The organism is Sphingomonas sp. LR59 (assembly GCF_036855945.1).
GTDB lineage: Bacteria > Pseudomonadota > Alphaproteobacteria > Sphingomonadales > Sphingomonadaceae > Sphingomonas.
This window is the reverse complement of record NZ_JASPFL010000001.1, coordinates 918,358-976,028: the sequence shown is the minus strand read 5'-3', so window position 1 is coordinate 976,028 and position 57,671 is coordinate 918,358. Positions and strand designations below refer to the sequence as shown.

The 57,671-nt window shown below is 66.7% G+C and carries 45 protein-coding genes and 4 pseudogenes (2 of these 49 only partly in view); 33 read left to right on the top strand and 16 right to left on the bottom strand.

The features are described 5' to 3' along the window. Both QP164_RS04535 and QP164_RS04530 read right to left on the bottom strand, forming a co-directional pair. A protein-coding gene (locus tag QP164_RS04535; RefSeq protein ID WP_333922304.1) for a hypothetical protein crosses the window boundary here: on the bottom strand, window positions 1-340 show its 5' portion. 290 nt of this gene lie to the left of the window's left edge; only the first 340 of its 630 coding nucleotides appear in the window; its start codon is at window positions 338-340; the stop codon falls past the left edge of the window. 23 nt (window positions 341-363) lie between these two features. Further along, window positions 364-636, bottom strand: a complete 273-nt coding sequence (locus QP164_RS04530) for a PadR family transcriptional regulator (RefSeq protein WP_333922303.1) — start codon at window positions 634-636, stop codon at window positions 364-366. A 240-nt stretch (window positions 637-876) separates the two neighbouring features. On the opposite strand from QP164_RS04530, the gene QP164_RS04525 reads away from it, so the two are divergent. The 9 genes and pseudogenes from QP164_RS04525 (at window position 877) to QP164_RS04485 (ending at window position 10,667) form a co-directional block, all read left to right on the top strand. Further along, a complete protein-coding gene (locus tag QP164_RS04525; RefSeq protein WP_333922302.1) occupies window positions 877-2,226 on the top strand; it encodes an alpha/beta fold hydrolase in 1,350 nt (449 codons plus the stop codon). After that, window positions 2,226-3,761 carry a GMC family oxidoreductase gene (locus QP164_RS04520; protein ID WP_333922301.1) on the top strand — a complete coding sequence of 512 codons (1,536 nt, stop codon included), beginning with the start codon at window positions 2,226-2,228 and terminating at the stop codon, window positions 3,759-3,761. Before QP164_RS04525 ends, QP164_RS04520 begins: the two co-directional genes overlap by 1 nt. A 227-nt stretch (window positions 3,762-3,988) precedes the next feature. Then, window positions 3,989-4,948 carry an alpha/beta hydrolase gene (locus QP164_RS04515; protein ID WP_243693266.1) on the top strand — a complete coding sequence of 320 codons (960 nt, stop codon included), beginning with the start codon at window positions 3,989-3,991 and terminating at the stop codon, window positions 4,946-4,948. 23 nt (window positions 4,949-4,971) lie between these two features. After that, window positions 4,972-6,042 carry an alpha/beta hydrolase gene (locus QP164_RS04510; protein WP_333922300.1) on the top strand — a complete coding sequence of 357 codons (1,071 nt, stop codon included), beginning with the start codon at window positions 4,972-4,974 and terminating at the stop codon, window positions 6,040-6,042. Between the two features lie 159 nt (window positions 6,043-6,201). Then, complete coding sequence (locus QP164_RS04505; RefSeq protein WP_333922299.1) at window positions 6,202-6,480, top strand: hypothetical protein; 279 nt, start codon at window positions 6,202-6,204, stop codon at window positions 6,478-6,480. 17 nt (window positions 6,481-6,497) lie between these two features. Continuing rightward, complete coding sequence (locus tag QP164_RS04500) at window positions 6,498-6,929, top strand: periplasmic heavy metal sensor (protein ID WP_443027420.1); 432 nt, start codon at window positions 6,498-6,500, stop codon at window positions 6,927-6,929. Next, on the top strand, window positions 6,926-7,489 hold the full coding sequence (locus tag QP164_RS04495; RefSeq protein ID WP_333922297.1) for an RNA polymerase sigma factor: 564 nt from the start codon (window positions 6,926-6,928) through the stop codon (window positions 7,487-7,489). The genes QP164_RS04500 and QP164_RS04495 overlap by 4 nt, the downstream gene beginning before the upstream one ends. A gap of 81 nt (window positions 7,490-7,570) precedes the next feature. Then, window positions 7,571-9,486, top strand: a pseudogene (locus tag QP164_RS04490) (copper resistance system multicopper oxidase). Further along, window positions 9,483-10,667 carry a copper resistance protein B gene (locus QP164_RS04485; protein ID WP_333922296.1) on the top strand — a complete coding sequence of 395 codons (1,185 nt, stop codon included), beginning with the start codon at window positions 9,483-9,485 and terminating at the stop codon, window positions 10,665-10,667. Before QP164_RS04490 ends, QP164_RS04485 begins: the two are co-directional and overlap by 4 nt. A 52-nt stretch (window positions 10,668-10,719) precedes the next feature. Here the strand turns inward: QP164_RS04485 and QP164_RS04480 are convergent, their stop codons facing one another. The 3 genes from QP164_RS04480 to QP164_RS04470 form a co-directional block, all read right to left on the bottom strand. Then, window positions 10,720-12,492, bottom strand: a complete 1,773-nt coding sequence (locus QP164_RS04480) for a chloride channel protein (RefSeq protein WP_333922295.1) — start codon at window positions 12,490-12,492, stop codon at window positions 10,720-10,722. A 318-nt stretch (window positions 12,493-12,810) separates the two neighbouring features. Further along, the gene (locus QP164_RS04475; protein ID WP_333922294.1) at window positions 12,811-13,659 is read right to left on the bottom strand and encodes a PhzF family phenazine biosynthesis protein; all 849 of its coding nucleotides are present in this window, start codon (window positions 13,657-13,659) and stop codon (window positions 12,811-12,813) included. Further along, window positions 13,656-13,994, bottom strand: a complete 339-nt coding sequence (locus tag QP164_RS04470) for a UrcA family protein (protein WP_333922293.1) — start codon at window positions 13,992-13,994, stop codon at window positions 13,656-13,658. Before QP164_RS04470 ends, QP164_RS04475 begins: the two co-directional genes overlap by 4 nt. A gap of 103 nt (window positions 13,995-14,097) precedes the next feature. Here QP164_RS04470 and QP164_RS04465 point away from each other — a divergent pair, with 103 nt between their 5' ends. The 6 genes from QP164_RS04465 to QP164_RS04440 all read left to right on the top strand — a co-directional run bounded on the left by QP164_RS04465 (window position 14,098) and on the right by QP164_RS04440 (window position 23,048). Further along, window positions 14,098-15,495, top strand: coding sequence for an aminotransferase-like domain-containing protein (locus QP164_RS04465; protein ID WP_333922292.1), 1,398 nt, complete (start codon window positions 14,098-14,100; stop codon window positions 15,493-15,495). Window positions 15,496-15,514: 19 nt separating this feature from the next. Further along, window positions 15,515-15,952, top strand: a complete 438-nt coding sequence (locus QP164_RS04460) for a hypothetical protein (RefSeq protein ID WP_333922291.1) — start codon at window positions 15,515-15,517, stop codon at window positions 15,950-15,952. Window positions 15,953-16,426: 474 nt separating this feature from the next. Next, window positions 16,427-19,639 carry a TonB-dependent receptor gene (locus tag QP164_RS04455; protein WP_333922290.1) on the top strand — a complete coding sequence of 1,071 codons (3,213 nt, stop codon included), beginning with the start codon at window positions 16,427-16,429 and terminating at the stop codon, window positions 19,637-19,639. Window positions 19,640-19,767: 128 nt separating this feature from the next. Further along, a complete protein-coding gene (locus tag QP164_RS04450) occupies window positions 19,768-20,487 on the top strand; it encodes a SapC family protein (protein ID WP_333922289.1) in 720 nt (239 codons plus the stop codon). A gap of 5 nt (window positions 20,488-20,492) precedes the next feature. Further along, window positions 20,493-21,524: a cupin-like domain-containing protein gene (locus QP164_RS04445; protein WP_435368337.1), complete on the top strand. Its 1,032-nt coding sequence runs from the start codon at window positions 20,493-20,495 to the stop codon at window positions 21,522-21,524. Between the two features lie 9 nt (window positions 21,525-21,533). Further along, window positions 21,534-23,048 carry a tryptophan halogenase family protein gene (locus QP164_RS04440; protein ID WP_333922288.1) on the top strand — a complete coding sequence of 505 codons (1,515 nt, stop codon included), beginning with the start codon at window positions 21,534-21,536 and terminating at the stop codon, window positions 23,046-23,048. Window positions 23,049-23,396: 348 nt separating this feature from the next. Here QP164_RS04440 and epsC read toward each other — a convergent pair. From epsC to QP164_RS04420, 4 genes and pseudogenes are all read right to left on the bottom strand, one after another. Further along, window positions 23,397-24,349, bottom strand: a pseudogene (gene epsC / locus QP164_RS04435) (serine O-acetyltransferase EpsC). A 19-nt stretch (window positions 24,350-24,368) separates the two neighbouring features. Then, window positions 24,369-24,740, bottom strand: coding sequence for a PhnD/SsuA/transferrin family substrate-binding protein (locus QP164_RS04430; protein WP_333922287.1), 372 nt, complete (start codon window positions 24,738-24,740; stop codon window positions 24,369-24,371). Next, entirely contained in the window at window positions 24,737-25,192 is a 456-nt protein-coding gene (locus QP164_RS04425) for a hypothetical protein (RefSeq protein WP_333922286.1), read from the bottom strand. The genes QP164_RS04430 and QP164_RS04425 overlap by 4 nt, the downstream gene beginning before the upstream one ends. Beyond that, complete coding sequence (locus tag QP164_RS04420; RefSeq protein WP_333922285.1) at window positions 25,189-26,082, bottom strand: fatty acid desaturase; 894 nt, start codon at window positions 26,080-26,082, stop codon at window positions 25,189-25,191. Before QP164_RS04420 ends, QP164_RS04425 begins: the two co-directional genes overlap by 4 nt. Before the next feature lie 347 nt (window positions 26,083-26,429). On the opposite strand from QP164_RS04420, the gene QP164_RS04415 reads away from it, so the two are divergent. The 7 genes from QP164_RS04415 to cobA all read left to right on the top strand — a co-directional run bounded on the left by QP164_RS04415 (window position 26,430) and on the right by cobA (window position 36,362). Next, window positions 26,430-27,008, top strand: coding sequence for an ANTAR domain-containing response regulator (locus tag QP164_RS04415; RefSeq protein WP_333922284.1), 579 nt, complete (start codon window positions 26,430-26,432; stop codon window positions 27,006-27,008). After that, complete coding sequence (locus tag QP164_RS04410; RefSeq protein WP_333922283.1) at window positions 27,008-28,222, top strand: CmpA/NrtA family ABC transporter substrate-binding protein; 1,215 nt, start codon at window positions 27,008-27,010, stop codon at window positions 28,220-28,222. The genes QP164_RS04415 and QP164_RS04410 overlap by 1 nt, the downstream gene beginning before the upstream one ends. Window positions 28,223-28,571: 349 nt before the next feature. Continuing rightward, window positions 28,572-29,954, top strand: a complete 1,383-nt coding sequence (locus QP164_RS04405; RefSeq protein ID WP_333922282.1) for an MFS transporter — start codon at window positions 28,572-28,574, stop codon at window positions 29,952-29,954. Window positions 29,955-29,994: 40 nt separating this feature from the next. Next, window positions 29,995-32,508 (top strand): nitrite reductase large subunit NirB, encoded by a 2,514-nt coding sequence (gene nirB / locus QP164_RS04400; RefSeq protein ID WP_333922281.1) that lies wholly within the window; start codon window positions 29,995-29,997, stop codon window positions 32,506-32,508. Continuing rightward, the gene (nirD, locus tag QP164_RS04395; protein WP_333922280.1) at window positions 32,505-32,843 is read left to right on the top strand and encodes a nitrite reductase small subunit NirD; all 339 of its coding nucleotides are present in this window, start codon (window positions 32,505-32,507) and stop codon (window positions 32,841-32,843) included. Before nirB ends, nirD begins: the two co-directional genes overlap by 4 nt. Continuing rightward, on the top strand, window positions 32,762-35,581 hold the full coding sequence (locus tag QP164_RS04390; protein WP_333922279.1) for a molybdopterin-dependent oxidoreductase: 2,820 nt from the start codon (window positions 32,762-32,764) through the stop codon (window positions 35,579-35,581). The genes nirD and QP164_RS04390 overlap by 82 nt, the downstream gene beginning before the upstream one ends. Beyond that, window positions 35,571-36,362, top strand: a complete 792-nt coding sequence (gene cobA / locus QP164_RS04385; RefSeq protein ID WP_333922278.1) for a uroporphyrinogen-III C-methyltransferase — start codon at window positions 35,571-35,573, stop codon at window positions 36,360-36,362. Before QP164_RS04390 ends, cobA begins: the two co-directional genes overlap by 11 nt. A 190-nt stretch (window positions 36,363-36,552) precedes the next feature. Here cobA and QP164_RS04380 read toward each other — a convergent pair. Next, window positions 36,553-37,882: pseudogene (locus tag QP164_RS04380) on the bottom strand (amidohydrolase family protein). A 34-nt stretch (window positions 37,883-37,916) separates the two neighbouring features. On the opposite strand from QP164_RS04380, the pseudogene QP164_RS04375 reads away from it, so the two are divergent. After that, window positions 37,917-40,098, top strand: a pseudogene (locus QP164_RS04375) (penicillin acylase family protein). 39 nt (window positions 40,099-40,137) lie between these two features. Here the strand turns inward: QP164_RS04375 and yghU are convergent. Next, window positions 40,138-41,016 (bottom strand): glutathione-dependent disulfide-bond oxidoreductase, encoded by an 879-nt coding sequence (gene yghU / locus QP164_RS04370; RefSeq protein ID WP_333922277.1) that lies wholly within the window; start codon window positions 41,014-41,016, stop codon window positions 40,138-40,140. A 197-nt stretch (window positions 41,017-41,213) separates the two neighbouring features. After that, window positions 41,214-41,684: a nucleoside deaminase gene (locus tag QP164_RS04365; RefSeq protein WP_333922276.1), complete on the bottom strand. Its 471-nt coding sequence runs from the start codon at window positions 41,682-41,684 to the stop codon at window positions 41,214-41,216. Window positions 41,685-41,907: 223 nt separating this feature from the next. Between QP164_RS04365 and QP164_RS04360 the strand changes: the two genes are divergently transcribed. From QP164_RS04360 to pelF, 10 genes are read left to right on the top strand one after another with little or no spacing between them, the layout of a single operon-like run. Continuing rightward, window positions 41,908-45,303 (top strand): M10 family metallopeptidase C-terminal domain-containing protein, encoded by a 3,396-nt coding sequence (locus tag QP164_RS04360; RefSeq protein WP_333922275.1) that lies wholly within the window; start codon window positions 41,908-41,910, stop codon window positions 45,301-45,303. A gap of 24 nt (window positions 45,304-45,327) precedes the next feature. Further along, entirely contained in the window at window positions 45,328-46,725 is a 1,398-nt protein-coding gene (pelG, locus tag QP164_RS04355) for an exopolysaccharide Pel transporter PelG (protein WP_333922274.1), read from the top strand. A 14-nt stretch (window positions 46,726-46,739) separates the two neighbouring features. Next, complete coding sequence (locus QP164_RS04350; RefSeq protein WP_333922273.1) at window positions 46,740-47,483, top strand: endo alpha-1,4 polygalactosaminidase; 744 nt, start codon at window positions 46,740-46,742, stop codon at window positions 47,481-47,483. Continuing rightward, window positions 47,483-47,617, top strand: coding sequence for a hypothetical protein (locus QP164_RS04345; protein ID WP_333922272.1), 135 nt, complete (start codon window positions 47,483-47,485; stop codon window positions 47,615-47,617). Before QP164_RS04350 ends, QP164_RS04345 begins: the two co-directional genes overlap by 1 nt. Then, entirely contained in the window at window positions 47,614-49,341 is a 1,728-nt protein-coding gene (locus QP164_RS04340; protein WP_333922271.1) for a hypothetical protein, read from the top strand. Before QP164_RS04345 ends, QP164_RS04340 begins: the two co-directional genes overlap by 4 nt. After that, window positions 49,338-50,813 (top strand): hypothetical protein, encoded by a 1,476-nt coding sequence (locus QP164_RS04335; protein WP_333922270.1) that lies wholly within the window; start codon window positions 49,338-49,340, stop codon window positions 50,811-50,813. The genes QP164_RS04340 and QP164_RS04335 overlap by 4 nt, the downstream gene beginning before the upstream one ends. 47 nt (window positions 50,814-50,860) lie before the next feature. Further along, window positions 50,861-51,778, top strand: a complete 918-nt coding sequence (locus tag QP164_RS04330; protein WP_333922269.1) for a hypothetical protein — start codon at window positions 50,861-50,863, stop codon at window positions 51,776-51,778. Continuing rightward, entirely contained in the window at window positions 51,775-52,515 is a 741-nt protein-coding gene (locus QP164_RS04325) for a hypothetical protein (RefSeq protein WP_333922268.1), read from the top strand. The genes QP164_RS04330 and QP164_RS04325 overlap by 4 nt, the downstream gene beginning before the upstream one ends. A gap of 28 nt (window positions 52,516-52,543) precedes the next feature. Further along, a complete protein-coding gene (locus tag QP164_RS04320; RefSeq protein ID WP_333922267.1) occupies window positions 52,544-52,702 on the top strand; it encodes a hypothetical protein in 159 nt (52 codons plus the stop codon). Continuing rightward, window positions 52,675-54,213, top strand: a complete 1,539-nt coding sequence (pelF, locus tag QP164_RS04315; RefSeq protein ID WP_333922266.1) for a GT4 family glycosyltransferase PelF — start codon at window positions 52,675-52,677, stop codon at window positions 54,211-54,213. Before QP164_RS04320 ends, pelF begins: the two co-directional genes overlap by 28 nt. A 290-nt stretch (window positions 54,214-54,503) precedes the next feature. Here the strand turns inward: pelF and QP164_RS04310 are convergent, their stop codons facing one another. The 4 genes in view from QP164_RS04310 to QP164_RS04295 are tightly spaced (each overlapping or abutting the next) and all read right to left on the bottom strand, a layout consistent with a single transcriptional unit that may run on beyond the window. Continuing rightward, window positions 54,504-54,878 (bottom strand): hypothetical protein, encoded by a 375-nt coding sequence (locus tag QP164_RS04310; protein WP_333922265.1) that lies wholly within the window; start codon window positions 54,876-54,878, stop codon window positions 54,504-54,506. After that, window positions 54,772-56,100 (bottom strand): TolC family protein, encoded by a 1,329-nt coding sequence (locus tag QP164_RS04305; protein ID WP_333922264.1) that lies wholly within the window; start codon window positions 56,098-56,100, stop codon window positions 54,772-54,774. The genes QP164_RS04310 and QP164_RS04305 overlap by 107 nt, the downstream gene beginning before the upstream one ends. After that, window positions 56,090-57,463 (bottom strand): HlyD family type I secretion periplasmic adaptor subunit, encoded by a 1,374-nt coding sequence (locus tag QP164_RS04300; protein ID WP_333922263.1) that lies wholly within the window; start codon window positions 57,461-57,463, stop codon window positions 56,090-56,092. Before QP164_RS04300 ends, QP164_RS04305 begins: the two co-directional genes overlap by 11 nt. Continuing rightward, a protein-coding gene (locus QP164_RS04295; RefSeq protein WP_333922262.1) for a type I secretion system permease/ATPase crosses the window boundary here: on the bottom strand, window positions 57,460-57,671 show its 3' portion. 1,597 nt of this gene lie beyond the right edge of the window; the window shows 212 of its 1,809 coding nt (coding positions 1,598-1,809); its start codon lies off the right edge, out of view; the stop codon is at window positions 57,460-57,462. The genes QP164_RS04300 and QP164_RS04295 overlap by 4 nt, the downstream gene beginning before the upstream one ends.

The following is a 57,671-nucleotide window of genomic DNA, read 5'->3' as shown; positions in this document are numbered from 1 at the left end:
CCGCCGCCCGGTTGCCGTCGTCGAGAAGAGTCGAGCGCGCACCACCGAATGACAGGATACCAACGACGTCGTCATGCCCAAAATCGAGATACGGGAAGCCGATAATCGCGCCAATCGTCAACACGGCGGCGAGGGGAAGGATCAGGCCGACCGCGAGCGCGTAACTCGTCAACGCAAAGCGCCCGTCCGGGTCGGTGAGCATCATCCGCCACGCGCCGTGCAGGCAGCCAAGCGCAAAGGACAACGGCTTGCCATCGGCGATCGACGCCTCGAACTCGCCCAGCATCGCAAGCCCCCAATCGCGACGACGAGCACCGACGCAGCGGATCGCGATTTTCATCAGGCACCGGGACAGCGCGACAGTCATATCCGGAGCATTTCCCCGACGGGTTGCGCACGGTCATTCCCGATCGAGCGCGCAAGCGATACTCCCGCGGCGGTCAGGCGATAGACGTGACGCGGGGGCCGCCCGGCCTGTATCGGTTCGCGCCACTCGGCCTCCGACAATCCCTGCTCCGTCATCCGTACGAGCAACGGGTAGAGCGTGCCCGACGAGATGCCGGTATCCTTCATCAGGTCATACCCATGCCGCCAGTCCTGAGGCTGATCCGCCATCGCCACGAGTAGCGTGAGCATCTGTTTCGAGGGTCGTCGATCGCGCGTCATTCGCTTTTTCAACATATGTAGATTTAAGAGTCAACGGTGATACGGTTCAGCTGGCTGCTGATGATTGGATTCAGTTTGCGCGGTCCCCGATGCTCATGACCGCGACGCGCAAAGTGCGAGCGAATTGATCGAGATTGCCTTTCTTGCGGCAACCCGAGGGAACGGACACGGTCCTGCAACGTCCGGCAAGGACGTATCTCGCGAGGCTTCATGACCGGACTGACATTGGTGTTTCTTCACGCGCTAGGCGCCAGCGCGCGTGAATGGGAGCAGGTCATCGATCATCTCCCGGGGTACGAATGCGTGGCGCTCGACCTGCCTGGGTTCGGCGGCGCTGCAAAGGCTGGCCATGCCGATGTCGTCACGATGACAGACTGGCTGGCAGACGAAATACGATCTCGCCAGCCCAACCCGTGCGTCCTTGTCGGACACAGCATGGGCGGCAAGATCGCGACGTTGGTGGCAGCGCGTGCAGCGTCCGGAGAGATCGGGCTGTCGAGTGTTCTGGGCGTCGTTCTGGTTGCCGCGTCGCCCCCCAGTCCAGAGCCGATGGCAGAGGATCGCCGGGCCGAGATGATCGGCTGGTTTGCCGATGGTCAGGCGTCACGCGAGGACGCCGCGACCTTTGTCGATGCCAATACCGCTACGCCGCTGCCGGACGTGTTGCGCGACAGGGCGATCGACGACGTTTTGCGCTCGAACAGAGCGGCGTGGCTGGGATGGCTGGAGCGTGGCAGCCGCGAGGATTGGAGCGGCGACACCGGACGGATCACTCTTCCGGCGCTGATCGTCGCCGGTGGCGAAGACGGTGATCTCGACGCTGATGCACAGCGCAGGCTGAACCAGCCGCATTATGTCACCGCCGAATTGCGGGTGGTGGCAGATGCGGCACACCTGATCCCCTACGAACAACCCGAAGCGCTTGCCGCCCTGATCCGCGAACACGCGGCATCGGTTGCGGGCGCAATCCTGCCAGCGCATTTTGGCCAGATCCTCGGCTCGGATCGGGTAAGCCAGAGAGCACGAAGCGCGATGCTGGAAAGGCTGCGTCCTGTCCGCAATGCAGCGAACTGGACCGACGATCACTATGCCACGCTTGCCGTCTTGATCGGGCAGATCCTGCCGGATCGCGGCGTCGACCATGACCTGGCGCGTCGTATCGCATTCGGCGTTGCTCAGGGTGATGGCGATGGGTGGCGCTTCGCTGCGTTGCCCGCCGATGGCGAAGCCTGGATCCGCGGCTTGGCGACCTTGCACATCATGACGGACGGTCTTTCGGCGGGGGATCACGCCTGGACCAACCTCCTCGAAAATGTTGCCGAGGGAGAGGCTGGCCGCGCAGACGACGACGCGTATCTTTCCCCCGCGCAGATGAAGCTGTGGTTCGATGACGTTCGCGCGGAAGTCGTGCGTGTCTGGATGTCGCTGCCGACGACAATGGCTGAAATCGGATATGATGGGTTTGCCGTGGGCGGCGATGCACATCGCAAGCAGGGCTATATACGAACAGCGGCGGACGACTTGGAACCTTGGCAACTTGCGTCGGGGAGCGCGTCGTGATGCGTTATCGACACCGCGAGGCGGACGTCGTCGATGCCGTCGTGATCGGCACGGGAGCCGGTGGAGCACCGCTCACCGCACGTCTCGCCAAAGCAGGCCTGTCGGTCGTCGCGCTCGAGGCTGGCCGCGTATTCCGTCCGGAAGACCATGTCGCCGACGAGGTCGCCGCGGATATCTACTGGATGGAAGAGCGACTGAGCGGCGGCGCCAATCCTACCGCGTTCGGGTCGAACAATTCGGGTATGGGGGTTGGCGGGTCGACGCTGCACTGGGGCGCGTTCTGCCCCCGCCCCGACCCGCGCGACCTGCAATTGAAGACGCTGACCGGCGAAGGCGCCGACTGGCCGATCGACCATGCCGAGTTGATCCGCTACATCGAAGAGGTGGAGCAGTTCACCGGGGTATCGGGCCCGGCGCGGTATCCGTGGGACGAGCACCGCCGCTACGAGTATCCGCCGGTGGCGCGCAACGCCCCGGCCGACGCGATGGCGCGAGGCTGTGCGGCAGTCGGCATTGTTGCAACCGACGCACCGGCAGCACTGGTGTCACGCGACCGGGACCAACCGCACTGGGGACAGCGACAGGCTTGCGTGAATTGCGGCGCCTGCCACCAGGGCTGCCGCAACGCCGCCAAGACGAGCATGGACACGACCTATCTGCCGCTTGCCGCTGCCCATGGTGCGGAAATTCGCGCTGGGTCCCGCGTGCTGTCGTTTGAATTCGACGCCGGCGGCCGGATCAGCGCGGTCGTGTACCGGCAGGGTGACGCGGAACACCGCCAGCGCTGTTCGGCAGTCTTCCTGTGCGCTGGGGGTGTCGAAACACCACGCCTGCTGCTCAACCTGGGTATCGCCAATTCGAGCGGTCAGGTGGGACGCAACTTCATGGCGCATGTCGCGACGCAGGTTTGGGGCCGGTTCGATGCCGATATGCGGATGAATCGCGGTTACCCGTCGTCGCTCATCAGCGAGGATATGCTGCGCCTCGACGATGCCGACTGCGCCGGCGGCTATCTGATCCAGAGCCTGGGGGTGTTGCCAGTCAATCTTGCCACCGGTCTCGCACGCGGCGCGGGCATGTGGGGCGAACGCCTCCAGACTATCTTGCGCGGTTACAATCATATGGCGGGGATCGGCATCAATGGGGAATGCCTGCCCCATCCGGACAATCGCTTGACGCTTGCCGACGAGACCGACGCCTTCGGCCACCGCAAGGCGCGGATCGACTTCAGCTATCACGCCAACGAGCATGCCATCGATCGCCACGCCCGCCGCACGCTTAGCGACATCTGGGCGGCGGCGGATGCGAAAGACATCTTCGCCGTCGATCGCTCCGCGCATACCATCGGCACCTGTCGCATGGGGCATGACGGCGACGAGGCGGTAGTCGACGCGGATGGTCGCAGTTTCGACATTCCCAATCTGATGATCTGCGACAACTCGATCTTTCCAAGCGCGCTGGCGGCGAACCCGGCACTGACGATCATGGCGCTGTCGCTTCGCACCGCCGACCGGTTTATCGCATCCCGTCGCTAGATGGGTGAGCATACGGCTGGCGCCAAAGACCATGTCGCGAAGAACCGGTATGCAGGGTCGACGACACGCCCGAATAGCAGGCGCCAGGGCGACCGGGCGCGCCGTGGCCTCGCTCAAATCTGGGCGCGGTTGGCAAGGCCGATTGCTCACATCGTGATTGCCGCATAGCGTCTATCGTTCATTCTTACCGGAAGGCCGCGATGTCACCCCCCATGGATCGAACCCCTATGAGTCGTCGCAGCATCCTGATCGCCGCCGGTGCTACATCGGCAGCGTTGGTGGCGAGCACACCCGCGCTGGCGGCGACACCGGGCCTGCCGGCGTCATGGGATCAGCAGCCGCGGATACCGTTATGGCCGAAGGGCACGCCCGAAACCGGCTTTGCCGCGCAACCGCAGCCAGCCGACTACCCCAAGAATTTCGTACGCAACGTGGCGCAGCCCGAGTTGCGCGTATTCGTCCCCGCGCGCTCGAACGGCCAGGCGGTGCTGTCGATCCCCGGCGGCGCCTACACGTTCGTCTCGGTCATCAACGAGGGCATCGACGTCGCGCGCCGGATGAATGCACTCGGCTATACGGTGTTCGTGCTCATCTACCGCCTGCCTGGCGAAGGCTGGACACACCGCGCCGACGTGCCGTTGCAGGATGCGCAGCGCGCAGTGCGCGTGATCCGGTCGCGCGCTGCCGAATATCGTCTCGATCCCGCGACGCTGGCGGTGGTCGGCTTCTCGGCTGGCGGGCACCTTGCCGCAAGCCTCGCGACCGGGTTCGGCGAGGCGGTGGCGCCGGTGCGCGATGCGATCGACCGTCTGGACGCCCGCCCTGCGCATGTCGGGTTGATCTACCCGGTCATCAGCCACGTCCCCGGCATCGGCCATGCCGATTCGAGCCTGAAGCTGCTTGGCCCCTCCCCCGACGCCGCGCTGATCGCCCGCCGCTCACCCGCCGAGCACGTCACCGCGGCGACCCCGCCGATCTTCCTCGCCCACGCACTGGACGACCCCGCGGTGCCTGCGGAGAACAGCGTCATCATGATGCGCGCGATGCAGGCGGCGAAACGCCCGGTCGAGGCGCATTTCTTCCAGCGCGGCGGGCACGGCTTCGGCACCGGCGAGCCCGACCTGCCCGCCAGCGCCTGGCCCGACCTGTTCCTGCGCTGGATCGCCGACCGCGTCGCTGCCGCTTGACCCGACACGGATCGGAGACCGACATGACCGGATGGACCAGGCGCGACATGCTCCGCACCAGCAGCGCGGTCGTCGCCGGCACGATGCTGGCGGACGTGGCCGGCGCCGTCGCAACGCCGCAGCCATCGAGAGAGGCGCTGGCGCATGTCGCGCCCGAACTGCGCCCGGCCGCGCGGCAGATTATGCTGCTCTCCACACAGGGCGGCCCGTTCACCGACGCCAAACTGCCCAAGCTGCGCGCGACCGGCGCAGCCGGCGCCCAGCCGCCACTTGCCGACATACCCGTTCAGGTGCGGCAAGTTGTGGTCGGTCGCGGACAGCCCGACGTCACCGTCTATGTCGTCAATGCGAGGCCCGGTGGTCCAGCGCGCCCGGCGATCCTGCACACGCATGGCGGCGGTTTCATCGTCGGGTCGGCAAAGCAGGAACTCGCTTATCTCCAGCAACTGGCCAAGGACATCGACTGCGTCATCGTCACCGTCGAATACCGGCTGGCGCCCGAGACGCGCTACACCGGCTCGATCGAGGAGAATTACGCGGGGTTGCGCTGGCTCCATGCGCAGGCCGCGATGCTCGGCGTCGACCGCAGCCGGATCGCGGTGATGGGAGAAAGCGCGGGCGGCGGCCATGCCACACTGCTTGCGATCGTCGCGCGCGATCGTGGCGAGGTGCCGGTCGCGTTCCAGTCGCTGATCTATCCGATGCTCGACGATCGCACCGGCAGCGCAGTCCGGCTGCCGCCGTTCATCGGCGCGGTCGGCTGGGATGGCCCGGCCAATCAATATGGTTGGCGCTCGTTCCTCGGCATGGCGCCCGGCACCGCGCAGGTACCCAGCGCCGCCGTCCCCGCGCGCGTCGCCGACCTGCGCCGCCTGCCGCCCGCCTTCATCGCGGTCGGCGGCGTCGACCTGTTCGCACCCGAGGACATGACGTACGCGCAGCGCCTCACCGAAAGCGGCGTCGCCACCGAATTCCTGCTCGTCCCCGGCGCGTTCCACGGTTTCGACCGCGTTGCACCGGAGACGCCGCAAGCGCAGCAGTTCACCCACGCCAAACTCGCCGCACTACGCCGCGCGTTTGCTACCGGTGGATGAGACTCTCGCCCCTCCCCAATCGTGACAAGATCTGCATCGCCAGTGCGCATGGGAGCACGCGGTCTGATAGGCCTCATTGCCCTGAGGCGACGATTTTTGATCGTCCGCGAGGGGCCGGGCAACGGCACGCGTAGGTACTGGATAGGCAAAGGAACGATGATGATCGACGACCTGGACGTCCAGCTGGCGCGTATCGCCTCGGTGACGTTGACCAACGAACTCGAGGGTCTCGAACACGCCGTGCTGGGTCGGATAGCGACCGAACGGGCCCAGACCGACACAATGCTTCGTCTCGGCGTCGCCGCCGTCACCGGCGCATTGCTTCTCGGCGGACTCAGTTCGCTTGACCAGGCACCGCCGACGCGGGCGGTCGGCGCGTTCGAGATGCTGGGCGGGGCAAGCGCCCTTGCGCCGTCCACCTTGCTTGGCGGATCGTGATGAGGCCGCGTACCGACGTGCTGCTCATCATCCTGGCGGCGTTCGTGGCCGCAATCGTGGGTGTCATCGCGGGCCGCGTCTTGACCGTCCCGGCCGCGACGCCCGCCGCCGAATTGCACGCTGTTCTGCACAACCGGATGGATCTGAATCGCGACCAGACGACAAGGCTCGACGCGCTGGAGCATGTCTATGCGGTCCATCGCGCGGCGATCGAACGTCGGATGCGGGCCGACAACACAGTGCTCGCCGCCGCGATCGAGACCGAGCACGGCTATGGTCCGGGCGTCGCCGCCGCCGTCGACCGCACGCACGCCACGATGGGGGAACTGCAAAAGGCGACACTCGCCCACATCTTTGCGATGCGCCAAGTGTTGACGCCCAGACAGGCCCCGCAGTTCGATGCCGCGGTGGTCAAAGCCTTGACCGACGACTCCCATGCCGCGAAGTGACGACCGCGTTCACCTCGATGTCCGATGCCGAGCTGGTCACGCTGGCGCTGGCACGCGAGGACGCCGCATTTGCCGAAATCGTCCGTCGGCATCGTGCCGCGCTCTACAGGCTCGCCCGCGCCAGCCTGGGGGATGCCGACGACGCACTCGACGCAACCCAGGACAGTTTCGTACGCGCATATCGATCGCTCAGCCGGTTCGATCTCGAACGACCGTTGCGCCCTTGGCTGGTACGGATCGTGCTGAACGCCTGTCGGGACCGCATACGGCGCCGGATGGTGCGCCGTTATATGTTGCCGTTCGCGGCCGAGGCGCATGATCGCGTCGCCGACGACTCCCCGCATCAGGGCGTTTTAGCCGGCGACCGGCAAGACCTTGAGCGAACCCTGCACGCGATCGCCGCGCTTCCCGCCGCCACGCGCGAGCCGCTGGTCCTCTGCGCGATCGACGGCATGAGCCAGGCGGACGCGGCGATGATTCTTGGCATAAGCATCAAGGCGGTGGAGACACGTGTTCGGCGCGCTCGGGAGGCTTTACGAACCGCGCTCGTTCGTTTCTGACGAAAAAATCACGCGGGGTCGAGGGGACGACGTCCGGCGTGCGTACCACCATCACCACCCATGCGGTACTCTGGAGCCTGAATGCACGACCATCTTACCCGCCGCACGGTGTTGCGCGGTGCCGGCCTCGCTGGCGGGGCCGCTGCGTTTGCAGCCTGGATGCCGGCATGGGCGCAGTCCGTCTCGGCCGGGCTGATCGCACCGCTACCAACGGTGTCGGGCGACGACATCCGCCTGACGATCGCGCGGCAACGCATGACGATCGATGGACGTGTAATGAAGGCGATCGGGATCAACGGCACGGTTCCAGGCCCGTTGATCCGCCTGCGCGAAGGCCAAACCGCGCGCCTGTCGGTCGTCAACGACCTCGACGAGGAAAGTTCACTGCACTGGCACGGGCTGCTCGTACCCGCGCAGTATGATGGCGTACCCGGCGTCTCGTTTCCCGGTATCGCCCCGCAATCGACCTATGTCGCGGAGTTTCCCATCCGACAGGCAGGCACCTATTGGTATCACAGCCATTCGGGTTTGCAGGAGCAGCTCGGGCTATATGGTCCGATCGTCATCGATCCCGCGGGCATCGATCCGGTCACGTCGACCCGCGAGCATGTCATCGTGCTGTCGGATCATAGTCCGTCGTCGCCCGCCGCGATCTTCCGGCGGATGAAGCTTGGCAATGGCTATTACGACTTTCAGAAGCAGACGCTCGCGGGAACGCTGGCAGGCCGCGACCAGCCGCTGAAGGACCGGCTGAAATGGGGCGGGATGCGGATGTCTCCGACCGACATCGCCGACGGGACCGGCGCCGCTTATGTCTATCTCGTCAACGGCCACGGCCCCCGCGACAATTGGACGGCATTGTTCACACCGGGCGAACGCGTCCGCCTGCGGATCATCAACGCCTCGTCGATGACGACTTTCAACGTCCGCATTCCCGGCCTGCCGATGACGATCGTGCAGGCCGATGGGCAGAACGTGCGGCCCGTCGCCGTCGACGAATTCCAGATCGGCGTCGCCGAAACCTATGATGCGATCGTGACTCCCGGTGATTTGGCCTACACGCTGGTCGGTGAAAGCGTCGATCGATCGGGCATGGCCCGCGCGACACTTGCGCCCCGCGCCGGCATGACTGCCGCCGTTCCACCGCTGCGCGCACGACCATTGGCGACGATGATCGACATGGGCATGGGTGGAATGAGCCATGCCAGCATGGAGAAGGGCGATCCACACCGCGGGGTCGATCCGACCGCCGAACAAAATGCGTCGACGCAGCTCGCGACGCCCGGAACGCCCGCAATGGCTATGCCATCGCCCGCCATGCCCGGACCGACATCGAAATGGGCCTAGCCATGGATCATGGATCGATGCCGGGCATGGACCATTCGGCCATGGCAATGGGGCAGCCCTCAGCCATGCACGGGAGCGAGATGGGCGACATGAAGATGTCGATGCGGGACTTCTCGAACGCGCCGGTGATCGATCGGAACCCTGGCGTTCAGACGGTCGCGATGGCCCCGATCGATCGCACCGATTATCCGGGCCAAGGCTTGGAAAATGTCGGGCACAGGGTGCTGACCTATCGCGATCTGGTCGCCCTGGAGCGCAACCCCGACGTCCGCGCGCCGACCCGGCAGCTCGACATACACCTGACGGGCAACATGGAGCGCTTCATGTGGTCGTTCGACGGCGTGAAGATGTCGGACACGATGGACCCGTTTCCCTTCACGCTCGGCGAGCGTGTCCGCGTGACGCTGATCAACGATACGATGATGGCCCATCCCATCCATCTCCATGGTCATTTCTTCGAACTGGTGACCGGACACGGCGACCATGCACCGCGCAAGCATACGGTGATCGTCCAGCCGGGCGGCAAGGTAAGCTGGGATCTTACCGCCGACGCGGTCGGCGACTGGGCGTTTCATTGTCACATGCTCTACCATATGCATGCCGGGATGATGCGGACGGTGAGCGTCCGTCCGGCGGGAGACACGGCATGAACCGCGTCCTCGCACTACTGCTTATCGGCAGCGCAACGATCGCAACGCGTGCCCTTGCGCAGGATCACGCGATGCACGGCATGACCATGCCCGGTATGGCGATGCCCGCAAAACCGAAGCGCGCTAAACCCGCGCCTCGCAAGCTTCAGCCTGCCAAGCGTGCGACTGCAAAGACACCGACGCGCTCTGCCACAGCGCGGAAGGTTTCGACGGTTCGCCCGACGGCCCCTGCTGCGCGCCCGTCGACGGAACCCGCGATGCCGGCCATGGATCACGCGCATATGCCCGGCATGACGATGCCAGGTACGACGGCGCCCGGTATTACAGCGCCTGGTATGACGGTGCCCGAGATGGACAGGCCCGGCGGACATGCCGGTCATGACATGACTGCGCCCGCGATGGCCACCGACACGATCGCGCCGACGGGTACCGCGCTCCCGGCAGGCAATGCCCCTGCCCCGCCCTTACCAACCGGTCATTTTGCCGATCGTCAGTTCGGAGCCGCCGCTATGATGCCGGCCCGCGCGCAGATGATGCGGGAGAGCGGTGCGCAACGCCTGGCGCAGGTGATGTTCAATCTCGCCGAATATCAGATCCGCAATGGCAAGGACGGCTATCGCTGGGACGGCGAAGGCTGGTTCGGTGGCGATATCGACCGTGCGGTCATCAAGACCGAGGGCTCCGGCGCAGTCCGAGGCGGTGTCGAGGCCGCGGAGGTACAGGCGCTCTACAGCCATGCGATCGGCCCTTATTTCGATGTGCAAGCGGGCATTCGCCACGACTTCGCACCATCACCGACGCGGAGCTATGCGACGATCGGCGTCGAGGGTCTCGCGCCGTACATGTTCGATACCGAGGCGGCGGTTTTCGTCTCGACCAAGGGGGACGTGCTCGGGCGCCTCGAAGGCTGGTATGACCAGCGCCTTGCTCAGCGGCTCGTGCTGCAGCCCCGGGTCGAATTCAATCTGGCCGCGCAGGATATTCCCGAAACACGGGTCGGTGCAGGACTATCCGACGCCGAACTCGGCCTGCGGCTTCGTTACGAGATCGCGCGCGAGTTCGCTCCCTATGTCGGGATATCCTACGAGGCGAAGACCGGTCGCACTGCCGATTACGCGAGGGCCGATGGCAAGGATGTGACGACGACCAGCCTGGTTGCGGGTGTACGATTCTGGTTCTGATGGTGGTGTACGCCGTGCCGCGCAGCCAGGTCGGCCTTCACAGCGCTGTGCTTCACCGCTCCCCGAACAGGTCGCGCTGTGCCTTTTCGAGTTCCTCGGCATAGCGTCGTCGGACGAAACTTTCCGACAAGATGCCGAGCACTCGCCAGTCGTCGTCGAGCACTGCGAGTTCGTCTGCGCCCGATGCGTCGAAGCGACGCATGATCTCGGCAATATCCATGGTCGGCGTCAGCGCGGAGTCGATGTTGATTGCCAGCGGGCCGACCGGCGACTGCGGATCGAGCCCTTCCGCATAGGCCGTCGGGGTCTGGACAATGCCTGCATACCGATCCTCGCCATCGATCAGAACTGTACGGCTGGTCGCACCGAGCGGCACGCGGCGTCGGAACTCGGCGATCATGATCCCCGCCGGCAACGGCTTGGCATCACGACGCATCATCCGCCCCGCGGTCAACGTCTTGACCCAGCCGACGTCGCGCGCGCTCTTAATCGTCTCGCCGCGCAAATGCAGTCGCCAGGTCGAGAAGCTGTAGCCGAAGGTCTCGCGCACGATCGTCGATGAGACCAGCGCCGCCGCCAGTACCGCGCCGGTGAGCGCGAAATCATGCGTCGCCTCCAGCACCAGCATCGCCATCGTCATCGGCCCGCCGACCACCGCGACCGCGAGCGCGGCCATCCCAACCAGCGCGGCATTGCGCGGATCGACCACGTCCTGCCCGGCCAGCGCAGCCAGGCTGCCGGCAAACAAATGGCCGACCAGTGTGCCCAGGAACAGCGACGCGAAGAACAGCCCACCACGAAAGCCGAAGCCCAGCGACACGATCGACGCCGCGCATTTCGCGAGGAAGATCATCGCGATGAACGCCAATGATGCCCCCAAAGCGAGATCGGCATGAAGCGCGCCATGTCCTGCAGACAGGACTTGCGGTGAGACCAGCGCGATGGGGATGAGCAATAGGCCGCCGATTGTCGGCCGCGACCATTCCGGCAGTTTCGCGCGCCGCGATGCCGTTTCGACCAGCGCCACCGCACGCATCAGGACGATACCGATCCCGGCACACAGCGCGCCAAGCCCAGCATAGATCAGATAGTGATGCGTCTCGGTCGGCATCGTCGAGACCGAATCGATAACATAGGGCTGAATACCGAGAAGCTGCGCGACCAGCGTCCCGGCCAGCGCCGCCGCGACGACCGGGGCGAGCGCGGTCGGCGTGTAGGCACCGATGACGATCTCGAACGCGTAGAACGCGCCGGCAAGCGGTGCACCGAAGGCTGCCGCGATCGCCGCCCCCGTCCCGGCGCCGACGAGATTCCGCAGGTCGGCACGGCGCAGGTTGAACACACGACCGGCGACCGATCCGATTGCGCCGCCCAGTTGCGCATAGGCCGCCTCGAGCCCGACCGACGCGCCGAACCCGTTGGACAGCATAGTCTGTACCGAGATGACGAGGCTGTCGGACACCGACATCCGACCACCGTGTAGCGCGTTCGCTTCGACCGCATCTACCATCCGGCGCTTGCGCGATCGGACAGCCAAGGAAAAAGCCGCCAGCACGACCCCGCCGATCGGCAGCACGACGAGTGCGCCCGCCGGTAATGCCGGCAGCGCGCTCAAACGCCCGGCCGACGACAGGCCGAACAGCACATGCTGCAACGTCCGCGCAATCGCGCCCTGTAGAACACTGAGCAGCCCCGCCCCGGCCCCGACGAGCGTCGCCAGCACGATGAAGGCAGCCTCGCTCGCGCGGACACGGCGGCGAATCCATTTGAGGAAGGAAAGAGCGTGCAGGGTCGTGCGCCAGGCCGGGGATTCGGTCTTGCTCATCTACGTCGGGACGCGGCAATCATGACAGGAATTTCGTTCGCCATTCAATTGACACACCCACCGCAGCTTCAGGGCCGGGTTTATGCACGTCCCCCGCCGCAGCACGTGCGATGACAGAATACTTAAAGGACAAGCTGCCGACGAGCGCGGCGTTGTTTCAAATCCACAAGACCAACATAGTGATCACGTTCGACGACATCCCGTCGGCGGTGGACAGCGCGCGCACAAGGCGTCGACCTGACCATCTCGAGCCAAGTCGAGCCGGTCATCGCGCACGCCAGACACGCGCGAACGCGTGCTTCGATGGGTGTTTCAATACTAGCGCTCGCGTCGGACTTGCCCGTCGAACATCGTCGTCGTCCGACCGCCGACCCAGACCTGTCCGTTCCCATCCTGTACGACGTCGATGCGTCCGTCGCGACCGATGCACGAGCCCTGCGCGGCAACATAGCGATCTTGCGCACGGCCGCCGGCGAACAGCCATTGGCCGACCGAGGCGTTGAGGCTGCCGCAGACCGGGTCCTCGATCAGCGCGCCGTGTGCGTCGCTGAAGATCGCGCGGATCTCGAACGCGGCGTCGCTGCCAGCCGGGTGCGGGCCGACGATCCCGATGTCGATGCGCCGGGAATGATGGCGGGCAGGCTCGACCGCCAGCACGTCCGCAGCGGTGGCGAGCATCACCGCGATCCAGCCGGGACCGTTGTCGACCCATTGCGCATCGACGATCGCGGCGCGGTCGATCCGCAGCAGGTCGGCCACTTCCAAGATTTCCACTTCGGTCGGCATGCCGCTGCGGATCAACGGCGGTGCGGCGAACGCGAGCCGGTTGTTGTCGTGGCGGACCTCGACGAGACCGACGCCGCATTCCTGCACGATCACGCCCGCGCGTTTCGGCGTTCCCCCGGCCTCCAGCCAAGCGTGGCACGTCCCGAGCGTCGGATGCCCGGCGAACGGCAGTTCGCGCGCAAGCGTGAAGATGCGGACGCGGTAGTCGGCGAGGGTATCGGTCGGCGGTAACAGGAACGTGGTTTCCGACAAATTGAGCCAGCGCGTGATGCGCTGCATGTCGTCGGTCGAAAGGCCCTCCGCGTCGGCGACGACCGCGAGCGGATTGCCGGTGAACGGCGCGGTGCCGAACACGTCGACCAGCTTGAAGGACTTGGTCATGAGCGAGTCTCCGGTTGGCGGCGGTCTTGCCAGGCTCGAGTCAGGAGCGGTGCGTCGATCCGGCGGACCGTATCGCCGACCGCCTCGCGCCAGCAGGCAGAAGCCTGGACCGCCTTGGTGACTATGCGCAGTCTCCCGCCCGCCCCGCCGCACGCCGCGGTCGCCGCGCGATCGATGCGGCGCAGCGCACGGCGTGCCAAGGCCGGCGTGGGCGATGACAGGTCCGCGCGCGGCACCGTGACGGCATACCGCTCGGGGCCGCTACGCATTTCTCGCGCGATGCTTGGCGCGGACAGCGTGGCTAGCATTAAGGCGGCGAGAGTTTTGGTCGTCATGGGAACCTCCTGTGCAGGCGCACCGATGCCGATTTACGGCTGGCCAGGACAGGGACGGATGCGTACGATCGAGGCGAACTGTATTGGTCAAGAGAGCGGTACGATGGCGACGAACATGCTCGAGACGCGGACCGGACAGGTCATGCACGTCATCCGCGATCGGATCGAGCGGCGGACGCTGACGCCCGGCTTGCGGCTACCGTCGGTGCGCGCAATGGCCGAGACGATCGGGTTTTCCAAATCCACCGTGGTCGAGGCGTATGACCGGCTCGCCGCCGACGGGACGATCCGGTCGCGACCCGGATCTGGCTTCTACGTCGCCTCGCCGCTCGCCCCGCTGGCGCTTAACCGATTGGGTGGCGCGGTTGAGCGCGAAGTTGATCCGCTGTGGATGCTGCGCCAGTCGCTCGCCGATGGTGGCAAGCGCATCAAGCCTGGCTGTGGCTGGCTGCCGGACGAGTGGCTGGCCGGCGATGCGATCCGCAAGGGGCTGCGGGCCGCGGCGCGTGACACCCGCGATCGCGCGCTGACCGGTTATGCCTCGCCGCAGGGATCGTTGCCGCTGCGCGCGCTGCTCGCCCGGCGGCTCGCCGGACAGGGCGTCGATGCCGCGCCCGATCAGATCCTGCTAACCGACAGCAGTACGCATGCGCTCGACCTCGTCTGCCGCTTCCTGCTCGAACCGGGCGACACCGTGCTGGTCGACGATCCGTGCTATTTCAACTTCCTCGCGTTGCTCCGCGCGCACCGCGTCAAGGTCGTCGGCGTGGCGATGACGCCGACTGGGCCGGACGTGACGGCATTCGCCGCCGCACTCACCGAGCATCGCCCGCGTTTCTATCTGACCAACTCCGCGGTCCATAATCCGACCGGCGCGACGCTGGCCGCCGCGACCGCGCACAAACTGCTGAAGCTTGCCGACGCGCATGATCTCGTCATCGTCGAGGATGATATCTTCGCCGATTTCGAACATGCGATCGCACCCCGGCTGGCCGCGTTCGACGGTCTCGACCGCGTGATCCGGATCGGCAGCTTCTCCAAATCTGTGTCAGCCGCCATCCGCTGCGGGCATATCGCCGCGCGACCGGACTGGGTCGAGGCGCTTGCCGACCTGCGGATCGCGACGTCGATGTCGGGCAATCCGCTGTCGGCCGATCTGCTCCACGGCGTACTGACCGACGGCAGCTATCGCCGGCATGTCGAGACCCTCCGCGCTCGGCTGGCGCGCGCGATGGCGCGGACGGTGAAGCGACTGCGCGCGGTCGGGATCGAACCGTGGATCGAGCCCGACGCCGGCATCTTCCTATGGGCGCGGCTCCCGGATGGCATGGACACGGTCAGGCTCGCCCGCGCGGCGCTGGCGCAAGGCATCGTGCTCGCGCCCGGCAACGTGTTCAGCACCGGCGGTGCGTGGAGCGACTATTTGCGGTTCAACGTGTCGATGTGCGACGACGAGGCGCTGTTCGCGTTTCTGGGTGACGCCTGCCGGTCGGTGGGTTGAGGACAGCCTAGCGCGATCGATGCCGGAACAGGTTGTCCGCGATGTGATCGACGAATACGCGCACCTTGGGCGCGACGTGACGGCACGCCGCTCGCATTGCGGGAACGTTCCTGGGCGGCGCGCTCACGCTGTTCAGACTGCCTCTACGCACGCTGCAGGCTCGGCCGCGGACGTTACGCAACCGATGATCGTCACTGCCTGGAATGGCGCGATCGCGGGCGGCGGACTGGTCGGCGGGTATGGGCTCGATACGCGGGGGCCGGCAGCATGGTTTCTCGTTCCGCCGCGCTATGTGAATCCAGCAAGGTCTTGCGAAAGCGTTTTGCTGATCCGCTCCGACGATCAGGGTGTGACCGGATCGCCAGCCAAGACCATCGCTAGCGATGCCCCATCGGCACGTCTGGGTGCGCGTCATCCGCGCGTGGTGCAGGCCCTACCCGAGATATCGCTATCATAGAGGCTCCTCCCGGCACGCTTACGCACACAGATTTTAGCGTACGCACAAGGATGGCGATGGTCAGGACAGGTGTGATTTTCGTCAATCAAACCTGGATCCAGGCATTCGCAGCCTTTCTTGCGGAAAGACTAACAGTCTGGGCTGACGGTTGTTGATCTATATTACTGATTATCGAATACTATATTCGGGATCTGCTGTGGTGACCCGTTAAATATAGTGCCAATTATGTCACAAAGCGGCAATACTGATAAGAAAAGTAAAACTGCTTCGCGTCGGATTCGGGCGTAATCAGCTGTCGCCGTTCCGCAAACCCCTGTAACGGAACGAGATGCTCCACCCTTCCTAGTCGTTTTGGATCTAAATTACGACGTTCCCGCCGTTGACACGATCTCTCTGAATGGTAGCCCTATCATAAGCGGCAACGACCGTGTGCACTCTGGCCTGATCAGGGCGGCCGGAATTAGGGGAGGGACTATGATCAAATTTCCGCGCGCGTTGGCGCATTCGGTATCTACCATCGCCGTCGTGGCCGGGCTGGCAGCCTCCAACACCGGCAGCGCGCAGACAGGTCCGGCGCAGGCGGGTACAGCGCAGACGGCCCCCGCTCCTACCGGCCAAACGGCTCAAACCCCCAGCGCGCAGACGGCGCCCGGCGCGACGCCCGCGGCCGACACGCTTGGTGAAGGCACGACCGAAGACATCGTCGTTACCGGTATCCGCGCCAGTCTCAACCGCGCGATCGACATCAAGCGCACGTCCGCAGGTGTCGTCGACGCCATCTCTGCCGAGGATATCGGCAAGTTTCCCGACACCAACCTGGCTGAGTCGCTGCAGCGGATCACCGGCGTGTCGATCACCCGCGCCAATGGCGAAGGTTCCCAGGTCGCAGTGCGCGGGTTCAGCGGTGGCTTCAACCTCGTGACATTGAACGGCCGTCAGCTGGCGTCGACGAGCATCGATACGAGCACCGGCAACGCCTTCGCGGTCGGCACCGGCCGTTCCTTCGACTTCCAGAACCTGGCGTCGGAAGGCGTCGCAACGCTGGAAGTCTACAAGACCGGCCGGGCCAACATCCCGTCAGGCGGCATCGGCGCGGCCATCAACGTCGTCACGCGCCGGCCGCTCGACTCCCGCGAGGACGGCTTCTCGGGCTCGATCGGCGCCAAGGCCTTGTATGACAGCTCGGTCGAGAACGCGGAGGCCAATCTCAAAAAGGTCACTCCGGAACTGTCCGGACTGATCAACTGGAAGAACCCGAGCGAAACCTTCGGCGTCAACCTCTTCGGCAGTTACCAGCTGCGTGAATCGACCTCGGTCCAGTCCAATCCGAACTATTGGAACATCGTGCCGCTCGCCGATTTCATGGCGCGCAACGGCGTTTACACCGATGCGGCGACGAAGATCACGAACACGCCGACCACCGCCTATGTACAGATCCCGAACGACAGCCGGTACCAGTTCTCGGAAAACCGTCGTGAGCGGCTCAACGGCCAGGCGAACATCCAGTTCAAGCCGACCGACCGGCTCGAGATCACGATCGATGGTCTCTATGCCCGGAACAAGCTGAGCGACGAGCGGAGCGAACAGACCAACTGGTTCCAGCGGCCCTTCACCGAAGTCACGTTCGACGACAACAAGCAGATGCAGACTGCTGTAATCCTGGCTGAATCGAAACAGGCGGACAAGGGCTACGAGCAGCAGCGGTTTGCAACGAAGACCGAGCTATACTCGTTTGGCGGCAACGTGAAATGGAACTTCACGGACGTCCTGTCGCTTAAGCTCGACGCGAACCATTCGAAATCGACGACCGATCCGGACAATGCGAACGGCACGTCGGCAACGACGATCTCGATCGGCGCCCCGGTCCGCGCAACGCATAAGGTCGACTTCACCAACGGCTTCCCGCAACAGTCCGAAACGCTGAACGACTGCAACGCCACCAACGGCGGCCGCGGTGGTAACTGCAACAACATCCTGGATATCGGGGATGTCGGCACGCAGATCGCACGCGAAATCTTCTCCGAACAGCAGTCGCGGGTCAATCAGTTCAACGGGGAATTGGGCTGGGATCTCGGCAACGAGAGCCGCTTCGTGTTGGGTGGCAATTATGTGGATGCGAAGACCCGCTCGGCCAGTTCTAACACGCAGCAGCTTCTGGGTGACTGGGGCATCACCGACACCGGTCTGGTCAGCCAGCTCGCCGGCGACCTCGTCAGCACCTATTGCCTGACCTGCAAATTCGACAAGTTCGACCCGGCGTCGACCGGATCGGCGCTGGTTGCGTTCCGCGGTAATGCGGTCGACCTGTTGAACGTCTTCTCACCCTATTATGCGAATGTCCCGGGGCGTGGCCGGGTGTTGCAGGGCGCCACGGATGATACCGTCGGCGAGAAGACCTGGGCCGTCTATGGTCAGATGAAATGGGCCGGCGACATCGGCGGCCGTCGCGCGAACGCGCTGATCGGCGTTCGCTACGAGCAGACCCGGGTCGACTCGCTAGCTATCCAGTCGATCCCGACGGCGCTGGAATGGCAATCGGACAACGACTTCGCCATCCTCGGCGGCGCGACCGGTGGCGCTGTCAACGTCAAGGCGAAGTATAATAACCTGCTGCCGTCGCTCGATTTCAACATCGAAGTGCTCGACAATGTGGTCGCGCGTACGTCGTTCAGCCGGACGCTCGCGCGGGCCGACTACGGCAATCTCTTCGCCTCGGTCACCGCAAACGCCCCCAACCGCCCGACCGCGCTGGGAGCAGGAGCAGCACCGGCCTCACGCCAGAACCCAGCGCTGTTGCCGCTGATTTCGGACAATTTCGACGTGTCGGTCGAATGGTACTACAAGCCAACAAGCTTCGTGTCGGTCGGCTTCTTCAAGAAGAACGTGCGAAACTTCGTCGGTAACCAGGTGACGAGTGGCAATCTGTTCGGGCTGCGCGATCCGGGTTCGGGGGCGGCGGGATCACGCTCGGGGACGGCGCTCGACTATCTGCGCACCAACGGGATCGCGCAGACCGACGAAAATCTGTTCGCCTACACCGCGTTGCTGCAGAAGAATGCCGGTAACCAGGCAGCGGCAACCGCGGCCTTCCAGGGCGCGCTCGATCCGGCAACGGGTAAACTCAACGGTGCATTCTACAACCAACTTGCCCTCGACGTTAACCTTGTCGGCGACGTCAACGATCCGCTGGTCAATTTTGCGATCAGCGAGCCGATCAACAATCGCGAGGCGGACATTCACGGCTTCGAAGTCGCCTGGACCAACTTCTTTGGCCAAACCGGCTTTGGGTTCGCCGCCTCGTATACCAAGGTCAACGGCGATGTGAATGTCGACCCCTATGCCGATCCGAACGTCAACATCTTCGCACTGAGCGGCTTGGGCGACAGCGCAAACTTGACCGCCATCTACGACAAGAACGGAATCTCGGCCCGCGTATCGTATAATTGGCGTGATAAATATCTCGCCGCTACCAACCAGGGTACCAACCGCAACCCGCTCTTCACCGCGGCGTTCGGCACCCTGGACGCGAGCCTCAGCTACGACGTGACGCAGAATATCTCGGTGTCGCTCGAAGCGGTCAATCTGACGAGCGAGCCGTTCCGTCAATATGCCCGCACCGAGACGAACCTGGTCTATGTGCAGGAGCTCAAACCGCGCTTTTATCTCGGCGCGCGCTACCGTTTCTGACGAAGGCGGGCGTGGATCTCGGTCCACGTCCGGCACTATGAAGGCCGCCGCGACGTCGTGCGGCGGCCTTTTTCTTTGTTGGCCGCCATCGCGCTGATAGACCTGATCCAACAACAGGACCGGAGCGGATGAATCCCGTACAGATCAATAATATCGACCATGCCAATCTGCGCGTCAGCCCCAGAGCAGGTAGTGCGTTTGGCGATGCCGCCAATCAGGCACTGATATTCCCGGCCGAGTTCGAAGAGGCACAGCGTGAATTCGCGATCATATTCCGTCGCCGCGACGAAGGGTTGCAGGCCTACGCTTTGTTGGGACTGGACCGCGACGAGAATCTGTTTCTTGCCGGCGACTATTGGACGAGCCGCTATGTCCCAGCCAGTCACCAGCGCGGCCCCTTCTCGATCGGAATGGTCCGAGCATCCGGGGACGATGTGGGCGAGCCGATGCTGCACGTCGATCTCGACGATGCGCGGGTCGGCGATAGTGCAGGCCTGCCGCTGTTCCTCGAACATGGTGGCAACACACAGTATCTCGATCATGTCACCGGCGTGCTGCGGCTGCTGTACCAGGGAATCGAAACCGCGCCGGCGGCCTATGCCGCGCTCGACGAGGCGGGTCTTCTCACGCCGGTGACGCTGACCGTCGATGTCAGCGAGGAGCGGCGCTATACCATCCCCGACGTGCTGGTCGTGGACGTCGAGCAACTCGCTGCGCTGACCGGGGAACCGCTTGAGCGGCTGCATCGATCGGGTGTGCTGCGCCTCGCCATCCTCGCTGCGGCATCGCTTGGCAATATCCAGCAGTTGATTGCCCGCAAGCAACAACTGCTGAGCCAGATCGGTTGAGCGCGGTGGCCGGTATCACACGCCGTACGCGGGTGATCGAGGGGGCGGACGCGGCCGGCGTGCCTATCACCGATCTGATCGCCGACGGCCTTCCGGTGATCCTGCGCGGGATCGCGCGTGACCTGCCGCTGGTCGCGATCGGGCTGGACGGCGCACAGCCGGCGATGGCGTGGCTCAAGCAGTTCGACGGCGGGCGTCCGGTCACCGCGTATCTCGGCGATCCGGCGATCGGCGGCCGGTTCGGCTATTCCGACGATTGCACCGCGCTGAACTTCAAGCGGGAGAGCGGTTCGCTGTCCGGCTATCTCGATCAGATCCTCGCCAGCATTGGCGATCCGGATGCGCCCGCCATCTATATCGGTTCGACCGACATCGATCTGTATCTGCCCGGTCTTCGTGCGCAGGCGGCGTTGCCGTTCGGCGATCCGCAACTCGTCGAGAACCCGCCGCTAGTCAGCATCTGGATCGGCAATCAGACGGTCGCCTCGACGCATTACGACATGTCGAACAACCTGGCGTGCTGCCTCGTCGGGCGACGACGCTTCACGCTGTTCCCGCCGGATCAGGTCGCCAACCTCTATCCCGGGCCGCTCGAGCCGACGCCGGCCGGACAGGTGGTCAGCATGGTCGACCTCCGTGCACCCGATCTCGACCGCTACCCGCGCTTTGCCGGAGCGCTGGCGCATGCCGAGGTCGCCGAACTCGAGCCGGGTGACGTGCTGCTCTACCCGGCGTTGTGGTGGCACAATGTCGAGGCGCTCGACGCGTTCAACGTGATGATCAACTATTGGTGGAACGCGGTACCGCGGTTCATGGATACGCCGATGAACACGCTGCTCCACGGGCTGCTGTCGCTGCGCGACCGGCCCGATCACGAGAAGCAGGCATGGCGCGCGATGTTCGACCATTATGTCTTTGGCCCTGTCGATCAGGCCAGAGCGCACCTGCCCGAGCACGCGCACGGCGAGCTTGCACCGCTGGATGCGCTGTCGGCGCGGCGTTTGCGCGCCAAAATTCTCCAGCGCATCAACCGATAGGAGCCGATCATGGTCGAGCAGCGCATCAGGAAAGTGGTCATCGCCGGCGGTGGCACCGCGGGCTGGCTCACCGCCGCCGCCCTGTCACGCCAATTGGGGCAGCTGCTCGACATCACGCTGGTCGAATCCGAGGAGATCGGCACGATCGGCGTCGGCGAAGCGACGATCCCGACGATGCGCTCGTTCCATGCGATCCTGGGGCTGGACGAGCGCGAGTTCATGCGTGCGACGCAGGCCACGTTCAAGCTCGGCATTGCGTTCGAGAACTGGGCACACGAGGGCGATCGGTACATCCATTCGTTCGGCGACCTCGGGAAATCGACCTGGATGGGCGACTTCCACCATTTCTGGCTGGCCGCCAAAGCCGCCGGCGATCCGAGCGAGATCGGCGACTATTGCCTCGAGCTTCAGGCGGCCAAGGCGGAGCGGTTCGCGTTGCCGTCCGAAGGCGAGATCAACTACGCCTATCACCTCGATGCAGGCCTTTACGCCCGGTTCCTGCGCGCCCGCAGCGAGGCGAACGGGCTGAAACGGATAGAGGGACGGATCGCCAGCGTCGATCGCGATAGCGAAACCGGCTTTATCCGCGCGCTCGTCCTCGACTCAGGCGAGCGCGTCGACGGCGACCTGTTTATCGACTGCACCGGCTTTCGCGGGCTGCTGATCGAAGGCACCTACGCCGCCGGTTACGAGGATTGGTCGCAATGGCTGCCGACCAACAGCGCCTTGGCCGTGCAGACCGCTTCGACGGGTCCGGCGCATCCTTACACACGCGCGATCGCGCATGACGCGGGCTGGCGCTGGCGCATTCCGTTGCAGCACCGCGTCGGCAACGGGCTGGTCTATGCCAGCGAGCATCTGTCCGACGACGAGGCGCACGCCCGTCTGCTCGGCGCGATCGGCAGCGCGCCGCTGACCGAGCCGCGACTGATCCGCTTCCGAACCGGTCGAAGGCGACAGGTCTGGAAGGGCAATTGCGTCGCGCTCAGCCTTGCCAGCGGGTTCGTCGAGCCGCTTGAATCGACCAGCATCCACCTGATCATGACCGGCGTCCTGCGGCTGATGAAGAGCTTTCCGTTCGGCGGTATCGCCCCCGCGGTGGTGACGCGGTTCAACGATCAGGCGCAGGCCGAGCTGGAGCACGTACGCGACTTCATCATCCTCCATTATCACCTCAACAATCGTCCAGAGCCGTTCTGGGCGGCGCGCAGAGACATGCCAATCCCCGACACACTGATCGAACGGATCGCGCTGTTCGCCGAAGGCGCGCAGGCGTATCAGGGCGGTGAGGACCTGTTCCGCGTCGCCAGCTGGGTGCAGGTCATGCTCGGCCAGCATCTCGTTCCGCACGACCATCATCGCCTGGGCAGCATCATGGGCGGCCCACAGCTCGCCAGCGTATTGACCAAGATCCGCAGCGACATCGCCGGCACGGTCGCGGGCATGCCGACGCACCAGCAGTTCCTGGATCGCTACCTTGCGCCACCGGCCGCGGCCGGGTCCGGGATCCGATCGATGAACTGAACCGCTCGGAACGATCAGATAGCAACCGAGACGCCCGGCGCCGCTAGCTGGTAGTGGTGTTGCGGTCGAGCGCCCTACCCTTCTCCCTAGCAGTTATCCTTGCGATCTGCAGCGTAAGACGGGGCGCAACACATGCGCGCTCGATCGCCGCCCGCGCGACCAGAACAGCGCCAGATACCGCCCCCTTTGTCATACGCTTGTGAAGGAGGACGCTAAGCCCAGATCGACAGCATGATGGGGGTGAGCGCTAGACGCAAAGGCGCGCAATCGGGGCGTACGATACCGTGTCGGATAAGACAGCATCTAAGCACACGGCGAGCCCTCACCTCTAGCGGGCTTGGATACGCACTATCGTGAGCGACCTCTCAGCGCTTCGTGCAGATGCCCCGCGGCATCGCCTGCCAGGATCGTCGCCGTTGGCTGGGCGACGACGCTGCCCGCGGGCACGTCCTCCAACAACCAGACATTGCCGCCGATCGTCGCGCCCCGACCGATCGTCACCCGGCCGAGGATCGTCGCACCCGCATAGATCACCACGTCGTCCTCGACGATCGGATGCCGCGCCAGCCGCTCGCGCGCCGAGACATCGGTCACGCCGAGGGGCTGCGGGCCCCCAGCGTGACGTGCTGGTAGATCTGCACGCGGTCGCCGACGATCGCGGTTTCGCCGATGACGACACCGGTGCCGTGGTCGATAAAGAAGCTGCGCCCGATCGTCGCGCCGGGATGAATGTCGATACCGGTGCGGTTGTTGGCGAGTTCGGAGATGATCCGGGCCACGATCGGCGCTCCCAGACCGTAGAGCGCGTGGGCGATCCGGTGATACAGGATCGCGACGATTCCAGGGTAGCAGATCAGGATCTCGTCCGCGCTGCGGGCCGCCGGATCGCCGAGAAACGCCGCGCGGACATCGTCGTCGACCAGTTCGCGGATCGGCCCCAGTTCGGCAGCGAAAAGCCCGACGATCATCGCGGCCTGACTGACGTCGAACGCGAGAAGCGCCTCGCCTTGCCAATAGTCGAACTCGTTCTCGATCTGTCGCTGCAGTCCCGACAACGCGCGTCGCAAATGCGTCTCCACGAACGCATCCTCCATGCTTTCCGGCCCCGCAAACGCGCCAAGCCGCCCAGGGAAAAGCGCTGCAACCAGGTCATCGATCATGCGCACGGTCTCGTCCCGCGACGGAAACCGCGCGACATTGTGCCCACCAATGGCGTCCAGTCGCCACGACGTCCTGGCCGCGCGCAATTCGTCGAGGGTGGGTGCGAGATCGAGTGATGCATCCGGTGCAGTCAACGACATGATCAAATCCTTGTTGGGCTCAGCGCACGTCCGGGTATCCGGCGCGTGCGGCATTTGACTGGAGCCTCATTATTGGTACCGAAATGGCTTCGTCGGCTGGCGCGGTGCCCGCCAGGAACAGACATGCCCGTACGGCGGCCAGTTCCGGATCGAGCATGACGTGCCTAAGGGCGAATTCGAGCGCGGCGACCGTGGCGGCGCTGGTCGAGGCGGCGGTCACGAACGGCAACGTGGGCGACACCGGACTGCTCATGAGGATCCGCAGCCGCGCAGTCAGTTCGGGCTCGAACCGGGCGATTGCCGCGTAGGTGACACAGTCGATCGCGGCGATGTCCGCATCCGCCGCACCGACCGCGACGATGCTGCCACGATGCGATCCCGTCGCGATCACGGTTTGGAAAAGCCGCCGGTTGCCGATGAACGCCCCGCGATCGGCGCCAGCGTCGCCCGAAACAGATTCATGCCGGTATTGGAGTGTGCATCGTTGATCGCCGCGCGGGTGCCGCGAAACGCCTCGATCGACACCCGGTCCTCATTTGCGCGCGCGACAAGGACGCTGGTGTGCGTCGCGCCGACGCAGCCCGGCGCATCGTAGACCGGAAGTGCGACCATCCGGAGTGCCAGCGTCGTATCTACGGCCAGCGGATAGCCACAGGCCTGCGCCAATAAGAGCCGAGGATCGCGCCAGGTCGCCTGGACGTCTTGCGTCCGATCGAGGTGGGGCGGCACGTCCTCCACGCCCCGCTCGCGTAGCAGGCGCGCGATCGCGGTCCAGAGCTGATCGTTGGCGTTCCTTTGTGCTGGATGATCGTACATGCCCAGCGAAGCAATCCGATGGGTCACGATAACGGTATCCGGTGCGATGGATGGATCATGTCGTCATGCGAATGGAACGCGAACCGTCGCACGATCTCGCCATATCCCCGGTAGATCGGGGCGCCGTGTGCGGCAAACCGTGCTCGGTGGATTTGATGATAGGCCGGCAAGTCATGCCAGGCGAGCGCCGGGCGCTCATGATGCGCCGCATGCAGATTATTGTTGAGAAATAGCAGCGCCAACAGGCCGCCCTCCTCCACGCTCGCCGCTCGACCGGGACTTGCGAGATCTGCTCGATGTTCGGCGTAAGACCGCAGCATCGTCAATGCCATGCCGGGATAGACGAAGGTCAAGACATACCGGATGACGCTCAGCCCGACATGATCCAGCCACCAGAGCACCGCCATGACCGCCGCGAGATGCGGTAGCCAGTCGCGAACCACCAGCGCCGGTTGGTGGATCGCACGGCGCCCTTCCCCGGCAAGAAAACGCAGAATTAGGATCGGCGGGCCGAAGACCATCTGCCCGAGCAGCGTCGATTGCAGCCTGCCACATACTGCTCCCATACCATCGGTCGCGCTACGATACCGGGACTCGGGATCATGCTGGGGATCGGTGATGACCTCCGCCGCGTGATGGGCGCGGTGGCTGCGACGGTAGAGCCGGTAGGGTAGCCAGAGCGACAGGGGCACAGACCCGATCGCGTCGTTGATCGAGCGATTGCGCGTCGGGTGTCCATGAATCGTCTCGTGCTGCAACGATCCATGCCAGGCAAGCAACCAGCCACCGACAAGGACGAGCAAGGGCCACAGAAGGACGGCATGAAACGCCGTCACGACAAACCAACTGCTGTATATCGCGGCTGCGACGAGCACCGTCCGCCACTGTACCGCTTCGCTGAGATCATCTCGCTGCATCGCCACCTCCAGTTGGAAATCGAATATCTATCGGAATGGTAGGATTTGACAGTCGATTGCGCTTTAGAATGAGAAAATTCTGCTTGTGTGCTCGGCGAGGCCGGTCGGACGATCACGGCTTTTGCAACAGGCATGGCCCGTACGCGTAACCGGATAGGGCCCCGGCCGCCGCGATGGTCGCCGCGAGCGGGAGCGGTTCATTTCGCTGGATGGGATTGATCTCAGCGTGCTTGGCGACGGGAGGGTCGATGGTCGTCATCGGATAGGTGGTGAAATGCCGCTTGGCGTTGGCTGAACTGGACCGATGCGCCCTCGCCATCGGAAACGGTACTGCATAAGACGATGGCATGCGGATCGCGATCATCGACACGAGCACCACGCGAGCGGCAATCATCTCTGATGGCCTACGCGAAGCGGGGCTCGACGATATCGTCGTGATCGACGGGACGTTGGGGATGGTCGCGGCGCTCGAGAAGGCCGCGCCCGAGGTGGTGCTGATCAACCTCGAAAATCCCAGTCGCGACGTGCTCGAGGAGTTTTTCGCGGTGTCGCGCGCGCTGGCGCGGCCGATCGCGATGTTTGTCGACCAGAGCGACGCGGAGTCTACCGCCGCGGCGGTCGACGCAGGGGTGTCGGCGTATATCGTCGACGGGTTGGCCAAGCAGCGGATCAAGCCGGTCATCGACCTTGCGATCCGGCGGTTTCAAGCGTTTGCGCGGTTACAGGCGGAGTTGCACGAAGCGCGCAGTGCGCTGGCCGATCGGACGACGGTCGACCGCGCCAAGGCGATCCTGATGAAGCGCCGCGGGATCGACGAGCCGACCGCGTACGGCCTGCTCCGCGCGCAGGCGATGCGATCCAACCGACGGATCGCCGAGATCGCCGACGCGATCATCACCAGCGACTCGCTCATGGGAGATTTGTGATGGCGCTCGACCGGGTCCGCATCGGCTTCCTGCCGCTGGTCGATGCGGCGCTGCCGATCCTCGCGCGCGAACGTGGGTTCGCGGAGGCCGAGGGGCTGGAGATCGAGCTGGTCCGCGACATGACTTGGGCGACGGTGCGCGATCGGCTGTTGTACGGGCATACCGACGCCGCGCACATGGTCGCGCCGCTGGCGATCGCGACGGCATTGGGGCGTGGGCGGCCGGCGGTGCCGATGGCGGTGCCGTTCGTGCTGGGGCTGAACGGCAATGCGATCACGTTGTCGTTGCCGCTCGCCGCGCAGGTGATGGACGGGGATGCGCTTGGCGATCCGGTAGTGCTCGGTGCGCAGCTCAAGGCGGTGGCAACCGAGCGCGAAGCAGCGGGGAGACGGTTGCGGTTCGGCGTAGTCCATCGCTATTCGAGCCATAACTACATGCTGCGCTACTGGCTCGCTGCGGTCGGCATCCGGCCGGATACCGATGTCGAGATCGTAACGACCAGCCCGACCTTCGCGGCGGATGCGCTGGCGGCCGGCGAAGTCGACGGCATCTGTGTCGGCGAACCTTGGAACGGCGTCGCGGTCGATCGCGGCGTCGGGCGGATTGCCTTGGTCACCGCACAGGTCTGGCGGCGCGGGGTCGAGAAGGTGCTGACGATGCGCGAGGCTACGCTGGTCGAGCGCGGCGACGTCGTCCACCGGCTAATCCGCGCGCTGCATGCTGCGGCTGCGCAGTTTGTAGATCCGGATACTCTTGAGGCCAATGCGGCGATTCTTGCTCGTCCTGAGTATCTCGATGCGCCGGTCGATGCGGTGTCGCGGGCGATAGGCGACCGGGTGCGGCTAGTGAAGGATGCCGTGCCGATCCACGTTCCAGACTTCATGTTCCAGTACCGCGAGGCGGCGAACTTCCCGTGGCGGAGTCAGGCGGCGTGGCTGTATTCGCAGATGGTGCGGTGGGACGGCACGCCGTTCTCGGCCGAGGAGGCGGATGTCGCGCAAGGCGTGTTCCGCCCGGACGTGTACCGCGCGGCTCTGGCTGGGTCGGGCGCGCCGTTGCCCAATGCGAGTTCGAAGCTGGAGGGGGCGATCGGCGCGGACAGCATCGGTGCGGGGTCGACGCAGGGGCGGTTGATCCTTGGGCGCGATGCGTTCTTCGATCGGCGCGCGTTCGATCCGGATGATATCGAGGGATATCTGGCGGGGCTGCCCTGACGGCAAGCGGCCCTGCACCTCCTTGTTCTCCCGCGAAGGCGGGAGCCCAGTCTGGGTCCCCGCCTGCGCGGGGAAACACGGTAGGGAAGGCGACGATAATTCGGACGCCAAACCCAAATCTGCTGCACCCGCGAAATGCCGCTTGCTCGATGGGGCCGCTTCGGTCATCTTCACATAGTCCGGCATTGGAGTCGGACACGAAATCATCGCGAGACCGGTTCCAACGACGGGACCTGACCGCGTAGGGCGATCGACCGATCGTCCATAGGCAACGAAGCCGCTCCGATGCGTCCGCAAGGTCGCCGTCGGGGCGGCTTTTCTCTTGTCCATCGCAGATGGAGGACCGACCATGTTGTTCGCATCACCGGGTATCGACACCACCGCACCGAAGGCCACGCGGATCGACCTGTTCAGCGCCGCCACGCCGCAAATGCGCGCGTTCCACGTCACGTGGCTCGCGTTCTTCGTCTGCTTCTTCGCGTGGTTCGCCGCCGCGCCGTTGATGCCGCTGATCAAGACCGAGTTCGGGCTGAACAAGGACCAGATCGCCAACATCAACATCGCCGCGGTCGCGGTGACGATCCTGGTGCGGCTGGTGGTCGGTCCGCTCTGCGACCGGTTCGGTCCGCGCCGTACCTATACATGGCTGCTGCTGCTCGGTGCGGTCCCGGTGTTCGGGCTGGCGTTCGCGCAGACGTACGAGACGTTCCTGTTCTTCCGCCTCGCGATCGGCGCGATCGGCGCGTCGTTCGTCATCACGCAATATCATACGAGCGTGATGTTCGCGCCCAACGTCGTCGGCACCGCCAACGCGACCGTCGGCGGCTGGGGCAACGCGGGCGGCGGCGCGGCGCAGAGCCTGATGCCGCTGGTCGTCGCGGCGCTCGTCGGTCTAGGCGTCGAGCACGCCTTCGGCTGGCGCGCGGCGATGTTCGTACCGGGGGTGGCTATGGTCGCGATGGCGTTCGTCTATGCGCGCTACACACGGGACACGCCGCAGGGCGACATCGTCGATCTCCGCGCGGCGGGGATCGAGCTCGATGGCGGCAAGGCGACGGGCATGGCGATCTTCCGCCGCGCCGCCGCCAATTACCGGACCTGGATGCTCGCCGCGACGTACGGCGCGTGTTTCGGGGTGGAGATCTTCATCCACAACATAGCGGCCAGTTATTACGTCGATCGGTTCGGGCTTTCGCTGACCAATGCGGGGCTGGCAGCAGGGATCTTCGGCGGGCTTGCGCTGTTCGCCCGTGCGCTCGGCGGGATCGCGAGCGACCGGATCGCGCTCAGCAAAGGCCTCGATGGCCGCGCGCTGCTGTTGTTCGCGCTGATGCTCGGCGAAGGCGTCGGGCTGGTGCTGTTCGGTCATGCCGGTAGCGTCACACTCGCGATCCTGGCGATGACGATGTTCGGGCTGTTCACGCACATGGCGTGCGGCGCGACCTATGCGCTGGTGCCGTTCATCGACCGCAAGGCGCTGGGCGGTGTCGCCGGGCTGATCGGCGCGGGCGGCAACATCGGCGCGGTCGCGGCGGGGTTCCTCAACAAGGCGTCGGCCACCCCGCAGCAATGCCTCATCGTGCTCGGCTACGTCGTTGCGGGCACCGCGGTCTGCGCGCTCGCCGTCCGCTTCTCCGCCACGCACAAATCGAACGAGCGCGCGCTGCTCAACGCCGCGCTCGACGCACGCCGCACCAGCGACCGCTCGGTCAACGGCGCGCTCCCCGCGTGACGCCTTCCCATTCCCGGCTCCAACCCGACTGGACGAACTGATGGAACACCAGACCCCCTCCCCCGACACCCCCTTTTCCAAGGTGCGCGAGCATCTCGTCGTGATCGGCAACGGCATGGCCGGCTGTCGCGCGGTCGAGGAACTGATCGCGCGCGATCCGACCCGGTACCGCGTGACGATCTTCGGTGCCGAGCCGCACGTGAACTACAACCGCATCATGCTGTCGCCGGTGCTGGCGGGCGAGAAGACTTTCGAGCAGATCGTCATCAACGACCACGCCTGGTACGCGACAAACACCATAGAGCTGGTGACGAGCGACCCGGTGCAGGCGATCGACCGCGTCGCAAAGACCGTCACCGCACGGTCGGGGCTGACGGTATCGTATGACCGGCTTCTGATCGCGACCGGCTCCGATCCGTTCATCATCCCCGTCCCCGGCAAGGATCTGCCCGGCGTCATCTCGTTCCGCGACATGGCGGACGTCGACCACATGCTGGAGGCTGCGGACAAGGGCGGCGCCGCGGTCGTCATTGGCGGCGGGCTGCTCGGGCTGGAGGCAGCACACGGGCTCACGTTGCGCGGGATGAAGGTCACGGTGATCCACCTGATGCCGACGCTGATGGAGCGGCAGCTCGACGAAGCGGCGGGCTGGTTGCTCAAGTCGGCGCTGGAATCGCGCGGCCAGGTCATCCTCACCGAGGCGAACACCGCCGAGATCGTCGGCGATACCCATGTCGAGGGCGTGCTGCTGAAAGACGGCACGCTGATCCCGGCCAGCCTCGTCGTCATGGCGGTTGGCATCCGTCCCTCCGTCGCCCTCGCGCGTGACGCGGGTCTTGAGATCGGTCGCGGGATCAAGGTCGACGACCACATGGTCACCAGCGACCCGTCGATCCTGGCGGTCGGCGAATGCGTCGAGCATGACGGCAACGTCTACGGCCTCGTCGCGCCGCTGTGGGACATGTGCCGCGCATTGGCCGACGGGCTGACCGACAGTCACAGCGGCTATCGCGGATCGGTGACCTCGACCAAGTTGAAGGTCGCCGGGCTCGACGTATTCTCGGCGGGCGATTTCTCGGGCGGTGCAGGCGCGGAGGACATCGTCCTGCGCGATGCGTCGCGCGGCATCTACAAGCGCGTCGTGGTCAAGGACGACCGGATCGTCGGCGCGGTGCTGTACGGCGACACGACCGACGGCGGCTGGTATTTCGACCTGCTCAAGCGGGCGGAAGACATCGCGCCGATCCGCGACATGCTGATCTTCGGCCAGTCCTTCGCCTCGGGAGGAGCCACTGCGGACCCTAAGGCGGCCGTTGCGGCGCTCTCCGACGATGCGGAGATCTGCGGCTGCAACGGCGTCACCAAGGGCAAGGTCGTGGCGTGCATCGGCGCCGGCAACGCGACGCTCGACGCGGTCCGCGCGACCTGCAAGGCGTCGGCGTCGTGCGGATCGTGCACCAGACTGGTCGAGACGCTGCTCGCGGTCACGCTGGGCGACGAGTATTCGGGCGAACGTTCGGTGAAGACGATGTGCAAATGCACCAGCTTCGGCCACGACGACGTCCGCCGCGAGATCGTCGCGCAGGGCATGCGCTCGATCCCCGAAGTGATGCAGAAGATGAGCTGGTCGACGCCGGACGGGTGTTCGTCGTGCCGGCCTGCGCTCAATTACTACCTGCTCTGCGCGTTGCCGGGCGACTATAAGGACGACCAGCAGAGCCGCTACGTCAACGAGCGCGTGCATGCCAACATCCAGAAAGACGGCACCTATTCTGTCGTGCCGCGGATGTGGGGCGGGCTCACCAACCCGCGCGAGCTGCGCGCGATCGCCGATGTCGTCGAGAAATACCATGCGCCGATGGTCAAGGTGACGGGCGGCCAGCGGCTCGACATCTTCGGGATCAAGAAGGAGGACCTGCCCGCGGTCTGGGCCGATCTCAACGCCGCCGGGATGGTCAGCGGGCATGCGTACGGCAAGAGCTTGCGTACCGTGAAGACCTGCGTCGGGTCGGACTGGTGCCGGTTCGGAACGCAGGATTCGACCGGGCTCGGCGTCAAGGTCGAGCGGATGACCTGGGGCAGCTGGATGCCGCACAAGTTCAAGATCGCGGTCAGCGGCTGTCCGCGCAACTGCGCCGAGGCGACGATCAAGGATTTCGGCGTGGTCTGCGTCGACAGCGGCTACGAGCTGTCGGTCGGCGGCAATGGCGGGATCAAGGTCCGCGCGACCGACTTCCTGTGCAAGGTCGCGACCGAGGAGGAGGCGATGCATTACTGCGCCGCGTTCATCCAATTGTACCGCGAGGAGGCACGCTATCTGGAGCGCACCGCGCCGTGGATCGAGCGGATCGGCGTCGAGTATATCCGCGAACGGATCGCCGACGATCCGGAGGGCCGCGATGCGCTGGCGGCACGGTTCCTGTTCTCGCAGCAGTTCACGCAGGACGATCCGTGGGCGGCACGCGCGGCGGGCGAGCATCGCGAGCAGCATGCGCCAATGGCGCGCTTCACACCTCTGGACACGCCCGTCTTTCTCGGGAGGGAAATGGCATGATCGGCGAATGGCTCGATATCGGCTGGGTCGACGAGATCCCGGTCCGCGGCAGCCGCACGGTCCAGGTCACCGGCGGCGACGACATCGCGGTCTTCCGCACCGGCGACGGCAAGGTGTTCGCGCTGGCCGACCGCTGTCCGCACAAGGGTGGGCGACTGTCGCAGGGGATCGTGCACGGCAACGCGGTGGCGTGCCCGCTGCACAACTGGCGGATCGCGCTGGATACGGGAGAGGCGCTCGGCGAGGACAAGGGATGTACGCCGGTGATCCCGGTGAAAGTATCGGGTGGACGGGTGCTGCTCTGCCGCACCGCGACGATGAAAGCCGCCGCGTGATCCTCCCCGGCACGGGGAGGGGACCGCCGCAGGCGGTGGAGGGGGCCTCCACGAAGCGAGACGCCTGCGGAAGGGACTCCGCGAAGGGGGACGCCTGCGGGAGCCCCCTCCACCATCCTTCGGATGGTCCCCCTCCCCGTGCCGGGGAGGATATCCGCACGACCTGCGCGTATTGCGGCGTCGGTTGCGGCATCCTCGCGACTCCTACCGGCGAGCGGTCCGTTACGATCAAGGGCGACCCCGACCACCCCGCCAATACCGGCAAGCTTTGTTCGAAGGGCACCCACCTCGGCGAGACGATCGGGCTCGAGGGTCGCCTCCTCACCCCGATGATCGGCCAGCGCCGCGCATCCTGGGACAAGACGCTCGACCTCGTCGCCAAGCGCTTCCGCGACACGATCGCACAGCACGGCCCCAACAGCGTCGCCTTCTACGTCTCCGGGCAACTGCTCACCGAGGACTATTACGTCGCAAACAAGCTGATGAAGGGCTTCATCGGCTCGGCGAACATCGACACCAATTCGCGGCTGTGCATGGCCAGCGCGGTCGCGGGCCACATGCGCGCGTTCGGCGAGGATATCGTCCCCGCGAGCTACGACGATCTCGACGCCGCCGACCTGATCGTGCTGGTCGGATCGAACACCGCGTGGTGCCATCCGATCATCTATCAACGCATCCGCGCGCGCTGCGATGCCGGCGCGAAGCTGGTGGTGATCGACCCGCGCCGGACCGAGACCGCGGACGAGGCCGATCTGCATCTCGCGATCCGACCCGGCACCGACGTCGCGCTGATGAACGGCTTGCTCGCGTGGTGCCGTGACGCGGGCGTGGTCGACTACGACTATCTCGCCGCGCACGTCGCGACGCCCGATGCGTTCTGGGACCAGGTCGACGAGGGCAGCGACCTGTGGTCGGTGGCGCGCATCTGCGACGTTCCGCCGCAGGACCTCCGGCGCTTCTATGAACTGTTCGCCGCGACGCCGAAGACCGTGACGATGTTCAGCCAGGGCGTGAACCAGTCGCTGTCGGGCACCGATCAGGTCAACGCGATCACCAACCTCCACCTCGCGACCGGCCGCATCGGCAAGCCCGGTGCGGCGCCCTTCTCGATCACCGGCCAGCCCAATGCGATGGGCGGGCGCGAGGTCGGCGGACTCGCGTCGTCACTCGCCGCGCACATGGATTTTGCGCCCGAGAACGTCGCGCGGGTCGGCCGGTTCTGGGCCGCGTCCAACATTGCGACCAAGCCGGGGCTGAAGGCGGTCGACCTGTTCCGCGAACTCGGCAACGGCCGGATCAAGGCGCTGTGGGTGATGGCGACAAACCCCGCGGTATCGATGCCCGATGCGGGCCGCGTACGCGAGGCGCTTGCCGGTTGCCCGTTCGTCGTCGTGTCAGATGTGGTCGAAACCACCGATACCTCGGTCCACGCGCATGTCCGCCTGCCCGCCGCCGCCTGGGGCGAGAAGGACGGCACCGTCACCAATTCCGACCGCACGATCAGCCGCCAACGCGCGTTCATGACCGCACCGGGTGAAGCGAAACCCGATTGGTGGATCGTCTCCGAAGTCGGCCGGCGGATGGGGTGGAAGACCGCGTTCTCCTACGACCGTCCGGCCGAGATCTGGCGCGAACATTGCCGGTTGTCGGCTTATGAGAACGACGGCACGCGGCTGTTCTTGCTCCCCGGTCACGCGGCAAAGGGCAATGCCGACTATGACGCGATGGCCCCGTTCCGCTGGGGTGGCATACCGTTCGCGGACGGCCGTTTCTCGACGCCGGACGGACGTGCACGCCTCGTGCCGGTCGCGCAGAAACCGCTTGCCGCGCCACTCGCGAAATGGCCGATGTCGCTTAACACCGGGCGTTATCGCGACCAGTGGCACACCATGACCCGCACCGGTCTGTCACCCAAGCTCGCGCGCCACCGCGAGGAGCCGCTGGTCGAGATCCATCCTGACGATGCGGCGCGTCTCGGGATCGTCGATGGCGCGCTGGCGCGCGTGACGACACCGCAGGACGACACGCTGTTCCGCGCTAGCGTCATCGCGACGCAGCGGGTCGGCGAGCTGTTCGTGCCGATCCACTGGACCGACCGCACCGCGACCGGTGGCCGCGCCGGACTGCTCCCGCGCCCGCTTGTCGATCCGATCTCCGGTCAGCCGGGCTTCAAGTCGACGCCCGTGCGGATCGAGCCGGTTACAACCGAATGGCGCGGCTTCGTCGTCGTGCGCGGCGAACTCGCGACGCGCCCCGATTGCCTGTGGGCGACGCGCGTCGCAGTGCCGTGCGGAACGGCTTGGGACATGACAGGCAACGGCGACCCGGCTGCCCTCGACGCGCTGCTGCCCAAGGGCCAGCGGATCGAAGCGATCGATGCCGCGCGAGGCTCACGCCGGATCGCGATCCTCGACAACGGCAAACTGACCGCGGTGCTGTTCGTCACGCGCGACGGCAGGCTCCCACCACGCGACTGGCTCGTCGCGCAACTGAGTAAAGCGGTCGCGGCGCCCACCTTGCTCGCTGGCCGGGCGCCGGGTGTGCAGGTCGATCGTGGCCCGATCATCTGCGCGTGCTTCGACGTCGGGCTGAAGACCATCCTCGCCGCGATCGCCGACCAGCATCTCGCCGACGTCCTCGCCATCGGCACGGCACTGAAAGCCGGCACCAATTGCGGATCGTGCCGCCCCGCCCTCGCCAAACTCCTCGTCACGCAAGGATCAGCCCATGTCGCATGATTTCCCGCCCGGTTCGGTCTGGCTGGTCGGTGCCGGCCCGGGCGATCCCGACCTCCTCACGCGCAAGGCCGCGCGGCTGCTCGCGGCGGCCGACATCGTCTTCTACGACGCGTTGGTCGGCCCGGGCGTGCTCACGCTCATTCCTGACGGGACCGCGATAGTCAGCGTCGGCAAGCGATCGGGGCGGCATTCGAAGGACCAGCTCTCGATCAACGTCCTGCTCGCCAGCGCAGCGCTCGCCGGCAAGCGAGTCGTCAGGCTCAAGGGCGGCGACCCGTCGATCTTCGGCCGCTCGACCGAGGAGGTCGATCACCTCGCCGCCAGCGGCATCCCCGTTCGTATCTGCCCCGGCATCACCGCCGCCAGCGCCGCCGCAGCCTCGGGCGGCGCGTCGCTGACGCTGCGCGGCCTTGCGCGGAAGCTCACCTTCGTCACTGCGCACGCCCGCGCGGGCGAAGCGCTCGATCTCGACTGGACCGCACTCGCCGCGCCCGACGCGACACTCGCCGTTTATATGGGCCGCGCCGCCGCCGGGGAAGTGTCACGCGAACTGATCGCCGCCGGCCGCGCGCCCGACACACCGGTGATGGTCGCGGTCAACGTCTCGCTGCCGACCGAACGTATCCTGCGCGGGCGACTGTCGGCGCTGGCGTTCCTGGTGGAGACGATCAGCGACAACGATCCCTCGCTGCTGCTGATCGGCGATGCATTGGCAGTATCGTCGATCGCGGCCGTAAACACGATGGCGCAAACGCGGGGCTTCGAGGTCGGTGTGGCATAAGGCCGACAACGTCAGCTCGTCGGCCGGCGGACATCCGCTCGCCCCGATCTCGAGTGAACCGCTGCGAGTTTGCCGGAGGCTATAAGTTTCGCGCCACGCTGGCATATCGACGTTGTTGGCGGCGGTATGATGGTGTTCCTAGGGTTCAACGGCATCTGCCGCGCGGTTGCCCCTCTTCGACGGCATACGCTCATTCACCGCCTGATGCCGGATGGCGAGGCGGTTGCGCATCGTGCGAGAACGGGTCCGGGACGATGGTGCCGCCCTTCATGACCATCCGAATGCGACGAGATCGCGGCTATATTTGCGGTCGGATCGCCCGACACCGCAACCAGATCGGCCAGCAAGCCAGGTTTCACCGTACCTCGCGTGTCGCCAAGATGAAGCGACCGCGCGTTGCCGGAGGTAACGGCCATCAAGACCGCCGCCCGAGGCATCCCCGCCGCGACCAGCAATTCGATCTCGCGCACGTTCTGCCCATGCGCGAATACCCCCGCATCGCCGCCGACGCAGATCGGGACGCCTGCCTTGAGGGCCAGCTTGAGGCTTGAACGACTGAGTGCGACGGCGAGTGGCGCTGGTTCGCTGCCGTCCCAGCCGCGATAGCGCGCGGTCGCGTCGGATGCGGCGAGTGTCGGACACAGCGCGATGCGCTTGGTCGCCATGTCTGCGAAGATCGCGGGCGTACCGCCATAGCCGTGCTCGATGGTATCGACGCCCGCGGCGACCGCGCGCCGCATACCCTCGGCGGTCGCCGCATGGACGGCAACCGGCCGCCCCGCATCGTGCGCCGCTGCCACCGCCGCCGTCATCTCGGCGAGGCTCAACGTCGCACGGCTCTCCTCGCCGGATCGCCAGCGATAATCGGCATACAGCTTGACCCAATCCGCACCGGCCGCGATCTGGCGGCGTACCGCGGCCACCATCTGGTCGACGCCCGACACTTCCTCGGCCCCCTGCGGCACCGCGACGCCAGGCTCGAAACCCTTCGGACCATAGGCGCCGAGCGCGACGATCGCGCGCGTCGCGACCGATAGCCGCGGGCCCGGCACGATGCCCTGGTCGATCGCCGCCTTCAGCCCGACATCCGCGTAGCCGGCGCCCTCCGTGCCGAGATCGCGTTCGCTGGTGAAGCCGGCGAGCAACGTCGCCTTTGCGTTCGCAACGGCGCGCGCGGTGCGGAGCGCGAGCGGCTCGTGCAGGACCTGATCGTCCCAGCTCGTCTCGTTATACGGATGCAGGAGCAGATGCCCGTGCCCCTCGATCATGCCGGGCATCAGCGTGTCGCCGGCAAGCTCGATAGTCTGTGTATCGCTGGGCACCGGCAGATTGGGACCGACTGCGACGATCCGGTCGCCCGTGACGAGCACCTGCCAGCCTGCATGGACGATACCATCCGCGCCATCGAAAACGCCCGCAGGTTTCAGCAGCGTCGATCGCGGAGTGGACGCCGGCACCGCGGCTGCGGGTCCGAGCAGAACCGCCGCGGACGTCAGCACTATCGTCGTCAGCCACCGCATGGTCTTTCCCTCGTTCCCGCCTTACGCTGCCACCATGGATAAGCTCCTTCGGCGTGCGCGCAATCCGGTGATACTGTTGGCCCTACTGACGGCTGCGCCCAGTGCGCCACCGACCGAGATGGCGCGGTGGGAGGCGCAGGCTGCGCGCGTCACGATCGCGCGCGACGACTGGGGCATCCCGCATGTCCGTGGGCGATCGGACGCGGACGCGGTGTTCGGGCTGATCTATGCGCAGGCGGAAGACGATTTCGCGCGGATCGAGGCGAATTACCTGACCGCGCTAGGGCGCAGCGCGGAGGCGGACGGCGAGGACGCGGTCTGGGCCGATCTTCGCCAGCGGCTGTTCGTTGATCCCGCGGACCTGAAGCACCAATATGCCGCCAGCCCGACCTGGTTGCGGGCACTGATGCAGGCCTGGGCGGACGGGCTGAACTATTATCTGGCGACGCATCCGCAGACCAGGCCGAAGGTCCTCACCCGGTTCGAACCATGGATGGCGCTCAGCTTCACCGAAGGCAGCATCGGCGGGGATATCGAGCGGATCTCGCTCAGCGATCTGAAGACGTTCTACGGCAAGCCCACTCCGCCCTCGCCCGAGGAACGCGGCATGATCCCGCGCGAGCCGTCGGGGTCTAACGGCATCGCGATCGCACCCCGCCTCACCGCGAACGGCCGCGCGCTGCTGCTGATCAACCCGCACACCAGCTTCTATTTCCGCTCCGAAGCGCAGATGACTAGCGACGAAGGGCTGAACGCGTATGGCGCCAGCACCTGGGGGCAGTTCTTCGTGTACCAGGGCTTCAACGCCAAGGCCGGCTGGATGCACACCTCCGCGACGGTCGACAATATCGACGAGTTCGCCGAACGGATCGCGCGGACCGGCGAGCGCTATGCCTATCGCTACGGCAGCGAAGTCCGCCCGGTCACCACGCACACCGTCGTCCTGCGCTATCGCCGGGCCGACAGCGCGATGGGGGAGCGGCGCTTCACCACCTACGCCACGCATCACGGGCCGATTGTCGCGATCAAGGCAGGGCGATGGATCGCGACCGCGCTGATGTGGAAACCCGTCCCCGCGCTCGAACAAAGCTATCTGCGGACCAAGGCGACCGATCTCGCCAGCTACATCGCGGTCGCCGAGCGGAAGGCGAATTCGTCGAACGACACGCTGTTCGCCAACGACAAGGGCGAGATCGCGTTCCTGATGCCGCAGTTCATGCCGATCCGCAGCGACCGTTTCGACTATACGCGGCCGGTCGACGGCAGCGATCCCGCGACCGACTGGCACGGGCTCCACACGCTCGCCAGCCTGCCGAGCGTCGCCAACCCGCGGACCGGCTGGGCGCACAACACCAACGACTGGCCCTGGAGCGCGGCGGGTCCGGACAGCCCCAAGGCGGCGGACTATCCGAAGTATATGGATCAGGTCGGCGGCAATGCGCGCGGGGTCCATGCCGACCTGTTGCTGACCGGCAAACGCGGTTGGACACCGGACACACTGCGTGCCGCGGCGTTCGATTCCTATTTGCCCGCGTTTGCGCGATTGCTTCCCGGACTGGTCGAGGCCTGGGACGCGCTGCCTGCGCGCGACCCACGGCGGGCGTCGCTCGCGGAGCCCATCGCGCTGTTGAAGAAATGGGATCACCGCTGGAGCTACGACTCGGTCGCGACCAGCCTGGCGGTGTTCTGGGGCGACCAGTTGTGGCGTGAGGTCGGCAGCTTCGCGCAGGCCGAGCGATTGAACGTGCCCGACTACATCGAAGCGCGCGTGTCGCCCGAGGCCAAGCTTACCGCGCTGTCCGCCGCGGTCGATCGCCTGACGCGCGACTTCGGCGACTGGCGCACACCGTGGCAGCAGATCAACCGCTTCCAACGGCTCGATGATGCTATCCAGCCGCATTTCGACGACGCGCGCGTCGATCCCGGTGCCGTTCACCTCGGCACAATGGGGCAGCCTGGCGTCGTTCGGCGCCAAGCCCTGGCCGGGCACGAAGCGTTATTATGGCACCAGCGGCAACAGCTTCGTCGCGGTTGTCGAGTTCGGCCCGCGCGTAAAGGCGATGGCGGTGATGGCCGGTGGTCAGAGCGGCGACCCGGCGTCACCGCACTTCGCCGACCAGACGCAGCGCTACGCCGAGGGCAGACTGCGCCCGGTCTATTTCTATCCCGACGACCTCAGGGGACACGTCGAGCGCAGCTACCGCCCGGGCGGGTGACGTCGCGCCCGCCCGCGCACTACGTCACCGCGCCTAAATTTACGCCGCGGCCCCGTCGAGCTTGTCCTGGGTCCGTGTATCGAAGTCGGCGGCATCGTGGCGCTCGTGAAGCTGGCTGGCGGGATCACCCATCACGCGGTTGACCATCCGGCCGCGCTGGACAGCCGGACGCGCCCCGATCAGCTCGGTCCAGCGCAGGACGTTCTTGTAGTCGCTCACCTGAAGGAATTCGGCGGCGTCATACACCTGCCCCGTCACCAGCGCGCCGTACCAGGGCCACACCGCCATGTCGGCGATCGAATAGTCGTCGCCACCGACATACTCGCTCTCGCCCAGCCGGCGGTCCAGCACGTCGAGTTGGCGCTTAACCTCCATCGCGAAACGGTCGATCGCATATTCGATCTTCACGGGAGCATAGGCGTAGAAATGCCCGAAACCGCCCCCCAGCATCGGCCCTGCCCCCATCTGCCAGAACAGCCACGACAGCACTTCGGCGCGCTTGGCGGCATCGGTCGGGAGGAACGCGCCGAACTTCTCGGCAAGATAGAGAAGGATCGATCCGGATTCGAACACGCGGATCGGCTCCGCGCCGCTGCGGTCGACCAGCGCGGGGATTTTCGAGTTAGGATTGGCCGCGACGAAGCCGCTGCCGAACTGGTCGCCGTCCATGATCTTGATCAGCCAGGCGTCGTATTCGGCACCCGTATGACCCGCGGCAAGCAGCTCCTCGAGCATCACCGTCACCTTGACGCCGTTGGGCGTTGCCAGCGAATAGAGCTGGAGCGGGTGCTTGCCGACCGGCAGGTCCTTGTCGTGCGTGGCGCCGGCGATCGGGCGGTTGATGCTGGCGAACCGGCCTCCGCTCTGCTTGTCCCAGGTCCAGACCTTGGGCGGCGTGTATTCGGCGGTCTCGGTCATTCTGGCTCTCCGCTATCTCTACTCTGCGTCGGCGAAGTGCGCCGTTGTGGGGCTATGCGCAAGGCCCGAGCCGACGTCGCTCGGCCATGCGTGGCTTGCTAGAGCCGTAGGGTACCAGCCGCGTTCGTAACGTGAATGTTCGAATACCCGATCGTCACTCTCGGGTCCCCCTCTTCGCACGCGATCAGCGATCTCGGTCAGTTGCCCGCACGCGCGTGGAGCGTACGGACCTCGTCGGCGAACGCTGGCGCTGGGCCGGTGACGACCGCATCGGGGACGACGTCGGTGATGCGCAGCGGCACGATGCCGAGCGATGGCTTGCCGAATTCGCGCAGCCATTCATTCAGCTGGATCGTCGACGTCGCGTAGACGATCCTTCCCATCCCCACGAGCCCATGCGCCGCCGCGCACATCGCGCAATGCTCGCCCGAGGTATAGACGACGGCATGTCGCCGCTCCTCCGGCGACAGATGTTCGGCGGCCCAACGCGCGATCGCGAACTCGGGATGACGCGTCGGATCACCGCTGCCGGTTCGGTTTCGGTCCTCGAACAGCACCTCGCCGTCGCGCGACACAAGGATCGAGCCGAACGGCTGGTCGCCCGCGTCTACGGCTTCGGTCGCCAGCTCGACGCACCGCCGCAGATGGCTCATGTCGATATCGTCCATTCCATTTCCTTAAAGCTCATTGTGTCGACGCCTTGCAAACGTTCAGCCCTCCATCTGGCTGCCGAGTTTGCAACGGCCAATCCCGTACCACGCTGATACAGGTTCGGTGCAAACTGACCATCTAAGCTGTTCGAAAGGCTGGCTGTATTCGCTAGGGCACGGTCAGTTTCATGGCGGGCAGCCTCAGCCCGACCGTGAGGCCTGTGGCGAAACGGGGACGAAGATGGCGAACGCAACACCGGTGATGCTCGACGGCAGCCTGAACGACTGGACCGCCGGCGACCGCATCGATCGCGGGCTCGGCACCGGATATGCGATCTATGCGCGCAGCGACGGCGCCGATTTCGCGTTCGCGATCACCGCCCCCGCCGCGATCGGCGCGAACACCACCGCGTGGCTCAACACCGATCGCAACGCGACCACCGGCTATCAGGTGTTCGGGTTTGCTGGCGGTGCTGAGTACAACGTCAACTTCGCCGCCGACGGTACCGTCTCGCTGTACAGCGGCGCGGCGGGGCAGACCCTGGTCGCGAGCGGCCTTCAGGCGGCTTGGTCGGCGGATCGGACCACCGTCGAGTTCAAGGTGCCAAAGGCGGCGATCGGCAATCCGCAGGCGATCGACACGATCTACGACGTCAACGACACCGCGTTCCTGCCCGGCAATTATTCGAACCCCGCCTTTACCGTCTTCAACGACACCGGCATCGTCGCCGACCCGTCGCACCGGATCGCGATCGTGTGGTCCGATTCGACCGCCAACGCCTATTTCAGCAAGACCGCCTATTCGCAGCTGTTCATGGCCGCGCAGAGCCAGGCGATGCAGGCCGGCGTGCCGTTCGACATCCTGACCGAGGGCGACCTGACCAGCCTGGCGACGCTCGCCAAATACGACACGATCGTCTTCCCGTCGTTCCGCAACGTCGAGGCGAGCAAGGCAGACCTGATCGCGCAGACGCTGGAGCAGGCGACCAAGCAGTTCGGCATCGGCCTGGTCGCGGCCGGCGAGTTCATGACCAACGGCGCGGACAACACCGCGCTCGCCGGCGATTCCTATGTGCGGATGAAGCTGTTGTTCGACGCCACGCGCGTGACCGGTGGCTTCCCCGCCGACGTGACGGTCAAGGCGAGCGACGCGTCGCATCTCGTGCTCGACGGCTATAGCGATGGTCAGGTCGTCCGCCAGTATAGCGGTGTCGGCTGGAACGCTTTCACGAGCGTCAGCGGCACGGGCACGACGATCGCCACCGAGACGGTCAACGGCCAGACCTATTCGGCGGCGATCGCGACGCAGACCGGCGGGCGCAACGTGCTGTTCTCGAGCGAAGCGGTGATGGCCGACGACAACCTGCTGCAGAAGGCGATCGATTACTCGGTCCACGGCGATACGCTGTCGGTCGGATTGCAGATGACCCGCCAGGCCGGGCTGTTCGCGTCGCGCGTCGACATGGACCAGAGCAAGCAGATCGAGGAGGTCAATCCGGCCGGCACCACGCCCGGGATCTACGACAAGCTGCTGCCGATCCTGACCGAGTGGAAGACCGCGTATAATTTCGTCGGCAGCTATTACGTCAATATCGGCAACGATCCGGCCAAGGGCGAGGCGACCGACTGGGCGGTGTCGCTGCCGGTTTACAAGGCGTTGCTCGATGCCGGCAACGAGATCGGCACGCACAGCTATACGCATCCGATGGACACCAACCTGCTGACCGACGCGCAAATCGCGTTCGAATTCGGCCAGTCGCGGACCGAGCTGGAAAAGCAGCTGAGCGCGTATCTCGGCAAGACCGTAACCGTCGGTGGTGCCGCGGTACCGGGCGCACCCGAGCAGATCGCGACCAGCCAGGAGATCCTGAAATACGTGACGTATCTCAGCGGCGGCTATTCGGGCGTCGGCGCGGGCTATCCCAACGCGATCGGCTATATGACGCCGCAGAACGCCGCCGACGACAAGGTCTATCTGGCGCCGAACACGTCGTTCGACTTCTCGCTGATCGAGTTCCAGAAGAAGACCGTCGCCGAGGCCAGCGCGACCTGGGCGAAGGAATTCGGCGCGCTGACCGCGAATGCCGATGCTCCCGTCATCGTGTGGCCGTGGCATGACTATGGCCCGACGATGTGGGCCAGCGACGGCGCCACCAGCCTGTACACCAAGCAGATGTTCACGACTTTCATTGCGCAGGCCGCCGCCGCCGGCGTCGAGTTCGTGACGCTCGCCGATCTGGCGGGCCGGGTCAGCGCGTTCCAGAATGCGACGATCACCTCGACCGTGGTCGGCAACACGATCACCGCGACGGTCGGCGCGACCACCGGGACCTTCTCGCTCGACGTCGATGGCCAAAGCAACGGCCAGGTCATCAGGGGCGTCGCCAACTGGTACGCGTATGACGCGGACACGGTGTTCCTGCCCAAGGCGGGCGGCACCTATGCGATCACGATGGGCGCGGTTGCCGACGACGTGACGCACATCACCGCGCTGCCGATGCGCGCGACGCTGACGACGCTGAGCGGCGACGGCCGTGACTTGGCGTTCACCGTCGAGGGCGAGGGCAAGGTGACCATCGACCTCAAGGCACCCGGCACCGACTGGACGACGCTGAGCGGCGGCAAGATCGCCAGCCAGATCGGCGAGATCCTGACGATCGACCTCGGCGCGATCGGCGTCCATGACGTCAAGATCGGCCATCAGGCCAATGTGGACCCCGCGCTAACCTCGTTCGGCGGCGGCACCACGGGCGCGCTGTCGATCGCCGAGAACGGCACCGCGCTGACCACGATCACCGCGACCGACGCGAACATCGTCTGGGGCGATTCGATCAAATACTCGATCGGTGCAGGCGGCGATGGCGCCAATTTCTCGATCGACGCGACCACTGGCGTGCTGAAGTTCGTCACCGCGCCCGATTACGAGGCACCGACCGACCTCAACCGCGACAATATCTACGGCGTGACAGTCGTTGCGACCGACGCACGCGGCGCGATCGACACGCAGACGCTGACGATCGGGGTGACCGATATCGTCGGGATCACCAAGACCGGCACGATGGTCGCCGACACGATCAACGGCACCGGCGAGCAGGACGTGCTCGATGGCGGCTGGGGCAACGACGTGCTCAACGGGCTAGGCGGCAATGACAAGCTTACCGGCGGGCTCGGCAACGACACGCTCAACGGCGGTGCAGGCACCGACACGCTGATCGGTGGCGACGGCAAGGATGTGCTGATCGGCGGCGACGGCAACGATATCCTGATCGGTGGCGACGACATGGACATTATGACCGGCGGCGCGGGCGCCGACATCTTCCGGTTCGAGGTGAAGGGCGACAGCCTGACGTCGTCGTCGCGCGACGTCATCACCGACTTCGTCGTCGGGCAGGACAAGATCGACCTGTCGATGATCGACGCCAACAGCTCGCTGTTCGCACGCGGCGACCAGGCGTTCAGCTTCATCGGCACGACCGCGAAGTTCAGTGCACCGGGCCAGCTGCGCTACAGCTACCAGATGATCGGCGGGAAGGAATTCACCGTCGTCGAGGGCAATACCGATAGCGGTTCGGCGGCCGATTTCTCGATCGCGCTGACCGGCCATCACGTACTGACTGCGAACGATTTCTTCATGTAGTCCGCGGCATAGGCCGGCGGTGTTATGGCGGGCATAGGCTTCCAATTAGCGAAAACCGCGCGTGAGGGCGGCGTCGGCGGGATCGTCGGCGCCGCCGCGTTCGGTGCGGTGATCAGCGCCGGGCCGTGGCTGATCACCGCGGTCGCGATGGCGCTGCTCAACCGCTGGTCGGGCGTGCATCTCGGCGCTGATGGCGCGCGGACCGTGCAGACGATCCTGGTCTACGCGTTCAGCCTGTCCGCGCTCGCCGCGGCTCCGGTCGGCATCCTCGCGACGCGGATGGTCGCGGATCGCATTTTCGCACGCGATGCCGGCGGCGTGTCGGGGATCATGCTGGTGGCGCTCGCGATCGGCGGCGCGATCGCGCTGGGCGTCGGCGCGGTCGTGTATGGCATGCTCGCGCGGCTTCCCCTCGGCGAGGCGGCGCTCGCGACGCTGATCCTCGCGTGGCTGACGCAGGTCTGGATCGCCGCACCGCTACTCACCGCGCTTCGCCGTTACCGCGCGATCCCCCTCGCCTATCTGCTTGGCATCGGTTTCGCGACACTACTGCTGGCACTGTTGCCCAAGCTCGACGTCGTCACCGTGCTCGCCATCATCGCCGGCGGCATCGGCCTGACGCTGGCGGCGATCATGGTGGTGATCCGCCGGCATTTCTCCGCCCCGCCCGTCCTGCCGACGCGCGATGCGATGACGCCGCGGCTCGCCTGGATCGTCGCCGCGGCCGGGGTCGCCGGGGTCGCGGCGATCTGGATCGACAAATGGTTGTTATGGCTGGGGCCCGACAGCCTCCGCGCGATCGGCCTGTTGCGGCTCAATCCGATCAACGACCAGGGCAGCTTTCTCGGGCTGCTGACGATGGTGCCCGGCCTCACGCTGCTGCTGATCGTCACCGAGACGCGCTTCGATCGCGCGTTCGGCGACCTGATCGTGCGGTGTACCGGCACCTCTACGCTGCAACGGATCGAGGAGGCGCGCAGCGAGCTCGCGCGGACGATGTTCGACGGGCTGCGGATCATGCTGCTGGTGCAGGCGCTCGTCGCGGCGCTCGCCTGGGTGTTCGCGGTGCCGCTGTTCGACCTGATCGGGGCGGACGCGCGCGCGATCTTCGCCTTTCGCCAGACCTCGCTCGGTACGGTCTTCCACCTCGTGGTGATCGCCGCGACCGTCGTGCTGGCCTATTACGACCTGTTCGGCCGGATCCTGCTGACCTGGAGCGCCTTCGCGGTCGGCAGTGCCATCGCGACACTGGCGCAATGGCATGCGGGGTTTGCCGCGTTCGGCTGGGGTTATATGGCGGGTGCGGTGGTCGGAGCGTCGGTCGGCATCGCGCTGGTCGCCGAAGCCACGGTGAGCCTCACCTATCTGCTGTTCGTCGGCAACAATCCCTCGGTCGTGGGGCACGGAGGGCGTCTGTTATGACGGGATCTGATGATATGGCACGCCGGACGATCCTGCGGCAGGTGCTCGCGATGGGAGCGATCGGGCTGACGATCGGCGCGCGATCGCGGTCGCAGGCGGCACCGAGACCGTCCCCGGACACGGCGCTACGCTGGGGCATCGATTACGGCGCCACCACCGATCCCGCGCTGGCGCGGGCGTGCGCGCTGCTGGTGCTCGAGCCTCATCATGCCCGGCCGATCGCACCACTGCGAGGCCCCGGCAGCATTCTGCTCGGCTATGTCAGCTTCGGCGAGGTCGAGCGCGGCCGGCCGTATTTCGCCGCGCTCGACAAGGCCGGCGCGCTCAGCGCCGCCAATCCCAACTGGCCCGACGCGCGGCTCGCCGACCTGCGCCACCCGGCATGGCGTGCGGCGGTGCTCGACCGCCTCGTCCCCGCGATCCTGGCGCTCGGCTATGACGGAATCTTCATCGATACGATGGATAACGCCGAAGCGATGGAACGGCAGGATCCGGTGGCCAACACGGGCATGGTGGCGGCAGGCGCGACGCTGATCGCCGCCGTGCGCGCGCGCTTTCCCAAAACCCGCATCATGCTCAACCGCGGCTACGCGCTGCTGCCCAACGTCGCGCCCAAGATCGATTATCTGCTTGGCGAGGCGATGGCGTCGCGGTGGAATTTTGCTGCCAAACGCTATGAATTACTCAGCGAGTCGGACTGGGCGTGGCAAGCGGGTCGCCTGCGCGCCGCGCGAGCCGGAACTCGGCACTGGCGTTGATGACGCTCGATTACTGGAATCCTGCCGATACGACACAGATCGCGGCGCTATATGCGCGTGAGAGCGCGGCGGGGTTCAGCCCCTATGTTGCGACGCTCGCGCTCGACCGCCTGATGCCGGAACCGACCGGATGAGGATCGACCGCCGACGCGGACGGCTCGCGATCGTCCTGCCCGCGCTGGCGGGGCTTGGCCTGCTCGCGGGCGGGTTGATGCTGCTACCGAACGCGCGCGAGATCCGTCATGCCGAGCGCCGTGCGCAACCGGTGTCGACGCCGGTGCCGGCGAGTTCGATGCCGGCCGCCCCGGTATCACCACCGGTGCTGCCGCCCCTTCACCCGACGATCGCGGCGCAGATCGCGACCGCCGACGCGGCGGCACTCGCAGCGCTCACCATACGGCTGATCGCGGAGGGTCAGCCGGTGTCGACGCTGCAGGTCGCCTATGATCTGGTCGCGGCGAAGAGACCGGCGGTGGCGCTCGACTATCTCGCGATCCGGTCCGATGGCGCTACCGCCAAGACGTGGCGGTTGCGTGTCGACCTTCTTCGCCGAGCCGGGCGGACCGCGGATGCAGCCGTGCTCGTCACGCAGGCAACGCAGAAGCGCGGACCGGTGGCGGCTGAGGATATCGTCGCGGCGGCCTATGCGATCGATCGGCCCGACCTCGTGATCGCGGCGGCGGCGAACCATGTGATCCCGCCGCCCGATGCCACGCTGTCGCTCGATCTCGCGCGCCGCGCCGACACGGCCGGACGCGGCGACCTGATCGCGCTGCTGGACAAGGCGACGGCCGCGAACTGGCGGGCGGCGGATCCCTGGCTGGCGATCCGCGTGGCGGCGCGTGCGAACGATACCGCGGCAGGGTTGCGGGCGGCCGACTATCTCCCGGTCGCGCAGCGTTCGGCCGCGCGCGAGGAAATCATGACCAAGGCGGGCGACCGCGAGGGTCTGCGGACCGAATTGCTGGCCCGTGCTGCGGCGCCGGGCGCACAGCCCGAGCGGGATGCGGAACGCTTGCTGGCGGCGGGCTATCGCGCGGATGCGGTCGCCGTCCTGCGAAGGGCGGCGACCGGGATGCCACCCACCGCGCCGGTAGCGCAGCGCTTGCTGTACCTGATGGGCCCACGACCTGGGTCCGAGGATCTCTCCTGGCTGAAACAACAAGCGCTGCAGGGTACCGCGAGCCAGCAGCGTGGCTGGCTCGCCCGCTATGCCGAGCGGGACCGGCCGGGCGAGGCGCTGGCGTTCGTGTCGCGGCACCCGCTCGCGGGCCAGACCGACACGCTGCTGATGCGGCTGTCGCTGGCCCGCGCGGCGGGCAATGATGCCGCCGGTCGCACGCTGGTGACGTCGCTGCTCGACGGGCGCGCACTCGATCCGGCGCAGCTCGGCGCGCTGTCGGCCACCGCCCCCGCACGGATCGATCCGACCCAAGCGGCAGCAATTGCGAAACGCCGCGTCGCGGCCGGGGTCGCGGCACCCCGCGATCAGCTCGACCTCGCCTGGACCGCCTGGAATGCGGGCGATGCCAAGGGCGCGGCGGCAGGGCTCGACGAACATCTGGCGACCGCGCCGACCGACCTTCCGGCGCTGCGGCTGATGGCCGACGTGCAGGCGCGGCTCGGCGGCGAGCGGGCGGCCCGCCCCTGGCTGGACCGCGCGCTCGCCCAGACTCCGGCCGACAGCAAGGCACGCGTAGAAATTCTGGAAAAGCTCGGGCGTCGGGCCGAGGCGGTAGCGTTGGTCGAAACGCTGCGGTCGGAGATGCCGCGTGACCGATCGCTCGCCGCGCTGCACGCCCGCCTGCTCATCGCGCAGGGCCAGCCGGGCCGGGCGCGGACGGTGTTGGCGCAATGATCGCGCTGTTGCTCTGCCTGACGGATGCACCCGTGCTGACCGTTCCCCGTACGGTCTTCGCGGACAGCCGGATCGTCGCGCCCGAGACCAGGCTCGCCTGGCCCGACGCGGCCGTGGTCCGCATCGAGGACCGCGACGGCGAGCTGGTCGCGCGGTTCGACCAGCCGATCACGTCCGACCGGATCGCCGCGTTTCGTGACGCGGCAGGCGATGCGATCGGGGATCTGCGCTGGAACGACGACAGCCTCGTGCTGCGTCCCGCCGCCGGCTGGACGATGACGTGGCGGCAGGCGGGCCCGGTGGTAGCGCTGGCCTTCTCACCGCCCGCCTCGAGCGAACCGCTGGCCGACAGCACCGACGACATCGCCTCCGATGCCGCGCTGGCCGCGATCGAGGCGGACGCCGCAGCGGGCTATCCGGGGCCGGCACGACGCGCCGCGACAGCCTTGGCGAAACGCTATCCGACCGATCGCCGCGCCGCGCGCATGCTCGCCGACACGCGGCTCGCAGACGGCGACGTGCGCGGAGCGGCGCGCGAGTACCGCGCACTCGCGGCCGACGACCTGACCGCACGGCGCGCGATCGCAGCTGCACCCGGGACTGCGAGCATCGGCGTCACCGCGCGCGACGGCAGCGATCTGTCGCAGGCGGAGTTTGGGGCACGGATCGACGCCGCGGTCGGCGATACGCTCGTCGCCGGTGGCGGCCTTCGCCATGTCGTCAGCCGCGTCGGCACCGATGCGCAGACCGTCCGCAGCGGCGAAACCATCCTCGACGCCTCGCTGGCCGCTGCGTTCGACGGCGCCGTCCGCGTCCAGCTGCTCGCCTCCGCGGCGCTCGACGACGGCGGTACCGGCGGTGGCGCCAAGGCGGTCGCGGGATCCGCCGATGCGCAGTTTCGCGCGACGCTGACCCGGCACATGCCCGATTACTCGACCCCGGCGCAGGTGCTGGCCGGCGGATATCTCTCACGCGCACTGATCGGCGTTACCTACCGCCTGACACCCGGCCTGCTGGGGCAGGCGGATATCGGCGCGAACCGGTATGGGCTCGCCGGCAGCAACGGCGCGAGCGACACCATCGTCGCGAGCGGCGGGGTGGATTATCTTATCCGTCGCCAGTTCCCCGCACTTGGCCTGACCTATCGGTTCGAGGCCGAATATGTTCAACGCCAACAGCTGGGCGTGAACGGGCTCCCGCTCATTCCGCTCGCCACCCGCGAGAACCATACCGTCCAGGGCCTGATGAGCGGCGCGGTCGGTGCCGTCCAGATGACCGCGCTGGCAGGGTGGACGATCGACCGGTTCGGCGGCGACGGCCCGACCGCCAGCCTGGGCATAACCGCGCCGATCGCGGTGGCCTGGCGGGTCGAGGGCAGCGGCGGCATCACCTCGATCGCGCGCCCCGGCTTTTCGGGACGCCAACTCTACGCGCGGGCACTGCTGACACGCAGCCTTGGGGATACGCAGTGACTCACGACGAACAAGGCATCCAATCGCTGACCCGGTGGCGACGTCCCGTGCGCATCGCGGTGGAGATCGCGATCGCCTTTGCCGCGCTGGCCGCGCTCGACTGGTGGCTGACCGGCGGCACCGGTTTTGCGCGCGTCCAGCCGAACCCCTATTGGCTGCCGGTCCTGGTGATGGCACTCGCCTACGGCACCGGCCCCGGCGTTCTAGCCGCCGCGATCGCATCGGGACTGTGGCTCGCCCATGTCCACGACAATCCGGGCGAGCGCGATTATCTCGACCATCTGTTCCATTTGTCGCTCCAGCCCCTGATGTGGTTCGTTGTTGCCGGGGTCATCGGCGAAGTGACGATCATCCGCACCGGGCGTCACGATCGGCTCGAGACGCGCGGCCGTGCCGCGACGCGTAATCTCGCGCGACTGACCGAGGCCTTTGCAACACTGTCGAAGACCAATCGCCAGTTGCAGGTCCAGATCGCAACCGAAGCGCATACCGTCGGTCATGCGATCGAGACCGCCGCGCGGCTGTGCTCGCCGGACCCGGCCGAACGGCGCGGTGCGATCGCCGAGCTGATCGCGCTTGCCGCACGGACCCCCGACTTCACCTGCTACCGCGTCACCGGCGACGAGGCACGCACCTGGCTTCGCGGGCCGGTCACGGCGGGACGACGCGACGTCCTGCCCGCCGCGCTCATGGAGCGGATCGAACGGCACAAGCGGGTCCTGCATGTCGCCAAGCGCAGCGATCGCCAAGTGCTCGACGGTATCGGCGTTGCCGCCATCGCCTTGCCCGATCGGAAGACCGGTGAGGTCGTCGGATGCCTGGTCCTCCATACGCTGCCCTTCGAGGCGCTGAACGCCAGCCGTACCGCCGAACTCGCCGAGATCACCACGTGGCTGACGCCCCTGCTCGCGGCTATGCCGAACACGACACGGCCGTCGGTGCGATCCGCCGAGCTGGTCGCATGATCCTCCGCCTGATCGCGCTGGCGATCGTCGAACTGCTGATCCTGACGGCGTGCCAGATATTCGGCGTCGCGGTCGGCCGGGGCCTCGCTGCGCACGCCGTGGTGAGCGCGTTCGGGTTCGGCGTGTGGCTTCGCGGTGGCACTGCGACCGGCTTTGCGGCGGCGATGCTTGGTGTGCTCGGGCCGTTCGGACTGCTCGTCGCGCTCCTCCTCGCCGGGTCGCTCGGGCGTTTGTCCCGGCCCACGACGCAGCGCAGCGACGACGCCATGTTCGGCCCGATTGCCGGCGGGTCCGCGCAGCGCGGCGCGCGTCTCGCGGTCGCGCGGATGCTCGATGGACGGGTGCATCATGCGACCCCCGACACGCTGAGTTCGCTGGTGACGATCATGCGGCACGGTGCGGTCGCCGAGCGACGGCGGGCGCTGGAGACTGTGGTGCGATCGTTCGAGCCGGCGCTGTCGCCGCTCATCGCGCTGGCGCTTACCGACGGCGACCAGACGATCCGCGCGCTGGCCGCCGCCGCGTCGTCGCGGGTCGCGGAAAACCTGGTGCTGGCGCGCGCGCGGCTGTCGGCGCGGGTTGCCGAGGGCATCGATCCGGATGCCGCGCGGAGCCTGGCCACGCTGCTCGGGGATCATGCCCGCTCGGACGTGCTGCTGTCCGATCTCGCAACGCCGTCACCTTCGCGAAGACGCGGTCGCGACGATGGGTGCTTCGGTCGCGTCCGGGGCAGATGATCCGCGATCGGAAACGCGCGACGCGTTGATGATCGAGGCACTGTGGGCTGCCGGCGATTATGACGGGATCGACCGGATGGCGACCACGATCGAGGCATCGTCGGAGCAGGACGACGCTCCCGTCGACGGTAGCGCCCGCGGCGCGACGACGCTGGCGACATGGTGGCTGACGGGAGCCGCGGCGTGATCGCGCTGTCGGCCCTGGCCGCCGACCGGTCCCGGCCCGCCTCGCGCGACATCCCCGATGCGGACATCTGCCTGATCGTCGAGGGTGCGTATCCCTATGTGATCGGCGGCGTGTCCGGCTGGCTGCAGGATCTGATCACGCATCTGCCCGACGTCCGGTTCGTGATCGCCGCGATCAAGCCCGGCGCGGATATGCTGCCGTTCCAGCTGACCCCGCCGCCCAACGTCGTCGGGATCGTCGAGATCGGCCTCGCGCCCGCGCCCGCCGTGCCGCGTGCGATCCCCGATCGGATCGCGGTGCCGATCGCCGATGCGCTGGTCGCGTTCGTTGCGACCGGCGGCGCGGAGCGGCTCGCCACGCTGATCGACCTGATCGGCGGCACCGCCCGGCCGCTCGCGCCCGGCGACATCCTGTCGCATCCAGCGGTCTTCGCGCGGCTCAGGCGGCATTACCAGGCGATGTTGCCCAAGGCGTCGTTCCACCATTATTTCTGGGCGATGCGCGTTTTGCTGGGCGGGCTGCTCGCGGTGCTGACCACGCCCCTGCCGCAGGCGAAGGCGTATCACACGATCTCGACCGGGTTCGCCGGGCTGTTGGCGGCCCGCGCAGCGCGCGAGACCGGACGCCCGGCGTTCATCACCGAGCACGGCATCTACCTGCTCGAACGCCAGATCGAGGTGATGATGGCGGACTGGATTGGCGACCAGGTCGATACCGGGCTCGAACTCGAACGCAGCGTCCGCGATCTGCGCGATCTGTGGGTGCGCGCGTTCACCAGCTATGCGACAGCCTGTTACGACAGCTGCGATCCGATCGTCGCGCTGTACGGTGAGAACACCGCGGTCCAACGCCGCCTGGGCGCCGCCGCGGACCGGGTCCGCGTAATCCCCAACGGTATCGACTCGAAGCGGTTCGCAAGCCTCCCGGATCAGCGCGATCCGGCGCATCCGCTGGTCGCGCTGCTCGGCCGGGTGGTACCGATCAAGGATGTGAAGACGTACATCCGCGCCGCCGCGATCGCGCACGCCGAACGCCCCGACCTGCGCTTCGTCGTGCTCGGCCCCGAGGACGAGGACCCCGAATATGCTGCCGAATGTACCCGGCTGGTCGAGGATCTCGCGCTGGGTGCGGTGTTCCGCTTTGCCGGCCGCGTGCGGATCGAGGACTGGATGGCGAGGATCGACCTGCTCGTGCTGACCAGCCTGTCCGAAGCGCAGCCGCTGGTGATCCTCGAGGGCGGCGCGTGCGGTATCCCGGTGGTCGCGCCCGACGTCGGCAGCTGCCGCGAGATGATCGAGGGCCGCGGCGGCACGGACTCGGGACATGGCGGGATCGTCACGCCGCTGGTCAACCCGGCCGCGACCGCCGCGGGCATCCTGGCGATCGCTGGCGATCCCGCGCTGCGGACGGCCATGGGCGAGACGATGCGCGAACGGGTGCGGCGCGATTACGATCACGACACGATCATCGGCGCCTATGCCGCGTTATACGGGTCGCTGATGGCGGCATAGATGGCCGGCTCCGAACCCGGTTCACGAGCGCTCAAGCCGCATGATCCTCCCCCGCCAGGGGGAGGTGGCTGACACCTTTGCCAGACGGAGGGGAGGAAACGATGACGAGCGGTCCGTGTCCGCCCCCTCCGTCGACTTCGGCGCCACCTCCCCGTGGCGGGGGAGGATTGCGGGCGTGCGGGGCTGGCGCCCCTCCCCGCTCCGTCATCCTGACGAAAGTCAGGGCCCAGGGTTAAGAGCGGCGTCCTTTGGTACTCTGGGTCCTGAGACGGAAGATGTCGCGCGGCTGCTCAAGCCCCGCCGGTCACCACCGCGTCGCTCAGGTCGGCGCTCGCCGGGGCCGCCAGTACGGGGATCGTTGCGATCGGGAGGGTGGTGCCGAGCGGGCCGGGCAAGGCCTCGACGATCGCGGGGCGTATCCGCGTATCGGTGGCGGGGGCGACGATCGGCGCGGCACGCGTGCGGCTGCTCGGCACCTGCGCGCGATCGATCGGCGCGAGGATCGGGTCGAACGGGCCGAACGTCTGCGCGCGCACCCGCCGCGTATTGCGCGCGGGATCATAGGCCGGCACGCCCTGGTCGATCGCTGCCGCCTGGAGCCGGCCCAGCGTCGCCAGCAGACGCGCCTCCGCGGCATAGGCGCCATAGGTCGCGTTGACGAACACGAGTTGCGCTGTGAGCAGGCGTTGTTCCGAGATCGAGCACTTCGAAATTCGAGCGAAAGCCTTCCGCAAACCCGCGCTGGACGCCGGTGAGCGCGGACTCCGCCGCCTCGGTCGCGTGCTGCCCCGCGGTCATCTGCTCGCCGCCCGCGACCGCCTGGTTCCAGGCGTTCTGCGCGTTGGCGAGCGCCGCCCGCCGCGCGGTCTCGACCTCGAAGCCGAGCTGCTGGCGTTCGGCGACCGCGGCACGGACGCGCGATCCGATCACGCCGCCGGTCAGCAGCGGCATCGTCAGCGTGACCGCGCCGGTCGCCTGCGCGCCCAGATCGCGCACCTGATAGGTATAGGGGCTGCCGTAACCATAGCTGCCGGACAGCGCGACGATCGGCGCGCGTTCGGCGCGTTGCGCGGCGATACGCGCATCGCCCGCCCTGGTCGCGAGGATCGCCTGCCACAGGCTTGGGCTCTCCTTCTCGGCGATCGCGAACGCGGCATCGAGCGAATTGGGCAGCCCCGGCAGCGTCGGCGGCGCGAGCAGCGTCCCCGGATTGCGCCCAACCGCCGCGGCGAACCGCCCCCGGCTCGCCTGGAGATTGACCGTCGCCTGCGCCAGCTGCGCGCGGATGATCTCGCGTTGCGCCTGCGCCTGCGCGATGTCGGTCCGCGTCAGGTCGCCGCCGCGTTCGCGCGCGATCGCCTGCGTCACCTGCCGCCCATAGGAGTCGAGCGAGCGTTGCTGGATCGCCACCAACGCCTGATCGCGGCGCACCGACACATAGGCGTCGACGACCTCGTACAGGATCGCGTTCTCCGCCTCGCGCAGTCGCTCGCGGCCGGCCAGCACGGTCGCTTCGGCCGCCGAGACCTGCGCCGCGGTCCGCCCGCCGTTGAGCAGGATCTGCGATGCCGTGAGCGTGGCCCCCATCGTCCGCCCGCGCGCCACGGCGAAATCGCCGAGCAGCCCGCGCTGGTCCTGCGACTGGTATTGCAGCGTCATGTTGACGGCCGCGGTGAGCCGGTAGGCGGCACCCGCCTGGACGATCTGCTCGTCCAGCGCGCGGAGTTGCGCCCGCTGCCCCTCCAGCGACGGATTGGTGCGATAGGCATCGGCGATCGCCTGACCCAGCGTTTCAGGTGCGGCGACCTGCGTTTCCGGCGCCGTCTGCGCGGCCGCCGGGGTTGCGAGCAGCAGTGCGCCGGCGAGGCGGATCATATCAGCGTTCATGGAGCGACCTGGAAAAGGCTTCGGTCAGCGGATCGAGCAGATAGTCGAGCGCGGTGCGTGAGCGCAGCTTGACCAGCACCGTGACGGGGACGCCTGCGCGGATCCCGGTGTCGCGACCGCGGACTGCCTCGATCTTGGCGATCTGGTCGCGCCGCACGGTGATCTCGGCGCTGAAGTAGCTGTGGCCGGTCTGCTCGTCGCGCAGTGAGTCGGCGGAAACCGTGCGGACCGTGCCGAGCAGGATCGGCAGGTCGCGTTCGTGCAGTGAGAGGAACTTCACTTCCGCCTCGCGGCCCGCGAACACGCCGTCGATATCGCTCGGCGAGAAGTTCGCGCGGACCACGAGCGGCGCGGCGTCGGGGACGATGTCGAGGATCGCCTGCCCCGGCTGGATCACGCCCCCCACGGAGAAGACGCGCAAGCCGACGATGCGGCCGGCCACCGGCGCGCGGATGATCGTGCGCGCCAGCTGCTCGCGCGCGGCGGCGAGTTTCGGCATCACCTCGTTCAGCTGGAATTGCGTGTCGCGGAGCAACGTCGCGCTGTCCTCGACATATTTGCGCCGCGTCTGGATACCTTCGGCCCGCGTCTGGCCGATCTGTTCGCGCGCCGCTGCCGAGCGCGAGACATAGTCGGCGTCGGTCCCTTCGAGCTGCTGAATCGAGCGTTCGATCGCGCGCACGGTATTCCGCGAGACATAGCCTTGGTCGGCGAGCGCGCGCGTGCTCTCGAGTTGCTGGCGGAGCGAGGCGCGCTGGCGGGCGGTCGCCTGCGCCTGCGCGTTGAAGCCGGTGGTCTGCTGCGCGACGGTCGCCGCCTGCTGGCGGAGGACCGCGCCGTTCGCCGCCAACGCCGCCGAACGCGCGGTGCGCTGCGCGATCTGGAGCGATTTCGCGCGATCGACGAGGCGGCGGTCATCGCCTTGTGCGGAGGCGAACTCGGCGGGCCAGACGATCGCGCCGCCGCGGACGTCCGCCTCCAGCCGTGCACGTTGTGCCTGGAGGTCGATGACGCTGGCGGCCAACGCGCGTTCGCTCGCGGTCACTTCCGCGCCTTCGAGCCGGAACAGGATGTCGCCGGCGCGGACGTGCTGGCCGTCGCGCGCGGCCATCGCCGCGACGATCCCGCCCTCGCGGTGCTGGACGGTCTGGCGATTGCCCGCGACGACCACCTGCCCGTCGCCCGCCGCCGCCGCATCGAGCCGCGCGAACGCCGCCCAGCCAAGCCCGACCACGAAGAACAGGATCGCGACGATCCCGCCGACGAGGATGGCGCGACGGGGAGAGTCGTCGAGGCGGAGGCGATCGGCGAGGCTCGCGCCGCCCGCGGCGGGGACCGGGCTAGCCAGTTCTGCGGGGATCATCGCGGGACTCCTGCAGCCGCCACATGCGGCCTGACGACCTTCGCGCGTTCGTCGAACAGCTGGATCGTGCCACCGCGCAACACCATGATCTTGTCGACCGCCTGGAGCAGCCCGGTGCGATGCGTCGAGACGATCACCGTCGCGCCCCGCTTCCGCAGCGCCGCGAGCGTCGTCACCAGCCGCGTCTCGCCATCGCTGTCGAGATGCG

Excerpts from the sequence above, each read along its gene's own strand:
- QP164_RS04530 (WP_333922303.1), bottom strand. The coding sequence starts at position 636 with ATGCTCACGCTACTCGTGGCGATGGCGGATCAGCCTCAGGACTGGCGG.
- QP164_RS04525 (WP_333922302.1), top strand. The coding sequence starts at position 877 with ATGACCGGACTGACATTGGTGTTTCTTCACGCGCTAGGCGCCAGCGCG.
- QP164_RS04520 (WP_333922301.1), top strand. The coding sequence starts at position 2,226 with ATGCGTTATCGACACCGCGAGGCGGACGTCGTCGATGCCGTCGTGATC.
- QP164_RS04515 (WP_243693266.1), top strand. The coding sequence starts at position 3,989 with ATGAGTCGTCGCAGCATCCTGATCGCCGCCGGTGCTACATCGGCAGCG.
- QP164_RS04510 (WP_333922300.1), top strand. The coding sequence starts at position 4,972 with ATGACCGGATGGACCAGGCGCGACATGCTCCGCACCAGCAGCGCGGTC.
- QP164_RS04505 (WP_333922299.1), top strand. The coding sequence starts at position 6,202 with ATGATCGACGACCTGGACGTCCAGCTGGCGCGTATCGCCTCGGTGACG.
- QP164_RS04485 (WP_333922296.1), top strand. The coding sequence starts at position 9,483 with ATGAACCGCGTCCTCGCACTACTGCTTATCGGCAGCGCAACGATCGCA.
- QP164_RS04480 (WP_333922295.1), bottom strand. The coding sequence starts at position 12,492 with ATGAGCAAGACCGAATCCCCGGCCTGGCGCACGACCCTGCACGCTCTT.
- QP164_RS04475 (WP_333922294.1), bottom strand. The coding sequence starts at position 13,659 with ATGACCAAGTCCTTCAAGCTGGTCGACGTGTTCGGCACCGCGCCGTTC.
- QP164_RS04470 (WP_333922293.1), bottom strand. The coding sequence starts at position 13,994 with ATGACGACCAAAACTCTCGCCGCCTTAATGCTAGCCACGCTGTCCGCG.
- QP164_RS04465 (WP_333922292.1), top strand. The coding sequence starts at position 14,098 with ATGGCGACGAACATGCTCGAGACGCGGACCGGACAGGTCATGCACGTC.
- QP164_RS04460 (WP_333922291.1), top strand. The coding sequence starts at position 15,515 with ATGCCGGAACAGGTTGTCCGCGATGTGATCGACGAATACGCGCACCTT.
- QP164_RS04455 (WP_333922290.1), top strand. The coding sequence starts at position 16,427 with ATGATCAAATTTCCGCGCGCGTTGGCGCATTCGGTATCTACCATCGCC.
- QP164_RS04450 (WP_333922289.1), top strand. The coding sequence starts at position 19,768 with ATGAATCCCGTACAGATCAATAATATCGACCATGCCAATCTGCGCGTC.
- QP164_RS04440 (WP_333922288.1), top strand. The coding sequence starts at position 21,534 with ATGGTCGAGCAGCGCATCAGGAAAGTGGTCATCGCCGGCGGTGGCACC.
- QP164_RS04420 (WP_333922285.1), bottom strand. The coding sequence starts at position 26,082 with ATGCAGCGAGATGATCTCAGCGAAGCGGTACAGTGGCGGACGGTGCTC.
- QP164_RS04415 (WP_333922284.1), top strand. The coding sequence starts at position 26,430 with ATGCGGATCGCGATCATCGACACGAGCACCACGCGAGCGGCAATCATC.
- QP164_RS04410 (WP_333922283.1), top strand. The coding sequence starts at position 27,008 with ATGGCGCTCGACCGGGTCCGCATCGGCTTCCTGCCGCTGGTCGATGCG.
- QP164_RS04405 (WP_333922282.1), top strand. The coding sequence starts at position 28,572 with ATGTTGTTCGCATCACCGGGTATCGACACCACCGCACCGAAGGCCACG.
- nirB (WP_333922281.1), top strand. The coding sequence starts at position 29,995 with ATGGAACACCAGACCCCCTCCCCCGACACCCCCTTTTCCAAGGTGCGC.
- nirD (WP_333922280.1), top strand. The coding sequence starts at position 32,505 with ATGATCGGCGAATGGCTCGATATCGGCTGGGTCGACGAGATCCCGGTC.
- QP164_RS04390 (WP_333922279.1), top strand. The coding sequence starts at position 32,762 with ATGTACGCCGGTGATCCCGGTGAAAGTATCGGGTGGACGGGTGCTGCT.
- cobA (WP_333922278.1), top strand. The coding sequence starts at position 35,571 with ATGTCGCATGATTTCCCGCCCGGTTCGGTCTGGCTGGTCGGTGCCGGC.
- yghU (WP_333922277.1), bottom strand. The coding sequence starts at position 41,016 with ATGACCGAGACCGCCGAATACACGCCGCCCAAGGTCTGGACCTGGGAC.
- QP164_RS04365 (WP_333922276.1), bottom strand. The coding sequence starts at position 41,684 with ATGGACGATATCGACATGAGCCATCTGCGGCGGTGCGTCGAGCTGGCG.
- QP164_RS04360 (WP_333922275.1), top strand. The coding sequence starts at position 41,908 with ATGGCGAACGCAACACCGGTGATGCTCGACGGCAGCCTGAACGACTGG.
- pelG (WP_333922274.1), top strand. The coding sequence starts at position 45,328 with ATGGCGGGCATAGGCTTCCAATTAGCGAAAACCGCGCGTGAGGGCGGC.
- QP164_RS04350 (WP_333922273.1), top strand. The coding sequence starts at position 46,740 with ATGGCACGCCGGACGATCCTGCGGCAGGTGCTCGCGATGGGAGCGATC.
- QP164_RS04345 (WP_333922272.1), top strand. The coding sequence starts at position 47,483 with ATGACGCTCGATTACTGGAATCCTGCCGATACGACACAGATCGCGGCG.
- QP164_RS04340 (WP_333922271.1), top strand. The coding sequence starts at position 47,614 with ATGAGGATCGACCGCCGACGCGGACGGCTCGCGATCGTCCTGCCCGCG.
- QP164_RS04335 (WP_333922270.1), top strand. The coding sequence starts at position 49,338 with ATGATCGCGCTGTTGCTCTGCCTGACGGATGCACCCGTGCTGACCGTT.
- QP164_RS04325 (WP_333922268.1), top strand. The coding sequence starts at position 51,775 with ATGATCCTCCGCCTGATCGCGCTGGCGATCGTCGAACTGCTGATCCTG.
- QP164_RS04320 (WP_333922267.1), top strand. The coding sequence starts at position 52,544 with ATGATCGAGGCACTGTGGGCTGCCGGCGATTATGACGGGATCGACCGG.
- pelF (WP_333922266.1), top strand. The coding sequence starts at position 52,675 with ATGGTGGCTGACGGGAGCCGCGGCGTGATCGCGCTGTCGGCCCTGGCC.
- QP164_RS04305 (WP_333922264.1), bottom strand. The coding sequence starts at position 56,100 with ATGAACGCTGATATGATCCGCCTCGCCGGCGCACTGCTGCTCGCAACC.
- QP164_RS04300 (WP_333922263.1), bottom strand. The coding sequence starts at position 57,463 with ATGATCCCCGCAGAACTGGCTAGCCCGGTCCCCGCCGCGGGCGGCGCG.